This window comes from Flavobacterium sp., assembly GCF_027483985.1.
Classification (GTDB): domain Bacteria; phylum Bacteroidota; class Bacteroidia; order Flavobacteriales; family Flavobacteriaceae; genus Flavobacterium.
In genome coordinates this window covers 57,672-115,342 of the sequence record NZ_JAIXTJ010000050.1, presented here as the reverse complement: position 1 = coordinate 115,342, position 57,671 = coordinate 57,672, and the positions used below count along the sequence as shown (strand labels likewise).

The window sequence follows — 57,671 nt, the reverse complement described above, 5'->3', positions numbered from 1 at the left end:
GAAAAACATCAAGTTAATCAATTTTATACGGCTCCAACTGCCATTCGTGCTTTAGCAAAAGAAAGTTTAGATTTCGTACAACGTTTCCCATTAAAATCTTTAAAAGTTATTGGTTCGGTTGGTGAGCCTATTAATGAAGAAGCTTGGCATTGGTATAATGCACACGTAGGAGGAAAGCGTTGTCCGTTAGTAGATACTTGGTGGCAAACCGAAACTGGAAGTATTATGATTTCACCAATTCCGTTTGTTACGCCAACAAAACCAACTTATGCATCGTTACCATTACCAGGAATTCAACCGGTTTTAATGGACGAATTACGCAATGAAATTGAAGGCAATCAAGTCACAGGAAGTTTGTGCATCAAATTTCCGTGGCCATCAATGGCTCGAACAATTTGGGGTGACCATCAACGTTATAAAGAAACCTATTTTACTGCTTTTCCAGGTAAATATTTTACGGGTGATGGAGCATTAAGAGATGAAGTTGGTTACTACCGAATCACTGGTAGAGTAGATGACGTAATCATTGTTTCAGGACACAATTTAGGAACAGCACCAATTGAAGATGCGATTAACGAACATCCAGCAGTGGCAGAAAGTGCTATCGTAGGTTTCCCTCACGATATTAAAGGAAATGCGCTTTATGGTTATGTGATTTTGAAAGAAGTAGGAGAATCTCGAAACCAAGAAAATCTTGCGAAAGAAATCAATCAATTAATTTCAGACCAAATCGGTCCAATTGCGAAATTAGATAAAATACAATTCGTTAACGGTTTACCAAAAACTCGTTCAGGAAAAATTATGCGTAGAATTTTAAGAAAAATAGCCGAAGGTGATTTCTCAAACTTTGGCGACATAACAACTTTATTAAATCCTGAAATTGTTGAAGAAATTAAAGAAGGAAAATTATAGTTTATTTTGGTTATTTTTTGAAAAGACTGCTTAGAAATCAAAGCAGTCTTTTTTTTATTTCTTGTTAACTAAAACCGCACTCATTTGTTGACCGCCAGAAACAAGGGTTTTTATTTGAAAATAATAAGTGTCATTTTCATATAATTTATCTCCAAAAAGAATTTCCATTTTGTTTTCTTTTTTGTCTTTAGATGTTGCTATTTTTTTAAATCCCATTTTTTCAAGTTCTTCTGGAAACATTTGGGTGATTCCCCAAGCCGTAATTAGTTTGACTTCATTATCGTTAGCCATTAAAGCATAATTGCTTTTTTCATTAATCCAAGCCTCTTCTTTTTGTTCCCAACCATAAGAAATAGCGTCCAATTCAGCTTTAATATTTTCTTTTTTAACGCTCATAAAACGAATTAGATCTTGAGGTTGTAATGATCGCTGTTGCGTACCTTTTAATTCCTTGATGCTTTTGTCGTCAATCAATAAATCAATATTAGATGGATCTTCACTTGAATAAACAATATTCAATTGTTGTCCTAAATAAAAATCTTTAAAACGATAACTCGAAATATCTTCGGTGGCTCTTACTTTAGTACCTTCTTTGGTTTCAAATTCTACTGTGATGGATGCAAAAGATGCTCCACCAGAACGCAATACTCGTTTAACTTCGGTCACGCCACCATCAATTACTGTTCCAACCGCATCAATTTGAGTAGCTTTCAAAATTTTATCAGCACCAGAGGAAATACATTCTGAAAAAATAAAATACACTATAACAGCCGGAACAAACATCAAAGCCATAAACGTAAAGTCAATTTTTGGCTTATCTCTAATTTTTAAAAATTCTGGTTTCCAAGTATTGAAATAGACAAGTGAAAGAAAACTAAAAAAACAAAAAAATGCTGTTCCAATTATAGACAGTATAGTTTTGTTTCGAGAAACATTTTGAGTTGGTAAATAAAAAGCAAACAAGTAAAATGTAGCAAGAACCAAAACAACTAATACAATAAAAACTGTAAGATTTTTTTTAGGCATCACTTTCAATCGTTCTTCAAGAACTAGTGCACGTGCGTTTTCAATAATCGATTTAAAATCTTCTGGATTGACTTCTTTACGCTTTAAAAAAGTTTCAATTTCATAATCATATTCGTTGTCTTTTACACGTTCAACAACTCGTTCTAAAATTTCTTCTTTAGTCATAATCTTAATTATAAAATTGATTTTAATAATAAATCTTCCATCACTTTATATCCATCTAAATTTGGATGGACACCATCTTCGCCAAATTGTTTTTGTAAACCTTTATTTTCATCAACCATTGCTTTGTAATAATCTACATAAGTGATTTTATTTTTATCAGCATACGCTGCAATCATTTGATTTAACTCAATTACTTTGTCGGCTGGTTGCAATTTTGGATTCCAATTAAACTTATTTGCCGGAAGCACGGAACAAAGAATTACTTTAATTTTATTTGCTTTTGCCAATGCTACCATCGAACTAATATTGTCCATAATTTGTTCTAATGTGATTGGTCCAGTATTTTCAGCTATATCATTGATTCCTGCAAGAATAACAACAGTAGATGGTTTTAAATTAAGAACATCTTGTCTAAAACGCAGCAACATTTGAGGTGTAGTTTGTCCGCTAATTCCTCGATTGATAAAATTATTGGAACTAAAAAAGTTATGATCATTAACTTTCCAAAACTCGGTTATCGAATCGCCCATAAAAACAACATTTGCCGAAGTATTTTTCGGAGCCATAATGCTTTCATTTTCAGTACTATATTTTTTTATGTTTGCCCAATCTTTAACCATATCTTGTTGACTATAAAGTGTAAATTGTGTTACTAATAATAACAATGCAAAGTAATATTTCATATTCCTTATTTAAGGAAACAATGTACTATTATTTTTCAAATTTATAATAAATTACTTTATTTATGTAACATTTAATTAAATGAAATCCCTAATTTTACTGAATATGATAAATTCAGAAATAACTATAATTGGTGGAGGTTTGGCCGGATTAATTTCTGGAATTCATCTTGCTAAAAACGGTTTTTCTGTACTTATTATTGAAAAAAACACTTATCCAAAACACAAGGTTTGTGGCGAATATATTTCTAATGAAGTACTTGATTATTTAAAATCATTGCACTTAAATATTGAATCACTTCAACCAAAAAAAATTGATAAGCTTTCATTTTCTTTAGTTTCAGGTAAAAAAATAGAAACAATTTTACCTTTAGGCGGTTTCGGAATAAGTCGCTATTGTTTAGATGCTTACCTTTTTAATGAAGCTCTTAAAATGGGTTGTAAAGTAATTAAAGATACAGTAAACGATGTAGTATTTAAGGATGATCATTTTGAAATTTCTACCAATGAAAACAGCTATGAATCTAAAATTGTTCTCGGTGCTTTTGGCAAACGTTCTAATCTAGATTTAAAATTTAAACGTAAATTTATAAATAACAAATCGGAATGGCTTGGTGTAAAAGCACATTATCAAATGGATTTTCCCGATGATTTAGTTGGATTACATCATTTTAAAGGTGGTTATTGCGGTGTTTCAAAAATTCAAAATAGTTTAGTGAACATCTGTTATTTATCGGATTATAAATCTTTTAAAAAACACAAAAACATTGAAGAATATCAAGAAAAAGTGGTTAGTGAAAATCCAAATTTGAAGAAAATATTTGATACTGCCATATTAAAATTTGAGAAACCACTAACGATTAGTCAGATTTCATTTGAAGAAAAACAAAGTGTTGAAAATCATATTTTGATGATTGGTGATACGGCTGGTTTGATACATCCGTTATGCGGAAACGGAATGGCAATGGCAATTCACAGCGCAAAACTAGCTTCTGAAGAAGTCACAGATTATTTAAAAAACAAAATTTCCAGAACACAAATGGAAGCAAATTATACCCACAAATGGAATACTAATTTCAAAAGCAGATTAAAATTAGGAAGACTTTTAGGAAAATTGCTTCAACAAGAAAATTTAGCACAGTTTGTAATGAAAATTCTAATGCTGTTTCCTTCATTACTTTCAGTTATAATTAAAAAAACACACGGTAAACCAATTTAAATGACAATAAATACCAAATATAGAACCAACGAATCTGAAATAATGGACGACTTCGAACTAGAAGGCGAAGTTTTGCAAGATGCTTTGGATAAAATTGCCAAAATAAACCAACTTTTGGGCGGAAACCAATTAACTTTACAAGGAGTTAAAACACTTCTAAAAAATAAAGATAAAAATACCGAAATTACTATAGCTGATATTGGATGTGGCAATGGAGATATGTTGCGCTACATTGCAGAATATGGCGATGCCAATGGTTATAATTTTAAATTAATCGGAATTGATGCCAATGCATTTACAATAAATCACGCTAAAAATCTATCCAATCATTATCCAAATATTTCTTATGAAATTATTGATATATTTAGTAAACAATTTGATGAAGTAAAATACGATATTGTATTGTGCACTTTAACTTTACATCATTTTAAAAATGAAGAAATTATAAAATTAGTAAAACAGTTTTATGATAATTCTTCTATTGGAATTGTAATCAATGATTTGCATCGAAGTAAGATCGCTTATAGATTATTTCAAGCGGTTTGTTTTGTTTTCAAATTAAATTCGATGTCACGTGACGATGGATTAGTTTCGATATTACGCGGATTTAAAAAACAAGAATTAGAAGAATTTTCAAAAGAATTAAATTTGAAAAATTACAGTTTGCAATGGAAATGGGCTTTTAGATACCAATGGATAATTAAGAAAAGTAGATAAAATAATAATGAGTGTAAAAATAGTAACTGTAGCCAAACAACTTCCAGAATTTTCTAGAGAAACTGCTGAAATAATGCCTTTTCTAGATGCTTGGTTAATAGGACAAGAGGAACGTTTTATCAAAAAAGTGAAAAAGATTTTTGAAGGTGCCAATGTCGATAAACGCTATTCAATAATGGATCCGATTGAGGTTTTTACTAAAACATCTTTTGAAGAACGAAATCAAATATACGTTAGAGAAGTAATAAAATTAGGCGAAAAAGTCCTCACAAAAGCACTTGAAAAAGCCAATTGGAAACCAACCAATTTAGATTACATCATTACAGTTAGTTGCACTGGGATTATGATTCCATCGCTTGATGCTTATTTGATTAATAAACTCGGATTAAGACAAGATATTGTAAGATTACCTGTGACTGAAATGGGATGCGTTGCCGGAATATCTGGAATGATTTATGCCAAAAAATTCCTAGAAGCAAATCCGAATAAAAAGGCAGCAGTAATTGCGGTCGAAAGTCCAACAGCAACTTTTCAATTGGATGATTTTTCGATGGCAAATATTGTGAGTTCAGCCATATTTGGTGATGGTTCAGCTTGTGTTTTACTTTCATCAGATGAGAAGGATAAAGGTCCGAAAATCCTTGATGAATCGATGTATCATTTTTATGATAACGAACATATGATGGGTTTTGAAATGACTAATTCAGGATTAAAAATGGTACTTGATATTGAAGTTCCTGAAACGATTGCCGAACATTTTCCGCTGTTTATTCATCCTTTTTTAGAAAAAAACAACTTGACTATCAATGATATCGATCATTTAATATTTCATCCTGGCGGAAAAAAAATCGTACAAACCGTTGAAGAATTATTCTCTGAATCTGGCAAAAATATTGACGATACCAAAGAAGTTTTAAGATTGTATGGAAATATGTCGAGTGCAACCGTTTTATATGTTTTAGAACGATTTATAGATAAAAAACCTAAAGCTGGAGAGAAAGGTTTGCTTTTAAGTTTCGGACCAGGTTTTACTGCGCAACGAATATTAATTGAGTTTTAAAATACCATTACTAATTCATAGGTTAAAAAAATGACAAACGAAGAAATCATATCAAAACTACCTTATTCAAAACCTTTTTTGTTTGTTGATGAAATCACTTCAATATCAGAAAATGGAGTAGAAGGAACGTATACATTTGATTCTAATTCAGATTTTTACAAAGGTCATTTTAAAAATAATCCGGTCACGCCAGGTGTCATTTTGACAGAAACTATGGCTCAAATTGGCGTTGTGTGTTTAGGAATTTATCTTTTGAATACTGATTTCAATTTTGAAACTAAAATAGCATTAACTTCTTCTGAAATTGAATTTTTGAAACCTGTATTTCCTTCAGAGAAAATAAAGGTGATTTCTGAAAAAATATATTTCCGATTCGGAAAATTAAAATGTAAAGTTCGAATGATAAATAATGATGGAATTGAAGTTTGTAGAGGAACAATCGCGGGTATCATTCAAATCTAAAATCAAATGAAAAGAGTTGTAATAACAGGTTTGGGAATTGTCGCACCAAATGGAGTAGGACTTGATGCATTTACAAACGCCATCAAAAACGGAATCTCTGGAATTAAACACGATGCCGAATTAGAACGCCTTCAATTTTCGTGTCAGATATCGGGAAAACCTGAGATTAGCACCGAAATGGCTCTTAATTATTTTACCGAATTAGAATTACGAAATTTTAATTCCTCTGGAATATTATATGGCGTAATTGCAGCAATCGACGCTTGGAAAGATGCAGGATTAACTATTGAAAATAATGAAAATCCAGATTGGGATTCGGGAACCATTTTCGGAACTGGAACTTCAGGAATCGATAAATTTAGAGAAAGTATTTACAAAATAGACGATTTTCAAACCCGAAGATTAGGAAGTACAGCTGTAGCTCAAACAATGAATTCGGGCGTAAGTGCTTACATCGGTGGGAAATTAGGATTAGGAAATCAAGTAACTACCAATTCGTCAGCTTGTACCACAGGAACAGAAAGTATTTTGATGGCTTACGAACGCATAAAATCGGGTCAAGCCAAACGAATTATCGCTGGAAGTACAAGTGATTCAGGACCATACATTTGGGGTGGATTTGATGCTATGAAGGTTTGTACTTATAAACACAATCAAACACCAGAAAAAGGTTCTAGACCAATGAGTGCAACTGCTTCGGGATTTGTGCCAGGAAGTGGAGCAGGAGCTTTAATTATTGAAGATTTAGAAACGGCTTTAAATCGTGGTGCTAAAATTTATGCCGAAATTCTTGGAGGAACTGTAAATTCTGGCGGACAACGTGGTGAAGGAACTATGACAGCACCAAACTCGGTTGCGGTTCAAAGATGTATTGTAGATGCCATTACTAATTCAGGGATTACTACAAAGGATATTGATGTTATTAACGGACATTTGACAGCCACATCAAAAGACAGCGTAGAAATTAAAAATTGGTCCGAAGCGCTAGGTAGAAAAGGAACTGATTTTCCGTATATAAATTCACTGAAATCTACAGTTGGTCATTGCCTTTCTGGTGCTGGAAGTGTAGAAAGTGTAGCATCAGTATTGCAAATTTATCACGGATTTGTTTTTCCGAATAGTAATTGTGAAGATTTGAATCCAGATATAACTGCCTTAATTTCTGAAACTAAAATTCCAATGCAATTAATTGAACGTGAAATAAATTGTGTTGTCAAAGCTAGTTTTGGTTTTGGTGATGTTAATGGATGTGTTATTTTTAGAAAATACAAATAGATTTTTTGCACTAAATTAACAATTGTTAAATTTAGCGGTACTAACAGTATTCTTAAATTAGGATTTCAAATTAAAATTTAGTATTTTTATTATGCCAAAACGTAATTCACTTAACGATATCAAAGAAGTTGATGACTTAAACCGATTGAATGAAATCATCAATGATAAAAGAAATGCTAAACGTGCGAATGAAAAGAAGACTAGACGCAACCGGCACTATGAAAAACAATTTATAAAAAACACTTTCAAAACACAAATTGAAATCCCACAAAAAATGAATAAATCAGAAGTAATTGAGCAATTAAAAACCATTGTAAAACCTTATATAAATAATCAAGAAGCTTTTGAAAACCTCTCAGAATCAACTGATTTTATAAAAGATTTACAAATCAATTCTGCCAATTTGGTAGACGTAATTTTAGATATTGAAGATTATTATAAAATCGAAATTGATACTGTTTCGATGGAAAAAATGGTTGATGTTCAATCGGCTTTAGACATAATTGAAGCTAAATTGGCACAATAATGATAGGCAACGATGTAGTTGATTTAGGATTAGCATCAACTCAAAGTAATTGGAAAAGAAAAGGTTATCTTTCTAAAATCTTTACTGATTTAGAACAAGAATTCATTTCAAAAAGTTCAAATCCGAATGAGATGGTTTGGAATTTATGGAGTAGGAAAGAGGCCGTTTATAAAATCATACTTCAACAAAATGGTAAACGCGGTTATTATCCAAAAAAAATTGAATGTTTAAATACTGATAATGACAATGGGATTGTAGTATATCAAAACGATGCATTTTTTACAACTACAGAAACATCGCAAGAATTTATTCATTCAATAGCGGTACTTAGCAAGGAAAAATTTAGTAAAATTATAGAAATCACCGATGCTAAAAAACTTGTAAAAATCAACGAAATTCCATATTTCAAGTTAAATTCAAAATTTTATGCTGCTACCAAAAGTCACCACGGAGCTTTCGAAAAAAGTTATTTTTTACAATCCTAATCTTGATTTTAATTTCAAAAACAATAACGCTATCGTGTAAGCATCATCTGTGGTTGATATTCTTTCGGTTTTCGAAATTTTAAAAATATGACTTAATTCATCCAAAGAAAAGTTTTTGTCATTAATGTCGTGTAGCTTTTTATACATCACTTCAATATCTAAAGCTTCATTTTTCAATCTGCCACAAGATAATTTTTCTAAAGCCTCATTAATCATTTCGACATCAAAATTGATTCGATGTCCGACTAACGTAGCATTTCCTATAAAATCTATCAATTTTTCAATAGCCTGAACTTCAGATAATTTTGGTTGTTCTGACTCTAATAAAAAATCATTAGATAAATTATTATCGTGCAAAAATTTGTATTGCGGAATCGTTACTTCAAAAACATCACCAATATGAATCGTGTCTTTTTCTATACCGATAGAACCCAAAGACAAAATCACATCTTTTTTAGGATTTAATCCAGTAGTGTCAACCGATAGCGCAATATATCTTGAAGGTTTTTTATCAAATTTAGATAAATACTTTTTCCAGAATTCAGGATGTTCTTTGTTTATATTTTTTAACCAATCAAGCATAAATTATGAAAATTGTGTAAGTTGAAATTTATCTTTTATCAATTCTTCAAGCTCACGCATAGGCGCAAGAGCATTTTTTAATTTCTCTCTATCAACTTTATTTAATTCCTCCAAATTGATGTATTGACCTGAACTATCATTTTTCAATCCTTCTAAAACTCTAAATTTAGATAAAACCAAAAAAGCATCTGCACAATTCAAATAAATTTCTGAAAATTTAGGATCAATCATTGCTAATTGTTTGTATCTTAAATAAGTACTGTTTATACCGCGAATGTTATTACTCATTACAAGCAATCTTGCACCATCAATAAGTGGCATTAAAGCACGGGTTTTTATATCAAATTTACCTTTAAATTCGCCATCTTCTTCGAGATTGAATTTCTTAAAAAAGTTTAAAGGCGCTGGTTTCTTCAAAGCATCGTTTCCAAGATAATCATAAAATAATACTTTGTTTTTGGCATCTTTAAATATCACATCAGTTATAGCATCTTCAATTTTTTGTTCGCCAAAAGCAATTTCATAATCGAAGAACACACTGCTAATTTCATTAGAATTTTCACCTGGAGTATTCATCCAATTATTATATTGTTTACTCCAGTCAGTCAGTGATTTACACCAAAGCATATTGCTACCCATATGACCTTGAGGACAAGGAATAAAACCTACTTTTTCGAGGGTTGCAGTAGTTTTCTTAGCCAGTTTTAAGAAATAATCTTTTACATCACGGTATTTGTCAGCTGAAACATCTTCAAAAATTAAAATACTATCTTGATCTGTCAAAAGAAGTTGCTCTTTACGACCTTGACTACCAATGCTTAACCACGCAAATCGAGCAGGAGGTGAGCCCAAATCTAAAATAGATTGTTCCACAGCGCGTTTAACAATAGCTAGAGTAATTTCACCTGCAATACTATTAATATGTGTAAGCGGAATATTTTTGTTAAGCGATGATTGAATGATATCAGCTAATTTATCTCTAACTAATTTAAGTTCTTTGGCCGTTTGAGAACGTTTAATTTCTTTAAGCAAAACGCCTGGATTATTGGCTTGAGCAACAACCAAATCGTGTTCAGAAATAATTCCTTTAATATCAGATTTATCTGTACCATCGTGGGTTACGCACAAATGAGTAACACCATATTTTAACATAACCAATTGTGCCTCAGCCACCGAAATATTTTCAGTAACTGTAACAACCGGTGAAGCCATTATTTTATCAATAGAGTTAGAAAAAGCAACACGACCTGTAGCAACTTTAGAACGAAAATCTTTGTCGGTTACAATTCCAACCGGAAAACTATTTTCAGTAATCAAGACACTGTCTAACATATTTTCAGTCACTAATTGCGCTGCATCTTTAATCATTGTGTTACTAGTGATTTTCAGAGGCGTTTTGTTGTAAGCCAAGGATTGGAAATACAACATATCCGACTGATTTTCAGAAAAACTAACATTGTCAGAAATCAAACCATTGTTTTGATTGTCTAAATTACCTTTAGTATTTGCGGCGAAACTTTCTAGTAAAAAATCTAAAACATTAGAGTTTTGAGCCACAAAAGGTTTGAAGGTAGCAATTGGAATTGCATATACAATACTTTCTTCGCGAGCTTTGGCTGTCATTTGATAATTATTTTTGGCAAAAAAGGGACGTAAACCAAAAATATCGCCAGCATAACATTTATTCAAAAGCGTTTCTTCAGCATCAGAAATTACGGTAAGATGAATAACTCCCGAAGCTACCACATAAAAAGTGTCGTGCAACACATCATTTATTTGAAATAAACTTTTGTGTTTTTCGAGATTTATGACACGAATAGTGTTCGCAATTTTAATTAAATCATCAAAAGACAAATAATTAAATGGTTCATATTCCTTTAAAAAATCAGCTACACGCTGTGAAATGGCATTGCTCATAATGAATGTTAATTTTATAAAAATATAAAAAATCCGCGACACCACAAAAGTAATAAAGATTAAGATTGGACAAGAACAAATCTCTGTCAATTTATCACCACAAAAACAATTTTTAATTATATTTACGTTAAAATTGTTTTGCGATGAAAGAAAATAAATCAGCTAAAATTGAACTTCTTTTTTCAATTCTGTGTTGGATTACCATTATAACTCAATTTATAGTTATGATTGATAATCGAGTAACATCTATCACTGAAACAACAATTCGATTTTTTACTTTTTTTACCATTTTGACAAATATACTAGTCGCAATTGTGTTCACTGCAGTTTTAATAAAACCTAAAAGAAAATTTTCTTTCTTTTTAAATCCGATAAATCAATCAGCAATAGCGGTTTATATATTTGTTGTTGGATTTGTTTACAATTTAATTTTAAGGTTTTTATGGCAACCACAAGGCGTTCAGCGTATTGTTGATGAAATGTTGCATACCATAATTCCAATTTATTATATTTTATATTGGTATTTCAAAAGCAATACTAAATCAATTCTTTGGAAAAATTTTATTAATTGGTTGATTTATCCAATTGTATATTTGGTTGTGATAATGATTCGCGGATCATTTTCAAATTATTATCCGTATCCATTTGTGAATGTTACAAGTTTAGGAATTGACAAAGTATTTATAAATATTATCTTGCTGACTTTGTTTTTTGGAGGAGTAGCAATCGCTTTTATTGGAATTGCCAAATGGAAGAATAAAAGGATTTCGTAATCAAATACTTGGTTCTTTTAAAAATCCTATTTTACATAATATAAATTATAGTGCAAATATATAAATTATATAAAATAGCTACAATACTGATTTATAACTCATTCATAATTTTTATACGATAAAATTTACCAATAGCAATTGTGAGTTTTAAATTATAATCTTCGATCAACCAACTTCTGTAGTTTTTGGTAACGTTTCCTAAACAAATACAATATTGTTTAATTCGATATTCAATATCATCATTGAGTTCTTTAGATAATTTTCGGGCATCAATTAATTCATCCGTGTTATCAACACACATTTGTGCGTGTTGCTCCAATGATTTTTCGATAATAGTTTTAGCCTTCAAATTATTTTTAACCGTGAATTTGAATTCCTCTTGAATATTCATTGAAATATTATCAGTTTTTGAAAATTTCTTACGCAATTCATCAGGCATCACATATTTGAAATTACTTTCAATATCAGCATCATCACGAAGACTTTCTAGATAATATTCTGGAGATTTAAAAATATGCTGCCAGTCAATCGGATTGTTCCATAAACCAAAGCGTAAAGCATTGTTTCCTAAATCAATAACCGTAAAATTGTCTTTGTTAGGTAATTTTCTTGAACCACGACCAATCATTTGAAAATACAAGGTCAAGGATTTAGTAGCACGATTCAAAATAATGGTTTCAACAGTTGGTTCATCAAATCCTGTGGTTAAAATTCCCACTGAAGTTAAAATAGCATCGGGTGTTTTCTTGAACCATTGCAAGATTTCTTTACGATCTTCTGTTGAAGTTGTATTATCTAGATGACGAATGTTAAAACCGGCGTGTCTAAAACTTTCATAAACGTGCAGCGAAGTATTAATTCCGTTATTAAAAATCAATGTTTTTTTTCCGAGTGATTTCTCCGTATAAGCGTGCAATAATTTTTCTTGCATTACCATATTACTATACAAATCATCAGAAGATTTTACAGTATAATCGCCATTAATTCCGACTTTTAACGAAGTCAATCCAACATCATAACTATAAGTTGTTGCTTGTGCTAAAAACCCTTTATCTATAAGATTTTGAATAGTATCACCAACGATTAATTCACTGTAGTTTTCATACATTGGTAATTTTATATTTGAACTCAATGGTGTTGCTGTAACTCCCAAAATAAAAGCATTATCGAATGCGCTAAACAACTTCCTAAATGAGTTAAAGTGAGCTTCGTCAATTATCACTAAACCAATATCTTGTATTTCTAATTTTTCATCATTGAGACGGTTTTTTAACGTTTCAATCATCGCAACAAAACACGAATATTCGTCTTGATCTGGAAGTTCTTTTATCGCGCTATTAATCACTTTGTTTTTGACATCAAAATTCTTAAGCATTTTTGAAGTTTGTTTACAAAGCTCAATCCGATGGGTTAAAACCACCACTTTTTTGTTGTATTGTTCTAAATAACGTCTTGTAATTTCGGAGAAAATTACTGTTTTTCCGCCACCTGTTGGCAATTGGTAAAGTAAATGATAATTGTATGGTGCATTATCTAATCGTTCAAATATCTTGTCAATATCGCCTTTCTGGTAACCATAAAGTTCCTTTTTATCTTGAATTTCGGCGATTAAATCTTTTTTTGACATAGCATTTTTTACAATTTTGCAAAAATACGTCTAAAAAAGAGTATCTCAACTATCATTTTAAAAATAACTCAAATTTAATAATCAAATCGTTCAACAATAGCATTGAATTCATATTTATTCATCCAATTTTGAGTAATGCTTTCTTCTTTGATAGCCACTACTCTACTTCTAAATTCTTCTAGTATTCCCTTTTCAATCATAAAACTAATGGCTTGCTCATAAGAAGTTAGCATACTTTTATAGAACGCTTCCGAATTAATTTGTCGTTCGCTCGATAAAGTTTGGGCAATTTCAATGTTATATAGCATTACATCAACAATTATAAACGAATCAACGCCTAGCGTAATAAAATGTTTAATAAATTTTTGAGCTGTAGATCGGCGCATTTTAGGTCTTTTTCCTCTTATCGGGAAATATTCATTTGCAATTTTAAGTTTAGCATCTTTTACTAAATTTCGTTCGTTAGGATTAAAAACAAAATTATAGTAGACTTTAACTTCTTTAAATTTATCGTAAAGTTCCACCAATTGTTCCTCTAATTGTTCTTTACTTAATTCGGATAAATATTTTTTTAAATCGCGTTTGCTCATAGTAATTGCTAAATTATTGCAAAAGTAAGTGAGATTCTAGGTTTTTAACTAATGATATGCTTAATTTTGTAGACCAAAACACTAATTTATGACTAAAATTTTCAAATTTACAGCAATTGCAGAGGGAATCTCCTATTTAGTATTATTTACAAATATGTTATTTATCAAACCAAATAATATAGATTTGTATAAAAAATTACTGTATCCAATTGGTATGGCGCACGGAGTTTTATTCATAGGATATGTGATTTTAGCTTTCCTAATAATGAAAAGTCAAAAATGGTCTTTCAAAGATTTAGCTGTAGTTCAATTAGCCTCACTTTTGCCTTTTGGTACGTTTTACATTGAGAAAAAATATGTAAAAAATGCATAATACTCTTGAGAAAATATTTGGTTGGTTATATCCGATACTCAATAAAATGGGTTTTGGAGATACGCTCGCATCCTATTTAAGTTTAGTTTTAAACATTGCTATTTTGTGTGCATTAGCCTATCTAATCTATGTTATTTTTAGATTGGTTCTTGTAACTGCAATGGCTATTGTTGCTAAAAAAACCAAAACTAATTTTGATGATTTATTAGTCTCCAACCAAACTGCCAAATATATTGCTCATTTAATACCACTTCTTTTCATCTACAAATCGGTTCCAGTTATCCTTGATGCATATGTGTATTGGGAAACTGTTTTCGGAAAATTAGTTGGAATCTATATCATTTTATTATCGTTATGGATTGTTCGAAGTGTTTTAAAAGCCATAAGAGATTATTTAAAAGAACAGCCAAAATATAGTGATAAACCCATAGATAGTTACATTCAAGTAATTATGATTGTGCTTTGGATTATTGGTGTTGGTGTAATTATTTCAAAAATATTTGACATCAATAGCAATACACTTCTTGGAGCTTTGGGAGCTATTTCGGCCGTAATCATATTGATTTTTAGAGATACCATTTTAGGATTTGTTGCAAGCGTGCAAGTTTCGTTAAACGATATGGTACGAATTGGTGATTGGGTTACCTTCGATAAATTTGGTGCTGATGGCGATGTGATTGAAATAAACCTTGCAACGGTCAAAGTTCGAAATTTTGATAATACGACTACAACAATTCCTACTTACAGTTTAATATCTGATTCTTTTAGAAACTGGCGCGGAATGTTGAATTCTGACGGAAGACGTATTAAAAGACACATCCTTATCAAAGCAAAAAGTATTCGTTTTTTAAATGACGACGACTTACAAAAAATGAAACGCATTCAGTTGGTATCACATTATATTGATGTTAGGCAAGACGAAATTAATAAATTTAATAAAACCTACAATGTGGACAAATCGTTATCTATCAATGGCAGAAACATGACCAATTTTGGGTTGTTCCGAAAATATATTACACAATATTTAGAGCTTTATCCGGGAATAAACAAAAATATGATTTTGCTTTGTCGCCAGTTGCAACCCACACCACACGGAATGCCACTTGAAATTTATGTCTTTTCAAAAGACCAACGGTTTGAACAATACGAATATATTATGGCTGATATTTTTGACCACATTATTGCATCTGTAGCTTATTTTGATTTAGAGATTTATGAAATGCCTACCGATAGAATGAGTTTAGAAGAATAATTATTTTTTCAATCGATCTTCGACATATTCAATTTTGGTTTTGCCGTGTGCTTGAGGTTTTCCATCCAAACCAACACTTACCATTGTAATTTTGTCGATAGTAATAATGGTTTCTTTAGTCATCATGTTTCTTACTTCACACATTAATGTTAATGAAGTAGTTCCAAACTTTACTACATCAATTCCAATTTCGATAATATCACCTTGTTTTGCCGAACTTCTAAAATTTATTTCTGACATATGTTTGGTTACAATCCTTGGACTTTCTAATTGTATGATGGAATATAAAGCAATTTCCTCGTCAATCCAAGCCAATAATCGACCACCAAATAAAGTACTATTCGGATTTAAATCCTCGGGTTTTACCCATTTTCGTGTATGAAATCTCATATAATATTTTTTAAAAAAGCAAATTTACTGATTTGAAATTGGGTTAAGAAAAATATATTCTTTTTTTAACTTATTAATTATCAGTAAAATTTAAAGTTGCCTTTTCTTTATAAATACAAAAAAAAGTTGTTAGTTAGCAGTAAATCTATATATTTGCAAATTAATTAGAATTTTATAACCTATTTATATAATATGAAAAAAATTACATTATTGTCTGTATTGTTGGCATCATCATTGTCAGCTTTAGCTCAAGATGCTGACGCTAAGAAAGATAAAGCCGTTTCGGAATATAACAAATGGACAATTGAAGCAACTGTTGGACAAGCAAAAGGTGTAAGACCATATTCTACTGGATATTTCTCAAGTGATCCAGGAACATTTTTAGGAAAACCTCAAGCAAATGGTTTTGCATTAGGTGCAAGATACATGTTCAGTCCAGTATTTGGAATTAAAGGAGGTTTACATTATGAAGAAATCAAAAACATCAAAAATAACGGTAGTTTGCCTTTCAAAATGCAGCAAATTGGACTTTCGTTTCAAGGAGTTGTAAACGCTAATCGTTTGTTCAACATTCAAGAACCAATGGGAAGATTAGCAATTTTACTTCACGGTGGTATCAAAATTGATGCAATGACATCTAAAACTCCAAATATTATTGAAAATGATCACAATTTTAATCAAACCGAATATAATGGTGGTTTATTAATTGGAGTTACACCAGAATTTAGAATTACTAAAAAAATGTCTGTTTTACTTGACGTTACTGTACAAAACAACTACAGACAACATTTCAATTGGGATGGAACCTATTCTGATATTGAAAACAACTTAAATGGTCAATTAATTACGACTTCATTAGGATTGACTTACTCTTTCGGAAGCAATGATATTCATGGAGATTATGCTATCATTAAAGACAAAAAACTTGATGAAATCGAAGCACTTAACAAAAGAGTTGGTGACGTAGAAACTTTAATGAACGATACTGATAAAGATGGTGTTGCCGATTATTTAGATCAAGAAAACAACTCTGTAGCAGGTGTTGCTGTTGATACAAGAGGTAAAATGGTAGACATTAACAGAAATGGTGTTCCAGATGAATTAGAGCGTTATGTAGATAAATCGTCTAAAGAATCTTCAGAAAAATCAAATGCTGATATGATCAAACGTTTAGTAAACGAAGGATACATTACTACTTATTTCGATACTAACAAAGTTAATCCAACTAACGTTTCAACTGAAGGAATTGATTTCATCAGAACTTATTTGAAAAACAACCCATCAGCTAATGTTGATATTGTTGGGCACGCTGACGAAGTTGGTTCTAGCGAACGTAACAACACATTATCTAAAGGACGTGCTGAAGCTGTTAAAGCTATTTTAGTTAAAGCTGGAATTGATGCTTCAAGATTAAACGTTGTTAGTTCAGGTGAAGATACATCAGTAGATGTTGATTCTGAAGGAGCAAGAAAACTAGTAAGAAGAGTAACATTCAGAATCAAAGAATAATTAACATTTGATTCTTAATAAATAAAATTAAACCTCTGTTTCGCGACAGAGGTTTTTTTGTAACTTTAAATAAAAAATGGAAACAAGAGAAACTTCTTTATTAGAACTTCGTGGTACTGCAATTGGTAATGTTTCTGAACAATCATCGGCAGAAGAATCTTTTCAAAACAAAACGCTTCGACCTATTTTAAAATTTCAAAACAACTTATTCTTAGAAGTTTTTAAAAATTATGCTGTCAAGCAAAAAGGTGTTTACTATACTTTATCAACAGAGAAAAAATTAGCTTACATCGAGAACACAATTCAACGAGATATAAAATTTAGAAATGCTCTAAAAGGAATGGTCATTGGCTTGTTTACTGTTGAAGAATATTCACAATATGTTCAAAATTCATCTAATTTAAACAAACGAATGATGACTATGCTGATTGAACGCTTGAAAAGTCAAGTGCTTTTGTTTGAAAATGAAACTGTGTAAACAAGATTATTTAATGAAAATACAATTTTTATCATTACTATTTTTGTGCACTCTTTACTCCTTTTCGCAAGAAATACAATCCAAGAGAAAATTTGACGTAGCATTTGCTCCCGGAATTATTTGCCAGGGAAATATGTATAACGAATTAAACTTAACTATTGGAAAAGTCTCCACTGAAAATTGGACTGTCGGAATTGTTGGTTGGCGCATTGGAATGGAATCAAATTTTAAAAACAACAACGAATTCATCATAGCACCCAAAGTTGGTTATGACATTTCAATGACCTACTTTACTATTAGATTATCGGCTGTTAATTATTTTCAAAATAGTAAATCGGAATTTAGAATTTTACCCGAACTAGGAATAAGTCTTGGAGGAAGTTTTTGTTTGACTTATGGATATGGAATTAATTTAAACAATGCTACTATTTCGGGATTAGCTAACCACCGAATTGGTTTAAGTTTTAATATTAACAAACAATTGAATAATGCTTTTTAATTTTCCTTTAAAAACTCATAAATTTCTTTCCAACTAGTAGTTTGAAGTGCAATATGTTTTTGCAAATCTTCTAATTTTGAATGGATTTCTGTAGCACCTAAGCCTTCATCATTATTAATGAAAATTCCTTTTGCTCCTAGATTTTTAGCAAATTCTATATCGGTTAATCGATCACCAATCATATAAGAATTGGTCAAATCATATTTTGGGTTGTTAATGTATTCTGTGACCATTCCAATTCCTGGTTTTCGGGTTGGCTTTTTATCTTCGGGATAAGAATCATCAATAAAAACTTTGCTAAACACAATTCCTTCATTTTCAAAAGCTTTCAAAATTTTGTTATGAATTTTCCAAAAGATATCGGTTGGTAAAGCTTTCGTTCCCAATCCATCTTGATTGGTTACCATTACAATTTCAAAATCCAATTTTCGAACTATTTTTCCTAAATAGCGAAAAACTTCAGGATAAAATTCAAGTTCTTCAAACGTATCTAAAACATAATCAGGTGCTTTTGCTTCATTAACTATAGTTCCGTCGCGATCGATAAAGAGAATTTTTTTCATAATTTTATATTTAATTCAAAACTAAATAAAAAACCGCTTTATTAAATGAAATAAAGCGGTTTTTATATTGTAATTGATTACTTAATCTTCATCATCGTGAGCTTCTCCTCCACTTTGAGTCGCTTCTGTAGTTGTTCCCGAATCGGCTCTAATTTCTGTATGACGAACTTCACCGCCAGTTGTTCCGGTTTCTTTACCTAGATATATTCCAACAATTGCAATTAGAACTGCTAAAAAATAAACTAATTTAGCTTTAGAATGATTTTTAATCGTCGTATATAATCCTAAAATTGAAACCAATCCTAAAATGTAAAGTACAACTGCCAATTTCTCAGCCATTTCTTCGTGTTCGTGAATTATTTTATGTCCAACAGATGGCATTTCTTCGACCATTTCCTCTGCGCCTTCTCCGGTATACATACTGGCAAAGGCAAAAATAGCTCCAACAATAAACAAACAATAAGCAGTATTTTTAACAGAATTATTTTTTAAAAATATTCCAGCAATTAATATTCCGAATCCAAGTATTATCCCGATAATTGGAAAGTGGTTTACGACCATATGCAAATGTGCGTCATTCATAATTTTTAAGTTTGATTGTTAAATAATAAAAGGTAAAAATGCTATTTTTTGTGCTAAACTCAAAGCTATTTATAAAGCTTTTGAAAATTTTTAATTTGTAATATCAAAAACACCTTTCAAAAGGAGCTTAGAACTTTTATTAATTTGTTCATTTTCAATAATCTCAACAAAATCATTTGAAGATGCGCCTTTTTCAACAGCTATTTTTTTAAATGAAAATTCTTTTGCATCTTCCTTATCCAATAAAAATACGAAATATTTTTGATTTTCAGTGATTAAAGCTTCCTTCGGAATGGCTAATCCTTTTTTGGAATCAGTAATAATCTGAGCTTCAACGAACATACCTGTTAATAATTTTTGCTTGATGGCATCATCTAAATGTCCGTGAACATTTATCGTTCTGTCATTTCCTTCGATTGATTTTCCGACTAAATGTACTTCGGCATCGAAAACCTCTTTGCTTGCTTCTGGAACAGTAAATTTGATTATTTGATCTACTTTTATTTTTAAAATGTCTTTTTCAAATACTGCCAATTCTAAATGAAGATGACTCGTATCAACAATTTCTAAAATCACATCCGAAGCTGCAATATACATTCCCACATTGGCATTCATAATAACAATATCGCCTGAAATTGGTGAAAAAATTGTTACAACCGATGTCAATTTTCCGTTTTCAACATTTCTTGGATTGATGTTTAACAACACTAATTTTGCTCTTAAACTTTGGTACATTCCTTTGGCTCTTCGGTAATCGCTTTCTGCTTTAAGGTAATTTTTTTGAGATGTGATTTTCTCCTCATATAATGTTTTTTGTCTTTCAAATTCTGATTTCAAATAAGTGATTTGTTCCGCAACTTCTAAATAATCTTTTTGAATATCAAGGAATTCGGTATTTTCCATCGTTAAAAGTGCCTGACCTTTTACTACTTTATTTCCAACTAAAAGATTGGTAGATTTTACGTAACCACCAATAAATGAAGTTATTTTAGCTCTGTTTTGTGGTGGAACATCTATGCGACCCGAGGTTTTTACTGCTACATCAAAATCTTGTTCTGTAGGAGTTCCGACTTCCATAGCCATTGTTTTAAATTGATTTCTTGAAACAATTGTCAAACCACTTTTTTCTTCTATTGGCGTTTCGACTTTGACATCTTTACACGAAATTAGTAGAAAGGTTGCTGCAATTATATATACTATTTTTTTCATAATTAATTAAAATTTAGGTACTCCAAGTCGATTTGGGTTTTGTTGTAAAGTAATACATTTTCAAGATAATCTACTTGAATTGTGGTAGCATTTTCTAAAGAGGTAATGTACTGAAAAAAATCTATTTCTCCGTGTTTGTAACTCATTTCAGCCACTTTTAAAATCTCTTTTGCCAATTTCTCACCATATTCTTTATAGTATTTTATACCTTCTTCGTGTTTTAGCAATTCGCTTTTCTTTTGAGTAATATAGTGTTCGATTTTTAAATGCTGACTTTGCTTTTGTTGTTCCCAACTTTCTATTTCTAATTTGGCAACATTATTTTTGGCTTTTATTCCACCAAACAAAATCGGAACCGATACACCAACCTGAAAACCATATAACGATTGCGACAATCCGTTATTTTTTCCTTGAAAATATTCTAGATTTATGTCTGGCAAATACTGTTGCTTTTGAAGTTTTATATTTGATTGATAAATTTTTGTAACATTATCGAAATAAGCATTATATACTTCTTTATTTGAACTTTCAGTCAAGTCATTTAATGGAAGTAATTTATCATTTTTTATCATTACTTTTTCATCACATTGCACTAATCCTTGAAGCACATCGTATTGCGCAAGTTTATCTTTTTGTATTTGTGCTAATCTTGTTCTGATTTGTCGAAACTTACTTTGAGCCGTAATTTTTTCAAGGTAATTTGTTTCGCCTAACTCAAAACGTCTGTCGCTTGCTTTCGAGAAATTTTGATACAAACTATCTAAATATTTATATAATTTTTCTTGATTTTGATAATAAACAATGTGGTTGTAAACTTGGGTTACTTCGGATGTTAATTTATTCTTTTTAATTTCAAAATTTGATTTTTCACTTTCATATTCAGCATTATAAAGCTTTTTTTGCGCGCCATAAACTGTCGGAAAAGCAAATCGTTGTTGTATTCCAAACACTTTTAAAGGTTCGTTATTCAAAGCCAAATTATTCTGATCATAACTGTAATAAATATTAGTTTTATCAAATGAATAAGCCGTTTTAATAGTAGCTTTTGATTTATCAATTTGAAATTGCGCGGCTTTAATTGATTTATTATTTAGATGTGCTTTACTAATCAAACTGTCCAATTCAGGATTGTTATTTTGAGAAAATACTAATGAAGAACTCAGTAAAAGCAGAATGATTGTTGTACTAGTATGGATTTTAAACTTGGCTTTTTTACCTTCTTTTTTATCTAAAAGTTTATATAAAATTGGAAGCACAATCATAGTCAATATAGTTGCTGTAAACAATCCACCAATTACTACTGTTGCCAACGGACGTTGCACTTCTGCACCAGCAGATGACGAAATAGCCATAGGTAAAAATCCTAAAGCTGCTGCGGATGCAGTTAACAAAACTGGTCGTAATCTGTCGGTTGTGCCTTTCAAAATAAGTTCGTTTATGTCGTTGATTCCTTGGTGTTTTAGTTCTTTAAAATGTTCAATAAGTACAATTCCGTTGAGGACTGCTATTCCGAAGAGTGCAATAAATCCAACGCCTGCCGAAATACTAAAAGGCAAATCACGAATCCAAAGAAACAATATTCCGCCAACAGCCGAAAGTGGAATTGCCGAATAAACCATCAAGGCTTCTTTTACCGATCCAAAGGCAAAATATAACAGAATGAAAATTAAAAATAAAGCAATTGGAACCGCAATTAATAATCTTGCTTTAGCACTTTGAAGGTTTTCAAATTGACCTCCATAAGTTACATAGTAACCTTCAGGAAGTTTTATTTTTTCGGTTACGATTTTCTGAACATCGTTTACAACACTTTGCAAATCGCGGTTTCTAACGTTGATTCCTACAACAATTCTTCTATGAGTATTGTCTCTTGAAATTTTGGCTGGACCTTCGGTATACTCAATTTGAGCCAATTCTTGTAACGGAATTTGGTCTCCATTTGGAGTTGGAACATATAGATTTTTCAAATTATCAATATCCTGACGATTGTTTTTATCCAAACGAATGACCACATCAAAACGTTTTTCACCTTCAAAAACAGTTCCAACCGTTTTTCCTGCAAAACCGAGAGCAATCATTTCGTTTAAATCGGAAATATTTAAACCATAGCGTGCAATTTTAGATCGATTATAAACCACACTCATTTGAGGTAAGCCTTCTGTTTTTTCGATGATGATATCAGATGCGCCTTCGACATCGGCAATGGCATATTTAATTTGATCTGCTTTTTTTGCTAAAATATCTAAATCTTCTCCAAATAATTTGATGGCCACATCACTCCTAGTTCCAGAAATTAATTCGTTGAAGCGCATTTCAATGGGTTGCGTGAATTCGATTTCCATATTTGGAATTTGTTTCTCGATTTCGAATTTAATTTTATCAGCCAATTCATCCTTATTATCAGCAGAAACCCATTCGCCTTTTGGTTTTAATTTTACAATAATATCCGATTCTTCCATACTCATTGGATCAGTTGGAACTTCGGCAGCACCAATTCTACTGACCACTTGAGTAACTTCTGGAAAATTTTTTAAAATGATTTTTTCAATTTTTGTAGTGGTTTCGATGGTTTTTGTCAAAGACGTTCCTGTTTTTAAAACGGGTTGGATTACAAAATCACCTTCGTCTAAAGTTGGTATAAATTCGCCACCCATTGTTGTAAAAAGTACGATTGCAAAAACTAACAAAGAAATCGCACCATAAATTACTTTTTTACTATTACTTAAAGCCCAAGTAATTACGGGCAAATACCACGAATTCATTTTAGCCATTAATCTTAATGAAAAAGAATTTGAATTTTCTTCTTTAGGTTTTAAAAATAGCGATGAAACTACAGGAACATAAGTAAAACATAATAACATTGCGCCAGCTAAAGCAAAACTAAAAGTTAATGCCATTGGTTTAAACATTTTGCCTTCAACGCCAGTTAGTGATAGAATTGGGATGAAAACAATTAAAATAATCAATTGTCCGAAAACAGCTGAATTCATCATTTTTGATGCGCTTTTATAAGTGATTTCATCAATTTGAATTTGTCTGTCTTCTTTAGATAAGTTTATCAAATGTTTCGATTTATAAGCAATTTGAAAAGCAATAAATTCAACAATAATTACGGCTCCATCAATTATAATTCCGAAATCTATTGCGCCTAAACTCATTAGATTGGCATCGATTCCGAAAATATTCATAAAGGAAATTGCAAATAATAAACATAACGGAATTACTGAAGCAACTACCAATCCTGAACGCCAATTTCCTAACAAAAGAACTACTACAAATATTACGATCAAACAACCTAAAATAAGATTCTCTGCAACGGTAAACGTAGTTTTTCCAACCAATTCACTACGTTCTAAGAACGGATTGATGTAAACACCTTTTGGTAACGTTTTTTCAATTTCGTCCACTCTTGTTTTAACATCTTCAATTACTTGTTTGGAGTTTCCGCCTTTAAGCATCATTACTTGTCCGAGTACTTTTTCGCCTTGACCATTTCCAGTAATAGCACCAAAACGATTAGCACTTCCAAAACCAATTTGAGCAACATCTTTTACATAAATTGGAATTCCGTTATCGCTTTTAACAACAATATTCTCAATATCTTCTAGTGACTTTACTTTACCTTCGCCACGAATAAAATAACTTTGATTTACCTTTTCGATATATGCGCCACCTGCAATACTATTGTTGTTTTCTAAAGCGTTGAAGACATCAATAGTTGAAATATTCATCGCTTTAAGTTTGGAAGAATTTATGGCAACTTCATATTGTTTTAAATATCCACCCCAAGTATTTATTTCTACAACACCTTTAATTCCAGATAACTGACGTTTTACAACCCAATCTTGAATGGTTCTTAAATCGGTTACAGAATAATGATTTTTATATTCGGGTTTTACATCTAAAATGTATTGATAAATTTCGCCCAGACCAGTTGTAATTGGTCCCATTTCAGGTGTACCAAAGCCTTGCGGGATTTTTTCGGAAGCTGTTTTAATTTTTTCGGCAATTAATTGTCTTGGAAGATACGAACCCATATCATCTTCAAAAACGATGGTAACGACCGAAAGTCCGAATTTAGAGATAGAGCGAATTTCTTTTACTCCAGGCAAGTTTGCCATTTCAATCTCAACCGGATAAGTGATGAATTGCTCAATATCTTGAGTGGAAAGATTTCTAGAAGTTGTGATAACTTGAACCTGATTATTAGTAACATCAGGCACAGCACCAATTGAAATTTGGAACACCGAATAAATTCCAAATCCAAAAATTCCAGCGATAAGAAGTAAAATTATCAGTTTGTTTTTTAAACTAAAAGCAATTATTTTTTCAAGCATTTTATTTTATTTACTTTCTACAAAGATAAATAAGTCTAGAAAAAATAAACTTAGAATATTCTTAATATCCCATTAGGAAATTCTTAATTTGATTGAAGTTCCTTGCGATTTTACACTTTCTATGGATAATTCTATAGATAATAGGTCGCAAAGACGTTTTACGATTGACAATCCTAATCCTGTTCCTTTAATTTCTGGATGATTGGAAACATCGGAGCGATAAAACGAATTGAAGATTTTCCCCAAATCTTCGCTAGCAATACCAATTCCATTATCTGAAATCGATAAAAATGTTGCCTCTGCTTCTTTCGATAATTCAAATTTAATTTCACCATTTTGATTACTATACTTTATAGCATTTGAAACGATATTACTAATGATTATGGCAATTAAATAAGTATCTGATTTACAGTAATAATCCTCATTAAAAGTAGATTTTATAATAATATTTTTTTCTTTTATTTTATCAGAAAATCTAGCAATAGTATCTAAAATAGTCGAATTAAGATAAACTTGTTCGCTTTTAAAATTTTGTTTTTGATTTTCAAAACGAGCTAATAAAAGCAATTGATCTACTAGATTATTGACTCTATCTACTTCGCTTATGCAAAAATTAATTTTATCTTGATATTCTTTTTGTTCTCTAGGTTTTCTGATTAAAACTTCCATTGTGCCTTTGATTACAGCTAAAGGAGTTCGTAGTTCGTGGGAAGCATCCGATGTAAATTGCTTTTCGCGTTCGATTGCATTCTCGATTCTATCCAAAAGATTATTGATGGTTTCGGAAAGCGTATAGAGTTCGTCTTTGTTGGAAGGTAATTGAATTCTAGAAGTTAAATTATCTCTCGTTATTTTGCTAGAAGTTTCGATAATAGAAGTTACTGGTTTGATACTTCTTCCGGCAATTAATCGTGCAATTAAAAACAAAACCACTAGAATTACTGGAAAAGCAATAAGAAGAATGTTTTTTAAATTGGATAAAATCATTGTGGCATCATCAAGTGACATCGCTACAATGACGTGACCAATAATTTTATTATCATCAACAAGCGGAACTTGTATTTGTCTTATCGGTTTGTTATTTAAATAGGTATCAAGTAGTACGTTATCTTTTTCTGCACCACTTAACTTTAACAAAATTCCTTTTAGATTAGGAGATTTGTCAATCAATTCATTATTAATATCGTGAAACTGCACAAATACAGGATTCACATCTACCGTATTGTGTTCACGAGCGCGCCATTGATCTACTTGAATTAAGTAGGTTTCATTTCGATCGATTTCAATTTCATTGAGATGTTTTTTAACTTCATCTTTGATGTCATCATTGATGTGAATATCAACGCTGTAGTAAATCACCTGATAAATCACAATAAATACAAACGCAATTAATAACGCGGTACTAATTATATAATTAAAAGCTATTCGATTTTTAAATGAAAAGGTAAACATAAATTGGTGTTAATCATTGGCAATATAACCTACTCCACGAATTGTTTTGATACAATCGTTTTCTTTACTTAGATTAAGTTTTTTTCGAATGGCATTCATAAAAACATCAATAACTCCAGTATCATATTCAAAATGAATGTCCCAAACATCTTCTATGATTTGAATTCTTGTACAAACGTTACCTTTATTTTTTATTAAATAAACTAAAAGTTCGAACTCACGTTGGGTTAAAGAAACCTCTTTATCGTCAACAAAAACCTGATATTTGCTTAAATCAACTTTAATATTGGCTAAAGTTAATTGTTTTTCATCATCGATAGTTCTAAAATGAATTTTTATACGTTCTAACAATTCTTCAAAACTAAAAGGTTTTTTTATGTAATCATTAGCGCCCGATTTTAAACCTTCGATTGTTTCTTGTATGGTATCTTTGGCTGTTAAAAATAGAATTGGTGTTTTAGCGTCCGTTTTTCTGAATTCTTTGCATACCTCTATTCCTGGCAGTTTTGGCAACATCCAATCTAGAAGAATCAAATCTGGTTTATTTGAAATTGCTAATTCTAATCCTAATTTACCATCAGAAGCTACTGTTATTTCATAACCTTCTTCTTCTAATCCTTGTTGTAAAAAATCAGAAATTCCTTTTTCGTCTTCAACTATTAATATTTTCATTCGATTATTGCATAATAAATTTAAAACCTAAACTTGCAATATTTGATTTTAAACCGTCATTCCTATCATAATGATTAAATCTAAAATCGATATTTTTTAAACCGAACTTCCAAATTTTGGCGCTTGTAAAAATGTCAGTATAAGATAAACCTAAACCATATTGATTGGCATTAAAGGAGGATAAATCATAATCAGAAGTATAAAATTCTTCAGTAGACAAATGCTTTTCAAAAGGTGCAAAATACTTTGAGTGCGTTTGCGTATAATAGCGATACATCGGTGAAACCGTGAATTTATCTGTTAATTTAATCGGCACTTCGATAGATGCTGTGTGTGCAGTAATATCCCAATTATCAGTATAATATCTGTAATAGGTTCTAACAACAAATGTTTCATTGATGTAATAATTCCATCTTAAACCAATTGGCAGTTTAAAACGCGAACTTGGTAATTTTTCAATAGCATCAGCCAATCTATAAACTCCAGCATTGGAACTATTTTCGTAATTTGGAATAAAACTTGGATTACCAAAATAATAATCAGGTTTGTCGGCAAAATAAACTCGGTGATAAGGTGTTGATAGTTTTCCATCTTGTTGTACTAAATCAAAGAAAAGTGAAAATTGTGTTTTCTTGGTCAATACTTGAGAGAAACTAAATGAAGCAGAATATGAATTTCGAGCAGTACTATCCCAAGCCACAAAATTTGGATTAAATAACGGACTAAAACTAGCATAATTTCCGCTTCTTAATTCAGCAGGATAAATTGGTCGCCATTGGTCTAAGTACGCATTTACTTTAACTGAAACTTCCGAATTTTTATCATTGAATAACTTTGAAATTCCTCCTCCAAAACCAACTGATGTGTAATCATATTCGTTTGAAAAAGAAACATCTGCATTCCAAATAAAATTTCTATCATCACTGCTGTGGCTATAATTTGCTACCAAAGAGACCAAAGCATCTTGCTCAGAAGCGCCAGAAGAACTCTGCCAAGGCGTAGGATTTTTAGAATCAAAAGGATTAATATTACTTGAAGACGCTGATGTATAGGCAGAAATTCCTGCATCAATTGTAAGTACATCATCATCATTCATTGGTATGGCTACAATAATATTAGAAGCAACATCAGTAAGATTTTCAGAACCAATTCCGCCAGAAACTGACGAATGAATGCCATCTTGTTTGTAATAACTTAACAAAAAGTCTACTTCTGTAGCTTCAAGAACACGCTTTTTAAAAGCTACTGTGGTATCTTTAACCACTTTTTGTTCTTGTGAAAAAACAAAAGTTGTAAAAAATATAAAAACTAAAACTATTTTATTTTGCATGACTTTTTATCAGATTTAATTACAACCACAACCTCCACCAGATTTTCCTCCATTTGCACCAGCAGCAGCTTCTCTATAAACCTGAAATGCGGTTTCATAGCGCTCAGTTGATTTGGCTGTAAGTTTCATTTCGGTACTGTTTACTTTGGCTTTTTCATATTGTTTTACCGTATTACAAGATTGCAATACAACAATTGAAAAAACCACGATAGCTATTTTCTTTAACATTATACTTTTAATTAAGATTATATTTTTTTAAATCTATTCCTTTAGAAGAATGAATTTTTCCTTTGTCATCAACTATTATACATTGAATGCCTTTTAATTGATTGACCAAATCCAATCCAACATCAATTCCTAAAACAAAAATTCCTGTTGCTAGCGCATCGGCAATTTCGGTTTGTTTAGCAAATACTGACACACTTACGATTCCCGTTGCCGGATAACCTGTGCGAGGATCAATTATATGTGAATACCTAATACCATTGAATTGCACAAATTTCTCATAACTTCCTGATGTTTCTACAGCAGAATCAATCAAAGGAAAAGTCGCAAAAACTTTATTTTTATTCATCGGATTAATAATTCCGATGTTCCAAGGCTTGCCATCTATATTTTTACCCCAAGTATTGATATCACCAGATACATTTACAATTCCCGATTCGCATCCGTCTTTTTGTAATAATGCTTTTATTTTGTCGGCAATATAGCCTTGTCCAATTCCGCCTAAGCCTAATTTCATTCCTTCTTCTTGCAGAAAAATAGTTTTGTTTGCATCATTAAGAATAATCTTTTGGTATCCAATTTTTTCAACCGATTTTTTGATAGCTTCTGGAGTTGGCATTTCTTTCATACTTCCATCAAATTTCCAAATTTTATCCATTGAAGCATAGGATATGTCAAAAGCACCGTTGGTTAGTTTTGATATTTTTATCGCTCGTTCTACCAAACTAAAAACTTCATCATCTACTTTAATTGGTTTGATACCTGCATTTTTATTGACTTGAGAAATTTGCGTAGTTGGAATCCAATCTGAAATTAAATTTTCAATACGTTTTACTTCTGCAATAGCTTTATCTGCGAAAACAATTCCTTGCGCGGAGTCTTTAGCAATAACCGTAATCTCGAAAGGACTTCCTAACATTGACAACTTTTTCTTGTAAACAATTTGTCCAAAAGAATTTAGAGTCATCAAAACCAATCCGAAAAGTAGATAGCGCTTCATTATTTATTCAAAGAATCTAACAATTTGACATATTCCTCGGCAGATATATTTTTGAAACCAGTCATTGCAATAACTTTTCCAGATTTATCCAATAAAACTACTAATGGAAAATTACCATCTTTATTATATTTTTCAGACAACTTTTTGTTTCCTTCAGCAACTTCTTTTGGTAATTGATTTGCTTTTTTATTAGGGAAATCAGCTCTTAATAATACAAATTTCTTTTCAGCATATTGTTTAAAAACCTCTGATTTCCAAACTACTTTATCTAATTTAATGCAAGGCGCACACCAATCAGAACCTGAAAAAACTAGAAGAATGTTTTTATTTTCTTTACCGGCAGTTGCCTTGGCTTCTTCCATATTTGTTTTCCAGTCTTGAGCATAAGTACCAAAACTTAGCATCATTACAAAAATCACTAGAACTATTTTCATATTAATTATTTTTTTAAGAATCATAATAAGGTAAGGTACAACTTTTAATTTGAAATAAATTTAATTGAAGTCTATTATGGTACTATTATCGAAGCACAATAAAAAATCAGTCTTCATTACAACGCAAAATTATCCATATTATTAATTGGTTGGTCGCAGATTTTAGATTCTTAAGCCAATTTTAATCTTAAGTCAACCTTAAGACAATGCTAAGTGTACCTTAAACAAATTAGGAATTTAAGAAAATATATTTGTTCAAATTTATCATAATGAAATTATTAAACAGGCACTCACCTATTTTACAGTTAGGAATCATTTACTTGGCAATTAGTTTTATCACTAGAATTGTACTTTTTTTTCATCCGATAACGCAATCAAGTTTTGAAATTGTAGAAGTTTTAAAAATAATTGTATTGGGTTTATTTTCAGATGTTTTTATCTACATATTGGGCAGTTCGTTACTTTTATTGTACTTAGTTTTTTTGTCTAACGAAAAATATAAAAAACCTTATGGCATAGGTTTATTTGCTATTCATATTCTTCTATTACTCTATTTATTATCAGGAAAATCAATTCTCCACGAATATGGAGGTTCATTACCTGAAATCGGAATTGCTTTTGTTTCTTTAAAAACAATTTTGTTTGGGTTGCTTCTTTTTCTGCCAAAGCATCGAAATAAAATCAGATTAGGTTTATTTGCTACAACCATTTTTATTTTTGTTTTGGTTATTGTTCAAAACGCGATAAGTGAATATTTTTTCTGGAACAAATTTGGAGTTCGATATAATTTTATTGCCGTTGATTATCTCGTTTATACGAATGAAGTAATAAAAAACATAATGGAATCCTACCCAATTATTCCTTTATTTACTGGAGTTGGTGTGATTACATTAGCCATAACTTACTTTGTTGTGAAACGCACAAAACCATTTTTGAAAGATCTTCCAACGTTCAATGAAAAAATAAAAAGTATTCTAATCTACACCATTTTATTTAGTACTTCACTTTTTGTCCTTCCTTTTTTAGCAAAGAAAGAAAACTCTACCAATATGTTTTCCAATGAATTACAAGCTAATGGTATTTATAAATTTTACTTGGCTTTTATGAACAGTGAATTAGAGTATAACAAATTTTATAAAACCCTTCCAAATGCTGAAGCTGTAGCTATTCTTCAAAAGCAAATTCCTGATTTTGCAGCAGATTTCTCTGCACGCGTTGTAAAAAATTCCAATCAAGAAATTCATAAGAATGTGGTTTTAATTACAATTGAGAGTTTGAGTGCCGATTTTATGAATTCTTATGGAAGTGACAAAAACATAACTCCATTTCTTGATAGTTTGTCCTCTAAAAGTTTAAATTTTAAAAATTTATATGCCGTTGGAAATCGAACTGTGCGTGGTTTAGAAGCAGTAACATTGTGTTTACCTCCAACAGCTGGTGAAAGTGTTATTAAACGAAAAGACAATGCTCATAAATTCACAACAGGATCTGTTTTTAAAGAAAAAGGATATGCTGTAAAATTTCTTTACGGTGGTGATTCCTATTTTGATAATATGGAAAGTTTTTACGCTGGCAATGGCTATGAAATCGTTGACAAAAAAACAGTAAAACCTGATGATATTACTTTCTCTAATGTTTGGGGAATTTGCGATGAAGATATGGCTAAAATTGCAATAAATGTAATGAATAAAGAAGCCAAAACTGGTAAACCTTTTTTTAATCATTGGATGACTGTTAGCAATCACAGACCATTTACTTATCCTGATGGAAAAATAGATATTGATTCGCATTCTAAATCTCGTGAAGGCGGCGTGAAATACACCGATTATGCTTTGCGTCAATTTTTCAAAATGGCTTCTACACAATCTTGGTTTAAAAACACTGTTTTTGTTATTGTTGCTGACCATTGCGCTTCAAGTTCAGGAAAGACTGAATTACCACTTGACAAATATAGAATACCAGGTTTTATTTATTCACCTGGATTTATTGACGCTGGAAATTATACCGATTTATGTTCACAAATTGATTTAATGCCTACATTATTTGGACTTTTAAACTTCAGTTATAAAAGTAAATTTTTTGGTCAAGATGTTTTAAAAACAGACTATAAACCTAGAGCATTTATTGCTACATACGAAGATTTAGGTTATATTAAAAACGATGTTTTAACTATTTTATCACCAAAACAAAAGGTAAAGCAGTATAAATTAGAATTGGTACCAGACAAATATCCAATTTATTTTAATCAAACCCTTATGAAAAAAGAAAATGTCGAATTGAAAAATGAAGCTGTTTCCTATTATCAAACCACAAGTTATATTTTAAAACATAAAAAGGATGAAAAATAAAAACTCCACTAAAACAATAATAAAATTGATTGTGGAGTTTTTAAGGGTTAAAGTCTAACTTAACTGGTACAAATTTAAGTTACTATTTTTTTTTGGCCTATACGTAGTTCTACGTGTTTTTACAGTAATCCGTTATATTTTCTAATAAACCATTCTGATGCTAAAGACAGAGCAATTAAAACTAGTAACCAAACCCAATCAATAAAAGGTGTTTTTTTTACAATATCTTTTTGAATAGCCTTATAATCTTCGTTGTCTAAAAGTGTTTTAATTAAAGCATCTATTTGATTTGGAACAAAGACGGCACCTTTAGTTTGAGAAGCTAGTTGTTTTAATTTAACCATATCAGGATTTACAAATTGCTTTTCAATATCAAAATCTAAAACTTCGAAGTTGCTAGAGTAACTGGCATTTGAGTTTAACTCTTTAACTTTAAACGAATATTGTCCGGCTGGCAAACCATCAAGATTTACCTTAAAACTATTATTGGTTTTTAATAAATCATAACGTTTAACTTGCTTCGTTTTATTGTTTGTAACACTAATCGTCAAACGTGCTTTATCGTCAAATTCATAATTTTTATTGAAATACTGTGCTGTAATTTCGAGAGCATCGCCAGAGTTATAAAAACGTTCGTGATTAACAATTAGTGATTTTTTAGAATCATTTGAAGCCAAAAACTGAATTGTTTTATCAAGAAAAACATCAAACTCTTCAAATGTTTTTTTGTCTACAAAACTATGCGCACGCCATTTCCAGATGTTTTCTCCACATAAAAAGGCATTTCGTTTTCCTTGATTATCTGAAAATGTTAACATAGGTTGGTTCGTTTCAACATTTCTTATTCTTGACGATAGCAATGTTGTATTGTTGTTTTTAGAAGTAATCGTTCCGAATGGATTTTCTAATGGCGGAAAACTTTCAAAACCTAAATTGTCAATAGCAAAAAGATTAAAATTGGAATCGAAATTGGCTAAATAGTCTTCTTTTTGAGACGACATTTTAAAATCTATAATATCTTGTTGTTGGTTTAAAAAACTAAAATCTGTATTCAAGCCTGTAATAATCCAGGTATTAATTTTAAGATTTTTATTGGAGTCAAATACTTGTTTGAATGTAGTATTGGGTTGATAAATAACCAAAACATTATACTTACTTAAATCATTGGTTTGATTGGGTTTAAGTATCGTAACTTTACGTTGTGCATTAGTTTCTATTCCGCGTTTTAATGCACCAACATCAGGATGATTAATAGCTGAAATTATGGCAACTTCAGTCTTTTGATCGATAATCTCTACTGCAAATTTCTTGGCATTATTATAAGTGTTTTTTTCAGCTTCTGACGAGGTTAACGTTGCATTAAAGATTTGTAAACCTGTTTTATCAGCTGGTAATAATACATTCAAAACCACCGATTTTTTAGAAGGAGAAAACGAAATACTTTGTTTGCTCAAAACATTATTGCCTTGCGAAATAGCAAAATTAGCATTGACCGATTTGGTTCCAGCATATTGAAGAAAAATCTCTACTGGAAATTTATTTTTGTGAAAAGCATACTTATTTACATTAATTTGATTGATTTTCAAATCTAAATAAGTCGTTGTGTCACCAACAGCTAACGGATAAACTTTATTATTTGCATCAAAACTAAAAACATAATCCGAACCCGAAGTTTGATTTCCGTCAGAAATTAAAACCGTTGGATAATTCAAGTTTTTATTGATACTCTTTAAGTTTTTTGCAACTTCATCAATATTGGTTTGTTTTCCTTTAAAATCAAAATTCTCTGTTGGTTGAAAATCAGCATCAAAACCGTAAGATTGAATATCAAATTTATCTTTTAATTTAGCGTTTGAAACTAATTTTTCATAAACTTCCTTAGCTACAACATTGGCTTTCAGATCGGTAATCGAACTAGAATTATCAACAACTATTGGTAGAGGCGTTTTAATAGTTTCAAAAGTACTTCGACTAATAATTGGATTTATCAACAACAGTAAAAGTCCAAAAACCGTTATAAAACGTAAAAAAGCTAAGAGCTTCGTTATTTTTGAAGTACTCTTAGCTTTATAAAAATATTGAAAATAAGACAAACCACCAGCTACTAAAACTGACAAGATTATTAATAATAAAGTGGATCTGTTCATTTGATAGTTTAAAAGTTTATGTGTTTAAAAGTTTAAAAGGTATTGTCTACTAGTAGTTTTAAACTATTTTATATTAGCAATTTGAGATTTATGTAAACCATCAATAAGCATATTTACTTCTGTAATTTTTTCCCTTATTTGAATATATTGGATTTCATCAACATATTCGAAATCAAAACTTAATATGATTTGATTCAATAACTCTAAAGATGAACTATAAGCAATTTCAGAAAATCTAGCTTTGTCTTTCATTGAACTTCTACCAGAACCTTCGGCTAAATTAGAAGCAATAGATATGGAACATCGTCTCATTTGACTTGTCAAACCAAAAGTTTCATCTTTAGGGAATAATTTTGTTGTTTTATAAATCAAAATAGCTAATTCTCGTCCTTTTTGCCAAGCAATCAACTTTTCAAAACTAAATATTCTCATTTGGATATATTTTATTTCAAACTCTTTTAAACTTTTAAACACCCAAACTTTTACACCTTAAATAAAATCTTAAGTTAGCATTCCACCACAAACATTAAGCACTTGTCCTGAAACATAAGCACTCATATCTGATGCAAAGAAGAGACAAGCATTAGCTACGTCTTCTGGTGTTCCACCACGTTTTAACGGAATAGAATCTCTCCAACCTTGCACTACATCTTCGTTTAATTTGGCAGTCATTTCGGTTTCAATAAATCCTGGCGCAATTGCGTTGCAACGAATATTTCTTGAACCTAATTCTAGTGCGATTGACTTTGTAAAACCAATCATTCCTGCTTTTGAAGCCGCATAGTTCGCTTGTCCGGCATTACCTTTCACTCCTACTACACTACTCATATTAACGATGGAACCTTTGCGGTTTTTCAACATAATTTTTTGCACCGCTTTGGTCATATTGAAAACTGATTTCAAGTTGATTTCAATTACTTTATCAAAATCTTCTTCACTCATTCGCATTAATAAATTATCCTTCGTGATTCCGGCATTGTTGATTAAAACGTCAACATTTCCGAAGTCAGCCATTACATCATCAACTAATTTTTGAGCTTCGCTAAAGTCGGCAGCATTTGACTTATATCCTTTTGCTTTAATACCTAAAGCGCCTAATTCATTTTCTAAAGCTAAAGCAGATTCTGCCGATGAACTGTAGGTAAAAGCCACATTAGCTCCGTGTTGAGCAAATACTTTTGCAATTCCGCTACCAATTCCACGACTTGCACCGGTAATAATAGCTACTTTTCCTTCAAGTAATTTCATAATATTCTTTGTTAGTTTGTTTCTAATTTTAAAAGCCAAATATAGCACTATTTTGATATTCATTAAAAAATAAGAGTACATTTAAACCTTTTTTAAGATTATAAGTCCTACAATGACCAACCTTATTTTATGATTTCTGACCAAGAGCATTTTCAACACATTTATAATCAATACAAAGTGTTGGTTTTTAATGTAGCGCTGCATTATTTGCAAAATAGTGAAGATGCAGAAGAAATCACACAGGATGTCTTTATCCAAGTTCACAATTCGATAGCGACATTTAATGAAAAATCGTCTCTAAAAACCTGGATTTACCGAATTGCAATTAATAAAAGTTTAGATTTTATAAAACATAAAAATAGTTCAAAGCGCTTTTTTATTTTCGGTAAAAAATCGAATAATCAACTTGAAATTAAAAACCTTTCAACCTTTGAACATCCAGGAATAGTGTTGCAAAATAAAGAAAATGCCGCTATTTTATTTAACGCAATTAACTCCCTTTCTGAAAATCAAAAAACAGCTTTTATTCTTTCAAAATTAGACGGTTTAAGTAATCCTGAAATTTCTGAAGTAATGAACATTAGTATTTCAGCAGTTGAATCTTTAGTTTTTAGAGCAAAGAAAGCGTTGCAAGAACAATTAGAAAATAAATTTGAAGAATACCGCAAGAAATAAAAATAAGTAGCGTCTAATGTATAAGAATAGACCAAAACATTTTTGAAAATTCACCGCAATGAATAAGGAAGATTTTATAAATAACGTTTTTAATAGTGTTGATGGAATTACAAAAGTGATTCCCAACAACGATTTATTTTCTAGAATTGAACGAAAAATTGCTCGTAAAGACAAAGTTTCAATACAAACAATTTGGCTAGTAGCTGCTTCAATTGTGATTTTACTTTCGTTGAACTTAGTTTTATTGAATTATTTCGCAAAATCAAATCATTCAGAAATAGCTAGTTTAGAATTAGTGATAAATAAAAATAATCAATTATACAAATGATTATGAATAAGACAAAACTTTTAAGCTTCGCTGTACTTGCCTTACTCTTATTAAATTTTGGAATTCTTGGTTTTTTATTTGTAAATAAAGATAAAGAAAGACCTAGAGAAAGAAGGATGCCTAGGGAAATTGTTATAGAACAATTACATTTTGATACTGATCAAATTGCTGCTTATGATGTGACCATCAAAATGCATCAGAATGCAATTCGTGAATTAGACCAAACTATTAGAACAACTAAAAATGAATTGTATCAACTATTAAATTCTGAAGTGATTGATGTAGTTAAAAAAGACCAATTAATCAATCAGTTAGCTGCAGCTCAAAAACAAATTGAAACTACCCATTTCAATCATTTTTTAGATATAAAATCTCTTTGTAAAAAAGAGCAATTAGATGATTACGCTAACTTAACGAAAGAATTGAGTAAATTATTTTCACCTAAGCGAAAGCCACGAAATGAATAGAAATCATTATCTTCTAATTGCCTTTTGTTTGTTATTCTTTTCTAAGAATCAAGCTCAAAATGAAAAGGATTATATTTCCTTTCAAGTAGACTTATGTTGGAATTCAGAAAACCTAGAATTAAATAAAGATTATATTTCAAACAAGGATACGCTAAAATTGGACTTGGTTAAATTTTACATATCAGATTTAAAAATTGAGTACAACAATGGTTCATTTTATAATGAAAAAAACAGTTATCACTTAATAGATATCGAAAATAAAAAATCCTTACAATTTTTAATTCCTAGAAATACAAATAAAATTTCAAAAGTAATTTTCAATGTTGGATTAGACAGCACAACTAGTGTTTCGGGAGCATTATCTGACGATTTAGATGTTACAAACGGAATGTATTGGGCTTGGCAAAGTGGTTATATTAATATGAAAATCGAAGGCACAAGCAAGAGCTGTAAAACACGAAAAAATGCTTTTCAGTTTCATATTGGAGGCTATTTAAAACCTTATTATGCTTTGAGAAAAGTTGTTCTAGATTGTAATGATAATAATAATAATAATAATATTGGTGATAAAATTTTACTTAAGGTAAACTTATTTAAACTATTTAATACTATAGATTTAAGTAAAAATAATTCTATAATGATACCTTGTGAAAAAGCTATGAAAATTGCAGATAATTCCGCAGAAATGTATTCTATTGAATGAGAAAAAATAGTGCAATTTTAGGTTTGACGATAATACTATTTTCTATTTTGGGATTTTCCAAATTAGACTTCACTCCTATTTATTTTGATGTTCCCGAGAATTTCCCTAAACCTATTTATAATTTCAAAAACAATCCGTTATCGGAAGAAGGTTTTGAATTGGGAAGAAAACTATTTTATGATCCTATTTTATCTAAAGATAGTACTATTTCGTGTGCTAGTTGTCATTTGCAACAAACAGGTTTTGCTCACGTAGATCACGATTTAAGTCACGGAATAGATGGTAAAATTGGAATGCGAAATGCGCTTACGCTCCAAAATTTGGCTTGGTCAAAGCATTTTCAATATGATGGTGGCGTAAATAATCTTGAAGTGCAGCCTTTGAATCCGATTACAAGTGCGATGGAAATGAATGAAACAGTGGAAAATGTTGTAAAAAAACTACAGTTTTCACAACAGTATCCTAAATTATTTAAACAAGCCTTTGGGTCAAAAAAAATAACGGGACAATTGACCTTAAAAGCATTAGCTCAATTTGTAGTTTCTCTTACAACATCAAATTCAAAATATGACAAAGTACTTCGCAAGGAAGACAAATTCACTGAAATGGAACAAAAAGGATATGAATTATTCAAACAAAATTGTGCTTCGTGTCACAAAGAACCTTTATTTACAAGTGACCAATTTGAAAATAACGGATTACCAATTGATACTACTCTAAATGATTTTGGTAGAATGAAAATCACGCAAAACCCAACGGATTCGTTACGATTTAAAGTTCCGACTTTACGAAATATTGAATTCACTTTTCCTTATATGCATGATGGTAGATTTAAAAAATTAAACGAAGTTTTAAAACATTATAACACTGGAATTCAACAAAGTAAAACTTTATCCAAGCAACTAAAAAAACCTTTAAATCTTACTGATCATCAACGTACTGAGCTTCTGGCTTTTCTGAAAACATTAACCGATAAAGAATTTTTATTCCATCCTAAATATGGTTTTCCAAAAAATAATTAAAACCTATCGCAAGAGATTTACATTTAATTCGTCTAATAATCAACTATAACCATCCTACCAATGAAAAGAATTTTTACACTACTAATTTTTGCTAGTATTTTATCCACTGCACAAACCAATCCAGCAATAACTAAATGGATGCAAAATACTACTGGAATAATTGGTCGCCACTATTTAGCAGGAAATTCAACTCCGATAATTGATGCAGTTCAAGCTAATGTTCAATCGGTTAAATATAATGCTACTTATTCTTATGTTTCGGCTACGGGAATTCCAGCTTATATTACTGGTCCTTTTCAAGATGGGAATCCATCATTAGCTACTGCTCAAAATAAAATTTTCAGAATTCCTTTAATTCCAACACAAAATACTGGAACTCCAACGGCAACAACAGGCGGAAATATTGGTGTTTTTATAAATGGTGTAGCTCTTTATGATTATCGCGATGGTGTGGCTTGGAACAATACCACTGGGGCACTTTGTGGTGGACCAGGAAATCCTGCTTGTCCTGGTGGACCAATGACAACACAAGCTTGGAATAGAGACGCTATACCAGCGGAAAGAGCCGGTTTTGATTGTTCTAAAGCGCATCCAGCAATGGGTAATTATCATCACCATCAAAATCCTAGTGCTTTTAATTTAGATTTAGTAGTAACTTCTACCATATGTAATTTGTATCCTTCCGATGGTTTATATGCCATAAATCCTTCAGAACATTCACCATTATTAGGGTTTGCTTATGATGGTTTTCCTATTTATGGTGCGTATGCTTATACAAACACCAATGGTACTGGGGCAATTACACGAATGAAATCTAGTTACCAATTAAGAACTAATACTACTAGAACAAATGGACCTGCTATTAACCAAGTGGTAGGAACTCAAACTTTTTTTAATGGCTATTTCAGAGAAGATTATGAATATATTGCACATCCAAATGATCCCACTTATTTAGATTCTCACAACGGAAGATTTTGTATAACACCTGAGTATCCTTTAGGAATTTATTGTTATTTTACAACTGTTGATGCTAATCACAATTCTGCCTATCCTTATGCAGTTGGACCGACATTTTATGGAAATGTAGTGGTGACAACAGTTACATCAGTGCCAGCAGGAACAACGACTTTTGTTTTAGCTAATAATACATTTGATATCAATAAAACAAAAATAACATTGTATCCAAATCCAGCGTCGGAATTTATTGCTATTCAAACTGATTTAGTTGAAAACGATTTAACTGTAACATTAATTGATGAACTTGGGAAAATTGTTAAAACATCAAAAATTGTTCAAGGTAGTACCTTGAGTATTATCGAAACAGATACGATTTATGATGGTATTTATTTTGTAAAAGTTTCATCAGCCAATTCAAGTAAAAGTTTTAAAGTCATCATAAAAAAATAACCAAACCAAACATTTAAATGAAAAAAACAATCCTAATTACCTGTCTAGGTTTACTTTTTATTTCTTGTAATAAATCGGAGGATGACTATCAAGCTATTGAAAGTTTTCCAAATGTTACAACCGCATTTGGCAATAATATCAATTTATCTAACTTAGCAAATTATGCTAATCAAACTGTTCCTGCCTATATTACAAAAAGTAATGTGGGTTCCAATTTGATAACGAATAAAGGTGCGACTTTAGGAAGAGTTTTATTTTATGATAAAAAGCTTTCTTCAAATAATACTATTTCATGTGCAAGTTGTCACCAACAAGCAAATGCTTTTAGTGATGTTGCCGTTGCAAGTCAAGGTGTAAATGGAACCACAGGAAGACACTCAATGCGATTAATCAATAATCGTTTTGCAAATGAAGCAAAATTCTTTTGGGATGAAAGAGCTATCAATTTAGAAACACAAACCACAATGCCTATAAAAGACCACGGTGAAATGGGTTATAGTGGTACTAATGGAGACGAAGCATTTTCAGGATTAATCACAAAATTATCAGCCATTGGTTACTATAAAGAATTGTTTAAATTTGTTTATGGTTCAGAGGAAATTACTGAAAACAAAATACAAATAGCTTTAGCTCAATTTATCAAAAGTATACAATCATTTGATTCCAAATACGACATTGGAAGAGCAACTGCTGCAAATGAAGGACAACCTTTTACCAATTTTACTGCACAAGAAAATCAGGGAAAAAATTTATTTTTATCGCCTCCAGTTTTTAATGCAACTGGAAGTAGGACTGGCGGAGGTTTAGGATGCGCTGGTTGTCATGCTGCACCTGAATTTGATATCGATCCAAATTCAAGAAATAATGGAATAATTGGAACTATAAGTGGTGTTGGAATTGATATTACTAATACCCGTGCGCCATCATTACGAGATTTAGTTAAAACAGATGGAACCACAAATGGTCCAATGATGCACACAGGAGTTATTACAACTTTACAAGCTGCTGTTGGACATTATGGAACAATAAACTTAGCTCCAGGAAATACAAATTTAGATCCAAGATTACGTCCAAATGGTTTTGGTCAACAATTAAATTTAACGGCTCCTGAAGTTAATGCAGTCATAGCTTTCTTAAGAACACTTTCTGGAACAAATGTTTATGTTGATAGTAAATGGTCAAATCCATTTTTAAATTAAATCTCATAAAAAAAGAGCTTTCAATTGAAAGCTCTTTTTTTTATAATTATGGTTTTTAGAATATTATCCTAAAACTTCTTTTACTTTTTTACCAATTTCAGCAGGAGAATCAACTACGTGAATTCCGTTTTCTCTCATGATACGTTTTTTAGCTTCAGCTGTATCATCAGCACCACCAACAATTGCACCAGCGTGACCCATTGTTCTTCCTTTTGGAGCCGTTTCACCTGCGATAAATCCAACAACTGGTTTGCGGTTTCCATCAGCTTTGATCCATTTAGCAGCATCAGCTTCAAGTTGTCCACCAATTTCACCAATCATAACGATACAATGCGTTTCTGGGTCATTCATTAATAATTCAACAGCTTCTTTAGTTGTAGTTCCAATAATTGGATCTCCACCAATTCCGATAGCTGTAGTAATTCCTAATCCTTGTTTTACAACTTGATCAGCAGCTTCATAAGTTAATGTACCTGATTTAGAAACGATTCCAACCGTACCTTTTTTGAAAACAAAACCTGGCATGATACCAACTTTAGCTTCTTCTGGTGTAATTACACCTGGACAGTTTGGTCCGATTAATCTACAATCTCTATCTTGAATATAAGCATATGCTTTAATCATATCAGCTACAGGAATTCCTTCGGTGATACAAATAATAACTTTAATTCCTGCATCTGCAGCTTCCATAATAGCATCAGCAGCAAAAGCTGGTGGAACAAAAATGATTGTAGTATCAGCACCTGCTTGGTCAACCGCGTCTTTAACTGTATTAAAAACTGGACGATCTAAATGCGTTGAACCACCTTTTCCTGGTGTAACACCACCAACAACATTGGTTCCGTATTCAATCATTTGTGAAGCGTGAAATGTACCTTCGCTACCTGTAAATCCTTGAACTATTATTTTTGAATTCTTGTTAACTAAAACGCTCATATTATGTTTTTTTATTTAGTTTTAATGTTTGAGTTGCAAAAGTATAAAATAGTAATTAGTAATTAGTGATTAGTAATTAGTTTTTTTCTATTTATTTGCAAATTTTCTATATATGATTTTATGAGAATTGACTCATTTGATAACCTCGAAATAATTTATCGTCTTGGATTTCCCAAATGACAAAAAAATGTGCTAGAAGCATCTCTTCACGTGGGTTTTCAATTGTTTTTACAAAATGGGAATAACGAATTGAAACCTTATTTTTTTCGGCAATAATATGCGTAATTCTCATTTTAGAACGAACATAAGACTTGCTCAATTCATCGGTAAGATTCAATACATCTTGCTTCTTCATTTGAACAAAACCTTTACTACTGTTCCACTCGATGATTAAATCGTCGTGAAGAAATGGCTCTACTTCTGATCGACGTAGAAGTAAATCATTTTTATAAAAATCAAGAACTAATTCTTTTGCTGTCATTACTTAAGACTTTTTATTATTTCAGGTATTCGTTTTATGTTGGCTAATTGTTTTAATTTTTCACGTGACTCTTCTATTGGGGTTCCAAAATAAGATTTCCCACCTTCAATTGATTTTGTCACACCGGTTTGACCTAAAACTACTGCTTTTGCACCAATAGTGATTCCGCTAGTTGTTCCAACTTGACCCCAAAGTGTAACTTCATCTTCAATAATTACACAACCTGCTATTCCGGTTTGTGCTGCAATTAAACATTTTTTTCCAATTACAGTATCGTGACCAACGTGTACTTGGTTATCGATTTTAGTTCCTTCACCAATGGTTGTATCTCCTGTAACACCTTTATCAATAGTACAAAGTGCTCCAATTCCAACATTATTTTCAATCACCACTCTTCCACCTGATAGCAGTTGATCAAAACCTTCAGGACGTTTTTTGTAATAAAAAGCATCGGCTCCAAGAATAGTTCCTGCTTGAATAATCACATTATCACCAATTACGCAATTATCATTTATGGAAACATTAGCGTGGATGATACAATTTTTTCCAATTTCAACATTGTGTCCGATAAAACAATTAGGTTGAATTACAGTTCCTTCGCCTATTATCGCTGAATTTGATATTGAAACACCAGCTGCAGTAAAAGGCCTAAAATGATTGGTTAATTTATTAAAATCTCTGAAAGGATCATCAGAAATTAGCAATGCTTTACCTTCAGGACATTCTACTTGTTTATTGATTAAAACAATTGTAGCCGCTGATTGCAATGCTTTATCATAATATTTTGGATGATCAACAAAAACAATATCGCCATTTGTAACCACGTGGATTTCATTCATACCATAAACAGGGAAATCATCAGCACCAACATAGTGGCAACCGATGATTTCTGCAATTTCTTTAAGCGAGTATATTTTTGAAAACTTCATTTATTTTATTATTCAGTAGTCAGTAATTTAGGTTTAATTTGAACTTAAAAGCAGCTAAAATTATTCTTTTACACGTTCCATATAAGAACCTGACGCTGTATCAATTTTAATTTTATCACCTTCATTAATGAATAACGGAACGTTTACCGATGCTCCAGTTTCAACTTTAGCTGGTTTTGTAGCATTTGTAGCCGTATTTCCTTTAACACCTGGTTCTGCGTAAGTAACTTCAAGTACTACAGAAGCTGGCATATCTACAGAAAGAGGCAACTCTGTTTCAGCATTGATAATTAATTTAACTATTGCTCCTTCTTTTAATAAATCTGGTGCATCAAGAATAGCTTTATTTAATTGAATTTGCTCATAAGTTTCAACGTGCATAAAGTTGAACAAATCACCTTCAGCATATAAAAATTGGTATTCATGTGTTTCAACACGAACTTCATCAATTTTGTGACCTGCAGAAAAGGTATTGTCAAGAACTTTACCATTAGTCAAACTCTTAAGTTTGGTTCTAACGAAAGCTGGACCTTTTCCTGGTTTAACGTGAAGAAATTCGATAATTTTATAAATATCGTGGTTGTACTTAATGCATAATCCGTTTCTAATATCTGATGTAGATGCCATTTTTATTATTTTTAATTTTTAATTTTTATTTTTTAATATGAGCCTGAATAACCTTTCATGATTCCTCGTGAAGAGTTTCTGATGAAATCTAATATTTCATCTCGTTCAGGAGATGCGGCCATTTCCGCTTCTATAATACCAACCGCTTGAGAGGTATTATAATTTTTTTGATATAAGATTCTGTAAATATCTTGAATTTCTCTAATTTTTTCAGAAGTAAAACCTCTTCTTCTTAAACCTACAGAATTAATTCCGACATAAGATAGCGGTTCTTTTGCTGCTTTAGTAAAAGGTGGCACGTCTTTTCTAACTAACGAACCTCCTGAAATCATTGCGTGATCACCAATGTGAATGAATTGATGAATGGCAGCTAAACCACCAATGATAGCATAATTTCCAACAATAACGTGACCTGCCAATGCAACTCCGTTTACAATAATTGCGTTATCTCCAATGTGACAATCGTGCGCAATGTGAGCTGTTGCCATAATCAAACAGTTTTTTCCAATTCTTGTTTGACCTGATGCTACTGTACCTCTATTTATTGTAACACATTCTCTTACTGTAGTGTTATCACCAATTATCGCAAGTGATTCTTCACCTCCAAATTTCAAATCTTGTGGAACTGCTGAGATTACTGCGCCTGGAAAAATATTACAATTTTTACCAATTCTTGCGCCTTCCATAATGGTAACATTAGAACCAATCCAAGTTCCTTCTCCAATTTCAACATTGTTATGAATGGTCGTAAAAGGATCAATTACGACGTTTCTTGCAATTTTTGCTCCTGGATGTACGTATGCTAGTGGTTGATTCATAAGTTATTGTTTTTTAGCTATTTGAGCCATTAATTCTGCTTCAGCAACTAATCTTCCGTTAGCATAAGCGTTGGCTTGCATGTGACAAATTCCTCTTCTGATAGGAGAAATTAAATCACATTTGAATATTAAGGTATCACCAGGAAGCACTTTGTATTTGAACTTAACATTATCAATTTTCATAAAATAAGTCAAATAATTTTCAGGATCTGGAACCGTACTTAGTACTAAGATTCCACCTGATTGCGCCATTGCTTCCACAATTAAAACGCCTGGCATTACTGGTGCATCTGGAAAATGTCCGACAAAGAAATTTTCGTTCATCGTTACATTTTTCATACCAACCACGTGTGTTTCTGACATTTCAATGATTCTATCAATCAATAAAAAAGGTGGACGATGTGGAAGAATATTCATAATTTGATGAATATCCATTAATGGAGGTAGGTTTAAATCATAAGTTGGAACATAATTCTTTTGTTCGATTTTAATGATTTTAGATAATTTTTTAGCAAACTGCGTATTTACAAAATGACCAGGTTTATTGGCGATTACCTTTCCTTTAATTCGGATTCCAACAAGGGCTAAATCTCCGATGACATCAAGTAATTTATGACGAGCCGCTTCATTAGGATAATGCAATGTTAGGTTATCTAAGATACCGTTTTCTTTAACCGCAATAGTTTCTTTTCCGAAGGCTTTCTTTAGATTTTCCATTGTGTTTGGAGATATTTCTTTATCAACATAGACAATGGCGTTATTTAAATCACCTCCTTTTATTAACCCGTTATCTAGTAAGCTTTCTAGTTCGTGAAGAAAACTAAACGTTCTACAATTAGCAATTTCAGTTTTAAAATCGGATAAATTTTTAAGAGTAGCATTTTGTGTGCCTAATACTTTTGTACCAAAATCAACCATTGCGGTAACTTGATAATCTTCAGAAGGCATTACTAAAATTTCGCTACCTGTAGCTTCATCTGTAAAGGAAATTACTTCTTTAACTACATAATATTTACGTTCAGCTTCTTGTTCTTCAACACCTACTTTTTCAATTGCTTCTACGAAATATTTAGATGAACCGTCCATAATTGGTGGTTCAGATTCATTCAATTCTATGATTGCATTATCTACATCACAACCAACAAAGGCCGCTAAAACGTGCTCTGATGTTTGAATTTTGACACCAAGTTTTTCTAAATTAGTTCCTCTTTGGGTATTTACCACATAATTTGCATCCGCTTCAATGATCGGACTTCCTTCTAAATCAACTCTTACGAATGTAAAACCGTTGTTTATTGGTGCAGGTTTAAAAGTCATCTTGACTTCTTTTCCTGTATGTAATCCAACACCTGTAAGTGAAATTTCACTTTTGATGGTTTTTTGCTTAACCATAATATTCAATCTAGTTTTGTTTGTTATTGTATTTTCTTTTTTAAATCGTGTAAATCAGCAACAATTTTAGGTAAATTTCTAAAATGTACGTAGGACTTACTAAAATCTCCATAATTAAAGGCTGGCGTTCCTTGAACCACTTCGCCATCGCCAATGCTTTTACCTATTCCGGATTGCGCTTGAATTCTAACGCCATTTCCTATTGTAATGTGACCCACAATTCCTACTTGTCCGCCAATCATGCAATTTTTGCCAATTTTGGTTGAACCTGCTACACCTGTTTGCGATGCAATTACGGTATTTTCACCAATTTCAACATTGTGGGCTATTTGGATTTGATTGTCCAACTTCACTCCTTTTCTGATGATTGTTGAACCCATTGTTGCTCTATCTATTGTAGTACAAGAACCCACTTCAACATTGTCTTCTAATATCACATTTCCAATTTGAGGAATTTTGCTATAAGTTCCATCTTCGAGCGGCGCAAATCCAAAACCATCTGAACCAATTATTGTTCCAGAATGAAGTACACAATTTGATCCTATTTCAGTTTCAGAATAAACTCTGACTCCAGCAAAAAACACACAATTATCACCAATAATTACATTGTCACCGATGAATGTGTTGGGATAAATTTTTACGTTATTTCCAATTTTTACATTTTTACCAACGTAACAAAAACTACCTAAATATAAATCCCTTCCGTATTCAACACCTTCAGAGATTACTGATGGTTGTTCGATACCTGATTTCATCAATTTGACTTGATTGTAATATTCTAGTAATTTAGAAAAGGATTGGTAAGCATCTTCTACTTTGATTAACGTAGTAGAAATTGCTTGTTCTGGCTCAAAAGATTTGTTTACAATGGTAACCGAAGCTTGAGTAGAATATATAAAGTTCTGATATTTGGGATTGGACAAAAAAGTAAGTGAACCTGTAGATCCTTCTTCTATTTTTGACAATTTAAAAACTTCAGCATTAGGATTTCCTACTACTTCACCTTCTAAAATACCCGCAATTTGTTCAGCTGTAAATTTCATTTATATAAAAAAATATTTTCCATTGGAATAAAATGGAACTCGCAAATATACTCAAAAATAGAATTAACAAATTTAAAGGCTCGTTTCATTGGCGCAAAAATATTAAAATTTAATGAAATACTAGGTATCTAATAGTACTTTTGGAAAACATATAAAATATTTAGTCACTGGTTTGGACAAAGCTTTCAAATGCAATTGATCGGATGCTTCTACAACATCTTCAATAGTTCGGTCTTTTTTGAGTATTCTAATCGGTTCGCTCAGTTTACTGTAGGCTTGATTTTTTAATTTTCCTTTGAAAATAAAATAATCTGCTTCTTTATCAGAAATGGGATGCAATGCTATGAATTTCTTCTTTAAATCTATTAAACCTTCTTTTTCTGGTTTCTCGTCCGACATTTTAATCTTTAATAAATCTCTATTGATGATCATTTTGCAAAGCGAACTCAATACAAAATCATCATTAAATTGCCACGCTTTGATAGCACCCATTACGTCGTGATCGTCAAGTAAAGCAAAGGTTTTTATGGTTTGTTTGTCAAATAGTTCTAATGAAATCTTATGCTCCATAAAAAACAACAAGGGTTTGCTGCATTCTAGGTGAATTCCTTTTTGAGTTAATTCTTTGGCTCTTTTTAGAATCTTCATTAAAATGATTTCTGCTACGACACTGGTTTTGTGAAGATATGCTTGCCAATACATCAAACGTCGTGCAACTAAAAATTTTTCTACGGAGTAAATTCCTTTTTCTTCGATTACTAGAAAATCATCTTGCACGTCCATCATTTGAATCAAACGTTCGCTGTTGATGTTTCCTTCGGCTACACCGCTATAAAAACTATCTCTTCTAAGGTAATCCATTCGATCCATATCTAGTTGACTTGAAATCAATTGGTACATAAATTTTCTATGGTATTCTCCTTTAAATATTTGAATGGCAAGCGCTAATTTTCCGTCAAATTCTTCATTTAACTCATTCATAAACAGCAATGAAATCTCTTCGTGGTGCACATCTTCTACGATACTATGTTCCATTGCGTGAGAAAACGGACCGTGACCAATATCATGTAATAAAATGGCGATTAACAAAGCATTTTCTTCTTCTTTTGAAATAGAAACACCTTTGAATTGAAGTGTTTGAATCGCTTTTTGCATCACGTGCATACAACCTAAAGCGTGATGAAATCGGGTGTGATGTGCTCCTGGATAAACCAAATAAGACATACCCATTTGAGAAATGCGTCGTAACCTTTGAAAGTACGGATGTTGAATTAAATCGTAAATTAAGGTATTTGGTATGGTAATAAATCCGTAAATAGGATCGTTAAATATTTTAAGTTTATTGGTTGGATTCACTAAGTGCTTGTTTATTTTACACAAATATAAGGCAAATGTTAAAAACAAAAAACTATTTTCTGTGGAGATGTCAATTGTTTTGTTAATTTTTTTAAATTTGCTTAAACAATAGTTAATTTTATATCTAGCAAATGGAAATTAAAACAAAAATCACAGTAGAATGTACCATTAAAAGTACTTTAGATAAAGTGTGGAATTATTGGACCACACCAGAAAAAATTATGCTATGGAACAACGCTTCTGAGGATTGGCATACTGTTAAAGCCACTAATACTTTAACTCCACGCGGACGTTTCTCTTATACTATGGCTGCTAAAGACGGTAGTGTTAGTTTTGATTTTGAAGGCACTTACCTTGAAGTCATCCAAAACAAAGCTATTAAATATGTTTTAGACGACAACCGTGAAGTAAGCATCGATTTTATTGCTATTGGAGATACTGTTGAAGTAGTAGAAACCTTCGAAGCCGAAACGATGAATTCAGTGGAGTTGCAAAAAGATGGTTGGCAGGCTATTTTGAATAATTTCAAAAAGCTAGTAGAAAACCACTAGCTATTCTTTTTCTTTTCGACCGCGAAGTATATCCTCTAGCGTGCAACACTTTACAATTTCTTCTTCACCGAAAACCAACATCGGCAAATGAATGTATTCCACTTCCGATAAGTCTTCGTTTAAGTAAAACTTCATATCGTCGAGGTTGTAAAACCATTCTTTGTCGAACTGTACTTTGTGCACCGTTGCGTCTTCTAACAACAACTTTTCGGTTAAAGGTTTCATTTTATTAATATTTCAATAATTCTAATAATCCTTCTTCAAATCTAGTTTTTGGCAAATATTGATCTTCTAAAGCTTTTACAAAAGGGATTGCGCTTTCAATACTTCCTATACGTTTTACTGGAGCATCTAAATATTCAAAACAATTTTCCATAATTAACGCCGAAATATCGCTTGAGATTCCGCCAAACAAGGTGTCTTCTTGCAGAATAATTACTTTTCCTGTTTTCTTTACTGAGGCAAAAATTGTTTCAGTATCTAGCGGTTGTAAAGTTCTTAAATCAATTAAATCGGCTTTAATTTGCGGATTTTTAGATAAGGTATCTAATGCCCAATGCACTCCTGCTCCAAAAGAAATAATCGTTACCTCTGTGCCTTCTTTCACCAACGCAGCTTTTCCGAATGGAATGGTGTAATATTCTTTAGGAACATCTTGATACACCGAACGGTACAATTGTTTGTGTTCGAAAAACATCACTGGGTTTGGATCATTAATTGCGGTGTTCAACAACCCTTTTACATCATAAGGAAATGCCGGATAAACCACTTTTAAACCTGGTGTTTTGGTAAACCACGCTTCGTTTGTTTGTGAGTGAAATGGTCCGGCTTGTGTGCCACCACCACAAGGCATTCGCACTACAACATCGGATTTTTCACCCCAACGGTAGTGTTGTTTAGCTAATAAATTCACTATTGGATTAAAACCTGTCGATACGAAATCGGCAAACTGCATTTCGACGATGGCTTTATATCCGTTGATTGACAATCCGTTGGCTGCTGAAACTACAGCACTTTCGCAAATTGGTGTATTTCTTACTCTATCTTTTCCAAAGGCCTCTACAAAACCTTCTGTAATTTTGAAAGCTCCACCATATTCAGCGATGTCTTGACCCATAATCACTAAATTACTGTGGCGTTCCATTGACTGTTTTAAAGCTTGCGTTATTGCATCAACCACACGAATGTTTTCCATTTCTGAACTTGGGTTAACTTCCTCAAATTGATACGGTTCAAACATATCATTTAATTCTTCGGTTAAGTCCGCAACTACTTCAGGTTCTGCTTGTGTGATTGCCCAATGTTCGTCGATTTCTGCTTTGATAACCGCTTTGAATTCGGAGTCTAATTCTTCTGATAGAACACCAACATCAACCAAATAGTTTTTGTAGTTAGCAATTGGATCTTTGATTGCCCACATGTCCATTAATTCTTGTGGAACGTATTTTGTACCACTCGCCTCTTCGTGCCCGCGCATTCTAAACGTTTTGAATTCTAATAAAACTGGTCTAGGATTTACCGCTAGCGAAGCTTTTAACTCAGCAATTTTAGTGTAAACTTCCAAGATGTTATTACCATCAATTATGTGGCTTTCCATTCCGTAACCTACACCTTTATCGGCAAGGTTTTCGCAACGGTATTGTTCGTTGGTTGGCGTTGAAAGACCGTAGCCATTGTTTTCGATTACGAATAAAACTGGCAAATCCCAAACTGATGCTATGTTAAGCGCTTCGTGAAAATCGCCTTCACTAGTAGCGCCTTCACCTGTAAAAACTGCGGTAATTTTTCCGTTTTTCTTTAACTTGTTTGCTAAAGCGATTCCATCGGCTACGCCCATTTGCGGTCCGAGATGCGAAATCATTCCGATGATGTGGAATTCTTGCGTACCGAAGTGAAAACTTCTGTCGCGACCTTTGGTGAATCCGGTTTTTTTACCTTGCCATTGTGAGAACAAACGGTGCAACGGAATGTCACGCGAAGTGAACACTCCCAAATTGCGGTGCATTGGTAAAATGTATTCGTCTTGGTCTAAAGCCGCTGTGATTCCCACAGAAATAGCTTCTTGCCCGATACCCGAAAACCATTTTGATACTTTACCTTGACGTAACAGAATAAGCATTTTTTCTTCTATCAGTCTAGGTTTTAGTAGTCTTTTATATAAATCTAATAATTGTATGTTGGATAAATCTTTTCTATCGAAATTCATTGGTTTGTTTTTTAAGCCTTGCAAAAATATAAAAAAGTGATTCGTTTCTCCTATTATTTTTGCGGAATTCTTTGTGGATTTTATTGTTTGTAATGAATTGTATAATATGGAACGCTAATGATACAAATAAAGCGGATTGGCACTAATTTTTTTTAGAACACAGATCAGAGAAATTGGAGTAATTTGAGAAATTGTAGTTGGGGTTGAGGATTGAAGATTGAAGATTGAGGATTGAGGATTGAGGATTGAGGATTTGATTCTCGCCTTTCTTAATAAAATGGACCTTTTTGGGAAGCTATTTAGAGGTACTATAGTTGTTCTTTAAATTCATAGGTTATAAATGCAGTTTTCATACACTATCTATGCTTTATCTATGCTTTATCTATGCTTTATCTATGCTTTATCTATGCTTTATCTATGCTTTATCTATGCTTTATCTGTACTTATTCTATGTACCTGACCCGTCCTAAAATAACTATACCGATTACTAAATAAATCCTATCATAGAGATGCAAATATAATTTTTAATCATTAACTCCATATACAAATATTTTTTTATGATAAATGCATTGTTAAGTTAAAAATATAATTATTAAATTATTTATTAAATATACTAGTTTTAAATTTTATTTGCATCAATAAAGTAATTTACATTTAATGATTATATTTGGAATTCTTATTTTAACTCAAACATTTATCACATAACTTTAATTCATATGTACAATACTGTTCCCGATCAATTAAGAAAATTAGCAGTTGACAATGTTTTTAGCACAAATACATATCAAAATTGTTGGCAAACTTGGCGACTAGAAATTCTAAGCCTTTTAGGAAAAAATTATACTGAAAATGAAATCTTAAATCTTGGAGACCATTTATCAGATATCTTTAGGTCAACTGGTGGCGGTGGACGAGGTCAAGGAGAATTGTCTGCAAGCGGAACTGCTTGGGAATCATTAGTTTGTTGGTATATAAACCTCTGTACTGCTGGAAGTCGAGTTGTTGCTGTTAAGAAAATGAGTATTGTCCCCAAAGCAATACAAGATGCAATAACCGTTAATTATGGAAATTTTGCTTGTAATACGGAATCTGACATAACAATATTAGTTTTTCCAGATTTACCTGAATACAACACAGACATAAATCAATTGAACATTATTAATAATTTAGGAATTCAAATTCAACCAATTGTGAAAAATAAATTTAATCTTGAACTAACAAATTATTTAGCTGAAAGAGATTTTAATCAATTTGAAATTGGAATAATACAGTGCAAAACAAATTGGAATGACAATGCCCAAATTCCTATGTTATGGGATATGATTTATTCAGCAGGTGGATTTCGCAATAGAAATATTACGATTGGTAGAAATGGATATAATATTCAAAATGCTCAAAGTTTTAGTTATTCTTTTGTTACAGTGCCTTCCAATCAAAATACTGTTTATAATCCTAATGGAGTTGCAGTAAAACGAGTTACAAATCTATCTGGCGGTAACTATTGGGGTAATCCTAGCATTCAAAATGTTGCCAAATCATTAAAGGAAATTTTTACAAACAATTTTCAGTCTGGTTCAAGATCTGGGTTAAGAACAGATATTAGAGCTGCGATACCAGAATTAACTGCTAATCATTCATTATCTTATTTTGGACTTTATTGAATATTCTTCAAAATTTCTAGAGCTACTGCTCTAGCCATTAATGGAGGAACTGCATTCCCAACTAATGTAAATTGAGGAACTTCAAATTTACGTTTATTTCCACCTGTGGAGCGTTTTCCTTGAAAAACAAATGAATCGTCGAACGACTGAAGTCTTGCCATTTCACGAACAGTCAAAGCTCTAGGATTTGAATAGTGAATGTAATCGTCTGCAATTGTCATAATTGTAGAACTTTGGCTTTCGGGTTTCAAAACTGTATAATTTCGCTTATCAGATTCTAAACCTATTTCCTTTAGATTTGATTTTGCAGCATCATAATTACCAGACTTTAATATAACATCTAATCTTTTAATAACATCTTCATTTTGCTTACTAGTTTTATGATTCTGTAAAGGAGCAACAAGATGCGTCAATGTATTTTCAAGTTCTTCAAAATTTCTAACATAAAAGGGATTCTTTGCGTTTGAAAATCGTCCATTCAAACGTCCTTTTCTTGACCATTCTGAATAGCTTAAACCATCATTTTCATTTGGTTTTCCGTCAATATTTCTCTTCTTTAATAATGATTTCATTTTTTCAGTTGAACCATTATATTGTGCCTTTAAATTGATTTTTTCATAATCAAATCTTTCATCATCATTTCCAATAAAATCTAAATCATAAATTGCTTCAAAAACATTAACTTTCTCATTCTGTGCAACAGTGGCTGGAATATTACTTATCAACTTTTGATCTTTTCTACAACCAATAAATAAAACTCTTTCTCGATTTTGTGGAACTCCATAATCTGATGCTAAAGCAACGAAAGGTTGTTCAATATTATATAACCTTATTTTAGATAAAATAGTTTCAAATTCATATTCTTTATTAACTTTAACAACAAATGAATTTAATCCTTTGACACATTCGTCAAAAGAATAATCAAAAATTTCGAGAGCAGTAATAATTTGAATTACTTCTTCTATGTAAATATCATTTGGCTTTAAATTATTAAAAGAAATATGAATTTTTTCAATAATAGTTTCTGGTTCGATAGAAGTTAAAAAATCATCAAAATCATCTGCAAATAAATCATTATCTAAATTAGAAAATGCTTTTTCATTAATTACTTTTTTTCTAATATATTCAAGTTCTTTAACCCTTTTCAAAAGATTAAATCCGTGACGAATTGTGCTAATATTTTTGTCTGTTTTACTTGTTTTATAGTCAACTATTTTTGGAGTTAAAATCCTAAACTTATTTTCTAAATTATGAATATATGTATTCTTTAAATTATCCAACTCTTTATCTGTTGCCTTTTCAAATTGTAAACGCAAATTATAACACTCTAAAATAAAAGAGTTTTTTAAATCGTTTTTTTTAAGATTAGAAACAAAAAATATCAGCTGGTTAAATTCTTTCAAATCAACAATCGACCTAATTTCTTGCAAAATCATTTCTTTAATTTTGCCTTGTTCTTTTGTTAAAATTCCTTTAACATTTTCCATTACAAAATACTTTGGTCTTAATTGTCTAATGACTTTTAAATAATGAGCAAATAAATCATCTTTTTTGTCAAACTTTTTTCTTTTTCCTGCTAAACTAAAACTCTGACAAGGTGGTCCACCACAAACTATATCAATTTCTTTATTTCCAATCTTCTTTAGAAAATTATCTAAAAAATCTGGTTCGGTAATATCTTGGCGAAGAAATTCAGCATCTAATCCAAGTTGATAATTATATCTTGCCAAATGTGTAAGTTCACAATTTTCGTTAATATCACTAGCTAACCTAAAATCATAATATTTATTTCCATATTCCGCCTGTAAAAAACCTTCACTAAATCCACCAGCTCCAGCGAATAAATCCACAAAAGTCACTTTAGATTTTGTTTCATATTCTTTTGGTGGTTCAGAAACTATGTTAATATCTGTATTTGCTCTTCTACTATTAACTAAAGAAGCTATTTTTTCTTTGATTTTTTTATCCGTGAAGTTTGTATGTGGCTCGATTTCAAAATATTTTTCAACTTCTTGCTTTAAGAAAATTAAAAACTTATTAATAGATTTATAAGAATATTCTGTTTCTTTTACTAACTGATTTGTGTTATCCCAATCTTTTTTCATTATTTTCTCACCAGTTGCAACTTTAATTTGCAAATCTTTTTGACGCAAAACAAGATGAATTGGAAACCTTTTGCTTTTATCAGCTTTATCAAGGTAAAATTTAACATTTATCATATTACGGACATTTTTACGGATACGGACAAATTTACGGACAAATTTTTATCTCGCAAGAAAAAATGCATATTTTTTTAAAAAAATTCCAACATTCCAAAAAAATGCAATATTCCAAATAAAAATTGTTAACAACTTCCTTATTAAGAATCTAAAAAATTATTACATTTGTAGTTATAATGGAGTTTACTCCTGAGTAAGTTATTAACAAAAAAGTTTTAGTAAATGCAAAACATTCCTAGTGTTGACTTGCGTGATTTCCTGTCGGATGATCCGACACGTAAACAAAAATTTGTAAATGAAATCGGAAAAGCTTTCGAAGAGATTGGCTTCGTGGCGCTAAAAGGTCATTTTTTGGATGACAAATTGGTTGATGAATTGTATGGAGAAATTAGGAATTTCTTCGCACTTCCTTTAGAAACAAAATACAGCTATGAGATTCCAGGTATTGGAGGTCAGCGTGGTTATGTTTCTTTTGGAAAAGAACATGCAAAAGGTCGCAAAGAAGGCGATTTGAAAGAGTTTTGGCACTTTGGTCAGTATGTGGACAAAGATTCCAAATATGCTGCCGAATATCCTGATAACGTTGAGGTTAAAGAATTGCCTCGTTTTAACGAAGTGGGAAAAGAAGCCTATCAAATGCTTGAAAAAACTGGTATTTATGTATTGCGTGCGTTAGCCTTGCATTTAGGTTTAGATGAATTTTATTTTGATCAATACGGTAAAGAAGGTAACTCTATCTTGAGACCTATTCATTATCCGCCGATTACCTCAGAACCCGAAAATGCTATTCGTGCTGCAGCACACGGTGATATCAATTTGATTACCCTATTAATGGGTGCGCAAGGAAAAGGTTTGCAAGTGCAAAACCACGACGGCGAATGGATTGATGCTATTGCTGAGTCAGACGAATTGGTAATTAATGTGGGTGATATGTTGTCGCGTCACACGAATAACAAACTTAAATCTACGATACACCAAGTGGTGAATCCACCAAGAGAACTTTGGGGTACGTCACGTTATTCTATTCCGTTTTTTATGCATCCAGTGAGCGATATGCGTTTGGATGTTTTAGAAAACTGCATCGATGAAAATAATCCTAAAAAATACGAAGATATTTCAGCAGGTGAATTCTTGTATGAAAGATTGGTTGATTTGGGATTGATCAAAAAATAATTTTTATATTTATATCTGAAAAAGGCATTGAGTTTTCTTGATGTCTTTTTTAGTTTTTATATCCCTATAACAAGCGATAATTTATGGAACGCGGATGACGCGGATTAAACGGATTGACGCGGATTGAAATTTATATTTTATGAGTAGTATTTTACATCGTGATTTGACAAAGTCGATTTTAAAGATATTTTATGATGTTTATAACGAGTTAGGATATGGCTTTTTAGAAAGAGTCTATCAAAATTCTTTGTATTATGAACTAAAAGAAAACGGATTTCAAGTTGAAACTCAAAAGAAGATCAAAGTTTATTACAAAGGAAATGAAGTTGGAGAATATATTGCTGATATAATTGTAAATGATTTAGTAATTTTGGAATTGAAAGCCCAAGAATGCTTGATTGAAGCCAACGAATT

56 protein-coding genes and 1 pseudogene (2 of these 57 cut by a window edge) are annotated in these 57,671 nt (G+C 31.5%); 26 read left to right on the top strand and 31 right to left on the bottom strand.

Going from position 1 to position 57,671, the window contains the following annotated elements; genetic code table 11:
* A protein-coding gene (gene acs, locus Q0050_RS12900; RefSeq protein ID WP_298396525.1) for an acetate--CoA ligase crosses the window boundary here: on the top strand, nt 1–912 show its final stretch. Its footprint begins 996 nt before the window's first position; only the last 912 of its 1,908 coding nucleotides appear in the window; its start codon lies beyond the left edge, outside the window; the stop codon is at nt 910–912.
* 54 nt (nt 913–966) lie between these two features.
* Here the strand turns inward: acs and Q0050_RS12895 are convergent, their stop codons facing one another.
* Entirely contained in the window at nt 967–2,103 is a 1,137-nt protein-coding gene (locus Q0050_RS12895) for a hypothetical protein (RefSeq protein ID WP_298396522.1), read from the bottom strand.
* Between the two features lie 8 nt (nt 2,104–2,111).
* The gene (locus Q0050_RS12890) at nt 2,112–2,786 is read right to left on the bottom strand and encodes an SGNH/GDSL hydrolase family protein (protein WP_298396519.1); all 675 of its coding nucleotides are present in this window, start codon (nt 2,784–2,786) and stop codon (nt 2,112–2,114) included.
* Between the two features lie 79 nt (nt 2,787–2,865).
* Here Q0050_RS12890 and Q0050_RS12885 point away from each other — a divergent pair, with 79 nt between their 5' ends.
* The 7 genes from Q0050_RS12885 (at nt 2,866) to Q0050_RS12855 (ending at nt 8,527) form a co-directional block, all read left to right on the top strand.
* Nucleotides 2,866–4,002, top strand: a complete 1,137-nt coding sequence (locus Q0050_RS12885) for an NAD(P)/FAD-dependent oxidoreductase (RefSeq protein ID WP_298396516.1) — start codon at nt 2,866–2,868, stop codon at nt 4,000–4,002.
* Nucleotides 4,003–4,719: a class I SAM-dependent methyltransferase gene (locus tag Q0050_RS12880; protein WP_298396513.1), complete on the top strand. Its 717-nt coding sequence runs from the start codon at nt 4,003–4,005 to the stop codon at nt 4,717–4,719.
* Between the two features lie 7 nt (nt 4,720–4,726).
* Complete coding sequence (locus Q0050_RS12875) at nt 4,727–5,779, top strand: type III polyketide synthase (protein ID WP_298396510.1); 1,053 nt, start codon at nt 4,727–4,729, stop codon at nt 5,777–5,779.
* A 30-nt stretch (nt 5,780–5,809) separates the two neighbouring features.
* Nucleotides 5,810–6,241: a FabA/FabZ family ACP-dehydratase gene (locus Q0050_RS12870; RefSeq protein ID WP_298396508.1), complete on the top strand. Its 432-nt coding sequence runs from the start codon at nt 5,810–5,812 to the stop codon at nt 6,239–6,241.
* Between the two features lie 6 nt (nt 6,242–6,247).
* The gene (locus Q0050_RS12865; protein ID WP_298396505.1) at nt 6,248–7,516 is read left to right on the top strand and encodes a beta-ketoacyl synthase; all 1,269 of its coding nucleotides are present in this window, start codon (nt 6,248–6,250) and stop codon (nt 7,514–7,516) included.
* 91 nt (nt 7,517–7,607) lie between these two features.
* Nucleotides 7,608–8,042, top strand: a complete 435-nt coding sequence (locus tag Q0050_RS15305; protein ID WP_367277177.1) for an acyl carrier protein — start codon at nt 7,608–7,610, stop codon at nt 8,040–8,042.
* Complete coding sequence (locus tag Q0050_RS12855) at nt 8,042–8,527, top strand: 4'-phosphopantetheinyl transferase superfamily protein (RefSeq protein WP_298396502.1); 486 nt, start codon at nt 8,042–8,044, stop codon at nt 8,525–8,527. The genes Q0050_RS15305 and Q0050_RS12855 overlap by 1 nt, the downstream gene beginning before the upstream one ends.
* Here Q0050_RS12855 and Q0050_RS12850 read toward each other — a convergent pair.
* Together Q0050_RS12850 and Q0050_RS12845 are read right to left on the bottom strand one after the other, a co-directional pair.
* Nucleotides 8,516–9,109, bottom strand: coding sequence for an exonuclease domain-containing protein (locus Q0050_RS12850; protein WP_298396499.1), 594 nt, complete (start codon nt 9,107–9,109; stop codon nt 8,516–8,518). The two genes, Q0050_RS12855 and Q0050_RS12850, sit on opposite strands and share 12 nt — an antisense overlap.
* A gap of 3 nt (nt 9,110–9,112) precedes the next feature.
* A complete protein-coding gene (locus Q0050_RS12845) occupies nt 9,113–11,026 on the bottom strand; it encodes a DUF294 nucleotidyltransferase-like domain-containing protein (protein ID WP_298396497.1) in 1,914 nt (637 codons plus the stop codon).
* 143 nt (nt 11,027–11,169) lie between these two features.
* Between Q0050_RS12845 and Q0050_RS12840 the strand changes: the two genes are divergently transcribed.
* The gene (locus Q0050_RS12840; RefSeq protein ID WP_298396494.1) at nt 11,170–11,799 is read left to right on the top strand and encodes a Pr6Pr family membrane protein; all 630 of its coding nucleotides are present in this window, start codon (nt 11,170–11,172) and stop codon (nt 11,797–11,799) included.
* A 91-nt stretch (nt 11,800–11,890) separates the two neighbouring features.
* Here the strand turns inward: Q0050_RS12840 and Q0050_RS12835 are convergent, their stop codons facing one another.
* Entirely contained in the window at nt 11,891–13,426 is a 1,536-nt protein-coding gene (locus Q0050_RS12835; protein WP_298396491.1) for a DEAD/DEAH box helicase, read from the bottom strand.
* Between the two features lie 74 nt (nt 13,427–13,500).
* Nucleotides 13,501–14,016: a DUF6155 family protein gene (locus Q0050_RS12830; protein WP_298396488.1), complete on the bottom strand. Its 516-nt coding sequence runs from the start codon at nt 14,014–14,016 to the stop codon at nt 13,501–13,503.
* A gap of 88 nt (nt 14,017–14,104) precedes the next feature.
* Here Q0050_RS12830 and Q0050_RS12825 point away from each other — a divergent pair, with 88 nt between their 5' ends.
* Together Q0050_RS12825 and Q0050_RS12820 are read left to right on the top strand one after the other, a co-directional pair.
* Nucleotides 14,105–14,389: a DUF3817 domain-containing protein gene (locus Q0050_RS12825; RefSeq protein ID WP_298396485.1), complete on the top strand. Its 285-nt coding sequence runs from the start codon at nt 14,105–14,107 to the stop codon at nt 14,387–14,389.
* Nucleotides 14,382–15,641: a mechanosensitive ion channel domain-containing protein gene (locus Q0050_RS12820; RefSeq protein ID WP_298396483.1), complete on the top strand. Its 1,260-nt coding sequence runs from the start codon at nt 14,382–14,384 to the stop codon at nt 15,639–15,641. Before Q0050_RS12825 ends, Q0050_RS12820 begins: the two co-directional genes overlap by 8 nt.
* Here Q0050_RS12820 and Q0050_RS12815 read toward each other — a convergent pair whose 3' ends face one another.
* The gene (locus Q0050_RS12815; protein ID WP_298396480.1) at nt 15,642–16,031 is read right to left on the bottom strand and encodes a hotdog domain-containing protein; all 390 of its coding nucleotides are present in this window, start codon (nt 16,029–16,031) and stop codon (nt 15,642–15,644) included.
* A gap of 192 nt (nt 16,032–16,223) precedes the next feature.
* On the opposite strand from Q0050_RS12815, the gene Q0050_RS12810 reads away from it, so the two are divergent.
* The 3 genes from Q0050_RS12810 (at nt 16,224) to Q0050_RS12800 (ending at nt 18,517) form a co-directional block, all read left to right on the top strand.
* A complete protein-coding gene (locus tag Q0050_RS12810; protein WP_298396478.1) occupies nt 16,224–17,540 on the top strand; it encodes an OmpA family protein in 1,317 nt (438 codons plus the stop codon).
* Nucleotides 17,541–17,616: 76 nt separating this feature from the next.
* Nucleotides 17,617–18,018 (top strand): glyoxalase, encoded by a 402-nt coding sequence (locus tag Q0050_RS12805; RefSeq protein WP_298396476.1) that lies wholly within the window; start codon nt 17,617–17,619, stop codon nt 18,016–18,018.
* A 13-nt stretch (nt 18,019–18,031) separates the two neighbouring features.
* Nucleotides 18,032–18,517 carry a hypothetical protein gene (locus tag Q0050_RS12800; RefSeq protein WP_298396473.1) on the top strand — a complete coding sequence of 162 codons (486 nt, stop codon included), beginning with the start codon at nt 18,032–18,034 and terminating at the stop codon, nt 18,515–18,517.
* A gap of 5 nt (nt 18,518–18,522) precedes the next feature.
* On the opposite strand, the pseudogene hisB reads toward Q0050_RS12800, so the two are convergent.
* The 10 genes and pseudogenes from hisB to Q0050_RS12750 form a co-directional block, all read right to left on the bottom strand.
* Nucleotides 18,523–19,080, bottom strand: a pseudogene (gene hisB / locus Q0050_RS12795) (histidinol-phosphatase); the annotation flags it as partial.
* Between the two features lie 81 nt (nt 19,081–19,161).
* On the bottom strand, nt 19,162–19,662 hold the full coding sequence (locus tag Q0050_RS12790) for a hypothetical protein (protein WP_298396470.1): 501 nt from the start codon (nt 19,660–19,662) through the stop codon (nt 19,162–19,164).
* Between the two features lie 90 nt (nt 19,663–19,752).
* On the bottom strand, nt 19,753–20,871 hold the full coding sequence (locus tag Q0050_RS12785) for an efflux RND transporter periplasmic adaptor subunit (RefSeq protein WP_298396467.1): 1,119 nt from the start codon (nt 20,869–20,871) through the stop codon (nt 19,753–19,755).
* 2 nt (nt 20,872–20,873) lie between these two features.
* On the bottom strand, nt 20,874–25,208 hold the full coding sequence (locus Q0050_RS12780; protein WP_298396464.1) for a CusA/CzcA family heavy metal efflux RND transporter: 4,335 nt from the start codon (nt 25,206–25,208) through the stop codon (nt 20,874–20,876).
* Between the two features lie 72 nt (nt 25,209–25,280).
* Nucleotides 25,281–26,660, bottom strand: a complete 1,380-nt coding sequence (locus Q0050_RS12775) for an ATP-binding protein (protein WP_298396461.1) — start codon at nt 26,658–26,660, stop codon at nt 25,281–25,283.
* Nucleotides 26,661–26,669: 9 nt separating this feature from the next.
* Nucleotides 26,670–27,332: a response regulator transcription factor gene (locus Q0050_RS12770; RefSeq protein WP_298396458.1), complete on the bottom strand. Its 663-nt coding sequence runs from the start codon at nt 27,330–27,332 to the stop codon at nt 26,670–26,672.
* Between the two features lie 4 nt (nt 27,333–27,336).
* Nucleotides 27,337–28,662, bottom strand: a complete 1,326-nt coding sequence (locus tag Q0050_RS12765) for a DUF3570 domain-containing protein (RefSeq protein ID WP_298396455.1) — start codon at nt 28,660–28,662, stop codon at nt 27,337–27,339.
* Nucleotides 28,663–28,677: 15 nt separating this feature from the next.
* Nucleotides 28,678–28,890, bottom strand: a complete 213-nt coding sequence (locus tag Q0050_RS12760) for a DUF4266 domain-containing protein (protein WP_298396452.1) — start codon at nt 28,888–28,890, stop codon at nt 28,678–28,680.
* A 7-nt stretch (nt 28,891–28,897) separates the two neighbouring features.
* Nucleotides 28,898–29,887 carry an FAD:protein FMN transferase gene (locus tag Q0050_RS12755; RefSeq protein ID WP_298396449.1) on the bottom strand — a complete coding sequence of 330 codons (990 nt, stop codon included), beginning with the start codon at nt 29,885–29,887 and terminating at the stop codon, nt 28,898–28,900.
* Nucleotides 29,887–30,321: a thioredoxin family protein gene (locus Q0050_RS12750; RefSeq protein WP_298396446.1), complete on the bottom strand. Its 435-nt coding sequence runs from the start codon at nt 30,319–30,321 to the stop codon at nt 29,887–29,889. The genes Q0050_RS12755 and Q0050_RS12750 overlap by 1 nt, the downstream gene beginning before the upstream one ends.
* Nucleotides 30,322–30,590: 269 nt before the next feature.
* Between Q0050_RS12750 and Q0050_RS12745 the strand changes: the two genes are divergently transcribed.
* Nucleotides 30,591–32,669 carry an LTA synthase family protein gene (locus Q0050_RS12745; protein WP_298396443.1) on the top strand — a complete coding sequence of 693 codons (2,079 nt, stop codon included), beginning with the start codon at nt 30,591–30,593 and terminating at the stop codon, nt 32,667–32,669.
* 119 nt (nt 32,670–32,788) lie between these two features.
* Here the strand turns inward: Q0050_RS12745 and Q0050_RS12740 are convergent, their stop codons facing one another.
* From Q0050_RS12740 to fabG, 3 genes are all read right to left on the bottom strand, one after another.
* A complete protein-coding gene (locus Q0050_RS12740) occupies nt 32,789–34,816 on the bottom strand; it encodes a hypothetical protein (protein ID WP_298396439.1) in 2,028 nt (675 codons plus the stop codon).
* A gap of 63 nt (nt 34,817–34,879) precedes the next feature.
* The gene (locus Q0050_RS12735) at nt 34,880–35,248 is read right to left on the bottom strand and encodes a four helix bundle protein (RefSeq protein WP_298396436.1); all 369 of its coding nucleotides are present in this window, start codon (nt 35,246–35,248) and stop codon (nt 34,880–34,882) included.
* 69 nt (nt 35,249–35,317) lie between these two features.
* The gene (gene fabG / locus Q0050_RS12730) at nt 35,318–36,064 is read right to left on the bottom strand and encodes a 3-oxoacyl-[acyl-carrier-protein] reductase (protein ID WP_298396432.1); all 747 of its coding nucleotides are present in this window, start codon (nt 36,062–36,064) and stop codon (nt 35,318–35,320) included.
* A gap of 129 nt (nt 36,065–36,193) precedes the next feature.
* On the opposite strand from fabG, the gene Q0050_RS12725 reads away from it, so the two are divergent.
* From Q0050_RS12725 to Q0050_RS12695, 7 genes are read left to right on the top strand one after another with little or no spacing between them, the layout of a single operon-like run.
* Nucleotides 36,194–36,739 carry an RNA polymerase sigma factor gene (locus Q0050_RS12725; RefSeq protein WP_298396429.1) on the top strand — a complete coding sequence of 182 codons (546 nt, stop codon included), beginning with the start codon at nt 36,194–36,196 and terminating at the stop codon, nt 36,737–36,739.
* Between the two features lie 58 nt (nt 36,740–36,797).
* Complete coding sequence (locus Q0050_RS12720; protein ID WP_298396426.1) at nt 36,798–37,067, top strand: hypothetical protein; 270 nt, start codon at nt 36,798–36,800, stop codon at nt 37,065–37,067.
* 2 nt (nt 37,068–37,069) lie between these two features.
* Nucleotides 37,070–37,534, top strand: a complete 465-nt coding sequence (locus Q0050_RS12715; protein ID WP_298396423.1) for a hypothetical protein — start codon at nt 37,070–37,072, stop codon at nt 37,532–37,534.
* Nucleotides 37,527–38,237, top strand: a complete 711-nt coding sequence (locus Q0050_RS12710) for an MbnP family protein (protein ID WP_298396421.1) — start codon at nt 37,527–37,529, stop codon at nt 38,235–38,237. Before Q0050_RS12715 ends, Q0050_RS12710 begins: the two co-directional genes overlap by 8 nt.
* Nucleotides 38,234–39,259, top strand: coding sequence for a cytochrome c peroxidase (locus tag Q0050_RS12705; RefSeq protein ID WP_298396418.1), 1,026 nt, complete (start codon nt 38,234–38,236; stop codon nt 39,257–39,259). Before Q0050_RS12710 ends, Q0050_RS12705 begins: the two co-directional genes overlap by 4 nt.
* A 60-nt stretch (nt 39,260–39,319) precedes the next feature.
* The gene (locus tag Q0050_RS12700) at nt 39,320–40,666 is read left to right on the top strand and encodes a YHYH protein (RefSeq protein ID WP_298396415.1); all 1,347 of its coding nucleotides are present in this window, start codon (nt 39,320–39,322) and stop codon (nt 40,664–40,666) included.
* Between the two features lie 17 nt (nt 40,667–40,683).
* Nucleotides 40,684–41,865 carry a cytochrome c peroxidase gene (locus tag Q0050_RS12695; protein ID WP_298396412.1) on the top strand — a complete coding sequence of 394 codons (1,182 nt, stop codon included), beginning with the start codon at nt 40,684–40,686 and terminating at the stop codon, nt 41,863–41,865.
* A gap of 63 nt (nt 41,866–41,928) precedes the next feature.
* On the opposite strand, the gene sucD is transcribed toward Q0050_RS12695, so the two are convergent.
* The 8 genes from sucD to Q0050_RS12655 all read right to left on the bottom strand — a co-directional run bounded on the left by sucD (nt 41,929) and on the right by Q0050_RS12655 (nt 49,447).
* Complete coding sequence (gene sucD / locus Q0050_RS12690) at nt 41,929–42,801, bottom strand: succinate--CoA ligase subunit alpha (RefSeq protein WP_298396410.1); 873 nt, start codon at nt 42,799–42,801, stop codon at nt 41,929–41,931.
* A gap of 118 nt (nt 42,802–42,919) precedes the next feature.
* Nucleotides 42,920–43,282 (bottom strand): nuclear transport factor 2 family protein, encoded by a 363-nt coding sequence (locus Q0050_RS12685; protein ID WP_298396408.1) that lies wholly within the window; start codon nt 43,280–43,282, stop codon nt 42,920–42,922.
* Complete coding sequence (locus tag Q0050_RS12680; protein ID WP_298396405.1) at nt 43,282–44,211, bottom strand: UDP-3-O-(3-hydroxymyristoyl)glucosamine N-acyltransferase; 930 nt, start codon at nt 44,209–44,211, stop codon at nt 43,282–43,284. The genes Q0050_RS12685 and Q0050_RS12680 overlap by 1 nt, the downstream gene beginning before the upstream one ends.
* A gap of 60 nt (nt 44,212–44,271) precedes the next feature.
* Nucleotides 44,272–44,838 carry an elongation factor P gene (efp, locus tag Q0050_RS12675; RefSeq protein ID WP_298396402.1) on the bottom strand — a complete coding sequence of 189 codons (567 nt, stop codon included), beginning with the start codon at nt 44,836–44,838 and terminating at the stop codon, nt 44,272–44,274.
* A gap of 32 nt (nt 44,839–44,870) precedes the next feature.
* Nucleotides 44,871–45,656, bottom strand: coding sequence for an acyl-ACP--UDP-N-acetylglucosamine O-acyltransferase (gene lpxA / locus Q0050_RS12670; protein WP_298396398.1), 786 nt, complete (start codon nt 45,654–45,656; stop codon nt 44,871–44,873).
* A 3-nt stretch (nt 45,657–45,659) separates the two neighbouring features.
* The gene (locus tag Q0050_RS12665; protein WP_298396396.1) at nt 45,660–47,048 is read right to left on the bottom strand and encodes a bifunctional UDP-3-O-[3-hydroxymyristoyl] N-acetylglucosamine deacetylase/3-hydroxyacyl-ACP dehydratase; all 1,389 of its coding nucleotides are present in this window, start codon (nt 47,046–47,048) and stop codon (nt 45,660–45,662) included.
* A gap of 23 nt (nt 47,049–47,071) precedes the next feature.
* Complete coding sequence (gene lpxD / locus Q0050_RS12660; protein WP_298396393.1) at nt 47,072–48,091, bottom strand: UDP-3-O-(3-hydroxymyristoyl)glucosamine N-acyltransferase; 1,020 nt, start codon at nt 48,089–48,091, stop codon at nt 47,072–47,074.
* 120 nt (nt 48,092–48,211) lie between these two features.
* Nucleotides 48,212–49,447, bottom strand: a complete 1,236-nt coding sequence (locus Q0050_RS12655; protein WP_298396390.1) for an HD domain-containing protein — start codon at nt 49,445–49,447, stop codon at nt 48,212–48,214.
* Nucleotides 49,448–49,578: 131 nt separating this feature from the next.
* On the opposite strand from Q0050_RS12655, the gene Q0050_RS12650 reads away from it, so the two are divergent.
* A complete protein-coding gene (locus Q0050_RS12650; protein WP_298396387.1) occupies nt 49,579–49,998 on the top strand; it encodes an SRPBCC domain-containing protein in 420 nt (139 codons plus the stop codon).
* Here Q0050_RS12650 and Q0050_RS12645 read toward each other — a convergent pair whose 3' ends face one another.
* Together Q0050_RS12645 and Q0050_RS12640 are read right to left on the bottom strand one after the other, a co-directional pair.
* Nucleotides 49,999–50,223, bottom strand: a complete 225-nt coding sequence (locus Q0050_RS12645) for a hypothetical protein (protein ID WP_298396384.1) — start codon at nt 50,221–50,223, stop codon at nt 49,999–50,001.
* A 4-nt stretch (nt 50,224–50,227) separates the two neighbouring features.
* A complete protein-coding gene (locus tag Q0050_RS12640; RefSeq protein ID WP_298396382.1) occupies nt 50,228–52,204 on the bottom strand; it encodes a dehydrogenase E1 component subunit alpha/beta in 1,977 nt (658 codons plus the stop codon).
* A gap of 716 nt (nt 52,205–52,920) precedes the next feature.
* Here Q0050_RS12640 and Q0050_RS12635 point away from each other — a divergent pair.
* Nucleotides 52,921–53,865, top strand: a complete 945-nt coding sequence (locus Q0050_RS12635) for a hypothetical protein (protein WP_298396380.1) — start codon at nt 52,921–52,923, stop codon at nt 53,863–53,865.
* On the opposite strand, the gene Q0050_RS12630 is transcribed toward Q0050_RS12635, so the two are convergent.
* Complete coding sequence (locus tag Q0050_RS12630; RefSeq protein WP_298396377.1) at nt 53,859–56,084, bottom strand: DNA cytosine methyltransferase; 2,226 nt, start codon at nt 56,082–56,084, stop codon at nt 53,859–53,861. The genes Q0050_RS12635 and Q0050_RS12630 overlap by 7 nt on opposite strands.
* Nucleotides 56,085–56,306: 222 nt before the next feature.
* On the opposite strand from Q0050_RS12630, the gene Q0050_RS12625 reads away from it, so the two are divergent.
* Nucleotides 56,307–57,257: a 2-oxoglutarate and iron-dependent oxygenase domain-containing protein gene (locus Q0050_RS12625; protein WP_298396374.1), complete on the top strand. Its 951-nt coding sequence runs from the start codon at nt 56,307–56,309 to the stop codon at nt 57,255–57,257.
* 139 nt (nt 57,258–57,396) lie between these two features.
* A protein-coding gene (locus Q0050_RS12620) for a GxxExxY protein (RefSeq protein ID WP_298396371.1) crosses the window boundary here: on the top strand, nt 57,397–57,671 show its 5' portion. 109 nt of this gene lie beyond the right edge of the window; only the first 275 of its 384 coding nucleotides appear in the window; its start codon is at nt 57,397–57,399; the stop codon falls past the right edge of the window.

Bases quoted from the DNA above. Each gene is read 5' to 3' on its own strand.
- Q0050_RS12895 (WP_298396522.1), bottom strand. From the start codon at position 2,103: ATGACTAAAGAAGAAATTTTAGAACGAGTTGTTGAACGTGTAAAAGAC.
- Q0050_RS12890 (WP_298396519.1), bottom strand. From the start codon at position 2,786: ATGAAATATTACTTTGCATTGTTATTATTAGTAACACAATTTACACTT.
- Q0050_RS12885 (WP_298396516.1), top strand. From the start codon at position 2,866: ATGAAATCCCTAATTTTACTGAATATGATAAATTCAGAAATAACTATA.
- Q0050_RS12880 (WP_298396513.1), top strand. From the start codon at position 4,003: ATGACAATAAATACCAAATATAGAACCAACGAATCTGAAATAATGGAC.
- Q0050_RS12875 (WP_298396510.1), top strand. From the start codon at position 4,727: ATGAGTGTAAAAATAGTAACTGTAGCCAAACAACTTCCAGAATTTTCT.
- Q0050_RS12870 (WP_298396508.1), top strand. From the start codon at position 5,810: ATGACAAACGAAGAAATCATATCAAAACTACCTTATTCAAAACCTTTT.
- Q0050_RS12865 (WP_298396505.1), top strand. From the start codon at position 6,248: ATGAAAAGAGTTGTAATAACAGGTTTGGGAATTGTCGCACCAAATGGA.
- Q0050_RS15305 (WP_367277177.1), top strand. From the start codon at position 7,608: ATGCCAAAACGTAATTCACTTAACGATATCAAAGAAGTTGATGACTTA.
- Q0050_RS12855 (WP_298396502.1), top strand. From the start codon at position 8,042: ATGATAGGCAACGATGTAGTTGATTTAGGATTAGCATCAACTCAAAGT.
- Q0050_RS12850 (WP_298396499.1), bottom strand. From the start codon at position 9,109: ATGCTTGATTGGTTAAAAAATATAAACAAAGAACATCCTGAATTCTGG.
- Q0050_RS12845 (WP_298396497.1), bottom strand. From the start codon at position 11,026: ATGAGCAATGCCATTTCACAGCGTGTAGCTGATTTTTTAAAGGAATAT.
- Q0050_RS12840 (WP_298396494.1), top strand. From the start codon at position 11,170: ATGAAAGAAAATAAATCAGCTAAAATTGAACTTCTTTTTTCAATTCTG.
- Q0050_RS12835 (WP_298396491.1), bottom strand. From the start codon at position 13,426: ATGTCAAAAAAAGATTTAATCGCCGAAATTCAAGATAAAAAGGAACTT.
- Q0050_RS12830 (WP_298396488.1), bottom strand. From the start codon at position 14,016: ATGAGCAAACGCGATTTAAAAAAATATTTATCCGAATTAAGTAAAGAA.
- Q0050_RS12825 (WP_298396485.1), top strand. From the start codon at position 14,105: ATGACTAAAATTTTCAAATTTACAGCAATTGCAGAGGGAATCTCCTAT.
- Q0050_RS12820 (WP_298396483.1), top strand. From the start codon at position 14,382: ATGCATAATACTCTTGAGAAAATATTTGGTTGGTTATATCCGATACTC.
- Q0050_RS12815 (WP_298396480.1), bottom strand. From the start codon at position 16,031: ATGAGATTTCATACACGAAAATGGGTAAAACCCGAGGATTTAAATCCG.
- Q0050_RS12810 (WP_298396478.1), top strand. From the start codon at position 16,224: ATGAAAAAAATTACATTATTGTCTGTATTGTTGGCATCATCATTGTCA.
- Q0050_RS12805 (WP_298396476.1), top strand. From the start codon at position 17,617: ATGGAAACAAGAGAAACTTCTTTATTAGAACTTCGTGGTACTGCAATT.
- Q0050_RS12800 (WP_298396473.1), top strand. From the start codon at position 18,032: ATGAAAATACAATTTTTATCATTACTATTTTTGTGCACTCTTTACTCC.
- Q0050_RS12790 (WP_298396470.1), bottom strand. From the start codon at position 19,662: ATGAATGACGCACATTTGCATATGGTCGTAAACCACTTTCCAATTATC.
- Q0050_RS12785 (WP_298396467.1), bottom strand. From the start codon at position 20,871: ATGAAAAAAATAGTATATATAATTGCAGCAACCTTTCTACTAATTTCG.
- Q0050_RS12780 (WP_298396464.1), bottom strand. From the start codon at position 25,208: ATGCTTGAAAAAATAATTGCTTTTAGTTTAAAAAACAAACTGATAATT.
- Q0050_RS12775 (WP_298396461.1), bottom strand. From the start codon at position 26,660: ATGTTTACCTTTTCATTTAAAAATCGAATAGCTTTTAATTATATAATT.
- Q0050_RS12770 (WP_298396458.1), bottom strand. From the start codon at position 27,332: ATGAAAATATTAATAGTTGAAGACGAAAAAGGAATTTCTGATTTTTTA.
- Q0050_RS12765 (WP_298396455.1), bottom strand. From the start codon at position 28,662: ATGCAAAATAAAATAGTTTTAGTTTTTATATTTTTTACAACTTTTGTT.
- Q0050_RS12760 (WP_298396452.1), bottom strand. From the start codon at position 28,890: ATGTTAAAGAAAATAGCTATCGTGGTTTTTTCAATTGTTGTATTGCAA.
- Q0050_RS12755 (WP_298396449.1), bottom strand. From the start codon at position 29,887: ATGAAGCGCTATCTACTTTTCGGATTGGTTTTGATGACTCTAAATTCT.
- Q0050_RS12750 (WP_298396446.1), bottom strand. From the start codon at position 30,321: ATGAAAATAGTTCTAGTGATTTTTGTAATGATGCTAAGTTTTGGTACT.
- Q0050_RS12745 (WP_298396443.1), top strand. From the start codon at position 30,591: ATGAAATTATTAAACAGGCACTCACCTATTTTACAGTTAGGAATCATT.
- Q0050_RS12740 (WP_298396439.1), bottom strand. From the start codon at position 34,816: ATGAACAGATCCACTTTATTATTAATAATCTTGTCAGTTTTAGTAGCT.
- Q0050_RS12735 (WP_298396436.1), bottom strand. From the start codon at position 35,248: ATGAGAATATTTAGTTTTGAAAAGTTGATTGCTTGGCAAAAAGGACGA.
- fabG (WP_298396432.1), bottom strand. From the start codon at position 36,064: ATGAAATTACTTGAAGGAAAAGTAGCTATTATTACCGGTGCAAGTCGT.
- Q0050_RS12725 (WP_298396429.1), top strand. From the start codon at position 36,194: ATGATTTCTGACCAAGAGCATTTTCAACACATTTATAATCAATACAAA.
- Q0050_RS12720 (WP_298396426.1), top strand. From the start codon at position 36,798: ATGAATAAGGAAGATTTTATAAATAACGTTTTTAATAGTGTTGATGGA.
- Q0050_RS12715 (WP_298396423.1), top strand. From the start codon at position 37,070: ATGAATAAGACAAAACTTTTAAGCTTCGCTGTACTTGCCTTACTCTTA.
- Q0050_RS12710 (WP_298396421.1), top strand. From the start codon at position 37,527: ATGAATAGAAATCATTATCTTCTAATTGCCTTTTGTTTGTTATTCTTT.
- Q0050_RS12705 (WP_298396418.1), top strand. From the start codon at position 38,234: ATGAGAAAAAATAGTGCAATTTTAGGTTTGACGATAATACTATTTTCT.
- Q0050_RS12700 (WP_298396415.1), top strand. From the start codon at position 39,320: ATGAAAAGAATTTTTACACTACTAATTTTTGCTAGTATTTTATCCACT.
- Q0050_RS12695 (WP_298396412.1), top strand. From the start codon at position 40,684: ATGAAAAAAACAATCCTAATTACCTGTCTAGGTTTACTTTTTATTTCT.
- sucD (WP_298396410.1), bottom strand. From the start codon at position 42,801: ATGAGCGTTTTAGTTAACAAGAATTCAAAAATAATAGTTCAAGGATTT.
- Q0050_RS12685 (WP_298396408.1), bottom strand. From the start codon at position 43,282: ATGACAGCAAAAGAATTAGTTCTTGATTTTTATAAAAATGATTTACTT.
- Q0050_RS12680 (WP_298396405.1), bottom strand. From the start codon at position 44,211: ATGAAGTTTTCAAAAATATACTCGCTTAAAGAAATTGCAGAAATCATC.
- efp (WP_298396402.1), bottom strand. From the start codon at position 44,838: ATGGCATCTACATCAGATATTAGAAACGGATTATGCATTAAGTACAAC.
- lpxA (WP_298396398.1), bottom strand. From the start codon at position 45,656: ATGAATCAACCACTAGCATACGTACATCCAGGAGCAAAAATTGCAAGA.
- Q0050_RS12665 (WP_298396396.1), bottom strand. From the start codon at position 47,048: ATGGTTAAGCAAAAAACCATCAAAAGTGAAATTTCACTTACAGGTGTT.
- lpxD (WP_298396393.1), bottom strand. From the start codon at position 48,091: ATGAAATTTACAGCTGAACAAATTGCGGGTATTTTAGAAGGTGAAGTA.
- Q0050_RS12650 (WP_298396387.1), top strand. From the start codon at position 49,579: ATGGAAATTAAAACAAAAATCACAGTAGAATGTACCATTAAAAGTACT.
- Q0050_RS12645 (WP_298396384.1), bottom strand. From the start codon at position 50,223: ATGAAACCTTTAACCGAAAAGTTGTTGTTAGAAGACGCAACGGTGCAC.
- Q0050_RS12640 (WP_298396382.1), bottom strand. From the start codon at position 52,204: ATGAATTTCGATAGAAAAGATTTATCCAACATACAATTATTAGATTTA.
- Q0050_RS12635 (WP_298396380.1), top strand. From the start codon at position 52,921: ATGTACAATACTGTTCCCGATCAATTAAGAAAATTAGCAGTTGACAAT.
- Q0050_RS12630 (WP_298396377.1), bottom strand. From the start codon at position 56,084: ATGATAAATGTTAAATTTTACCTTGATAAAGCTGATAAAAGCAAAAGG.
- Q0050_RS12625 (WP_298396374.1), top strand. From the start codon at position 56,307: ATGCAAAACATTCCTAGTGTTGACTTGCGTGATTTCCTGTCGGATGAT.